Raw genomic sequence first — 57,671 nt, forward strand, 5'->3', positions numbered from 1 at the left:
CCGGCGGTCGGCCTCATCAACATCACCGCTGCGGGCCTGGGCAACATGCTCGCCCCGGCGTTCGGCATCCTCGTCTTCGCTCTCTTCCCGGGCGATGACCAGTGGCGCTGGGTGTTCGCGCTGCTCTTCCTCCCGGCCCTGATGGTCCTCTGGTTCCGCCGCAATGTTCCCGAGACCCCGCGCTACCTCGCCGCGAACGGCCGCGTCCACGAGGCGAACATCGTCATCAACCGGTTCGCCCGGGGGCAGCTGCGCGGTCCCATCGAGGCCCCCGAGCAGTTCCTCACCGAACCCACCGTCGGCGGCATGCCCCTGCCCCTCGAACCCTCCCGCCGGGGACTGTGGAAGATGGTCTTCAACAGGAAGTACCTGCTGCGCACCCTCTTCCTCGTCATCGCCGTGGGCATGTCCTACGCCGCGCAGATCTCGATGCTCACCCTGATGCCCTTCATCCTGGTGAGCACCGGCTATGAACTCAACCAGAGCCTGTGGTTCACGCTGATCATGCAGTCCGGATCGCTGCTCGGCGCCGTCTCCGCGTCCTACCTGGCCAGCAAGCTGCCGCGCAAGAAGGTGACGACGATGGCCGCGACCCTCGGCTGCGCCTCCGGACTGTGCATCGCCTTCCTCGGCTCCGACATCGTCTTCGTCCTCATCTTCGGCGCGCTGTTCAACTTCGCGATCATCGTGCAGAACACGACGATCTGGCTCTTCGCCCCCGAGCTCTATCCGACCCGCGTCCGAGGTTTCGGCACTTCGATCATCCTTGCCGCAGGCTCGCTCTCCGGCGGGCTCTTCCCCCTCGTGGCAGGTGCTGTCTTCGATTCGCACGGACTCATCGGGATGTTCAGCGTCCTGGCGGGACTGTTCGTCATCATCGCGGTCGCGATCCAGTTCCCGCCGGAGACGTTCGGAAAGCCGATGGAGGAAGAGGATCTCGCCGATGTCGTCTGAGCCTCGAACGATCGCTCTGATCAACCCGAACACGAATGCCGCCACGACCGACATGATGGTCGACCTGGCCCGGGAGACCCTGCCTGAGTGGAGGGTCGAGGGATACACCGCCCCGTTCGGTCCCCGGATGATCACCGAGACCGTGGCGCTGGAGGAGTCGGTGGTGCCCGTCGTCCAGCTGGGCCACCAGGTGGCCGAGCACGCCGATGCGATCATCGTCTCCGCCTTCGGGGACCCGGGCAGGACGGAGCTGGCCGAGGCCCTCACGATCCCGGTCATCGGGATCGGTCAGGCGGCGATCCTCCGGGCCGCCGCCGACGGCCCCTTCGGGATCGCGACGACGACGCGACTGCTCGCCGATTCGCTGCGTCGCCTCGTCGAGGCCCACGACGGCGAGGAACGGTTCACCGGGATAGAGCTCACTGAGGCGGACCCGCTCGATCTCGCCGCCGACCCGGACGAGCAGTTCAGGCAGCTGCTGGCCGCGGTCCGGCGTGGCAGCGAGAACGGCGCGGAGTCGATGATCATCGGCGGCGGCCCGCTGAGCGCGACGGCCCGGCGCCTTCGGGACGAGGTCGATGTGGGCATCGTCGAACCGATCCCGGCCGCCTGCGAACTGGTGAGCAGCATGCTTCACCCCGCTGAGTGAGACGGGCTCACCGCCGCAGCGCCCGACCGAGCGTGTCGAGTCCGACCGAGCCGAGGTTCAGCGCCTTCGTGTGGAACGCCTTGAGATCGAAGTCCGCTCCCTGTGCGACTTTCGCCTCGTCGCGGAACTGCTCCCACAGGCGCTGCCCGATCTTGTAGCTCGGGGCCTGACCGGGCCAGCCGAGGTAGCGGTCGAGCTCGAACGCGAGGAAGCTGCGGTCCATCGCGACGTTGTCGGTGAGGAACTGCCAGGCCTTCCCCCGGTTCCAGGTCCCGCCGCCCAGGCTTGCCGGCGCCTCGAGCCCGAGGTGGAAGCCGATGTCGAGGACGACCCGAGCCGCGCGCAGCCGCTGCGAATCGAGCATGCCGAGACGGTCCGCGGGATCCTCGAGGAACCCGAGGTCGGCCATGAGCCTCTCGGCGTAGAGGGCCCAGCCCTCACCGTGGCCCGACACCCAGCACATGAGGCGGCGCCACCGGTTGAGAGTGTCGGAGACATAGGTCGCCTGACCGACCTGGAGGTGGTGGCCGGGCACGCCCTCGTGGTAGACCGTGGTCTTCTCCTGCCAGGTGGCGAACTCCGTGACGCCCTCGGGCACCGACCACCACATTCGCCCGGGACGGGAGAAGTCGTCCGTGGGGCCCGTGTAGTAGATGCCGCCGGTGGCCGAGGGAGCGATCATGCACTCGATGGTCCGCACGGGCTCGGGAATGTCGAAATGGGTGCGGCCGAGCTCAGTGATCGCGTCGTCGGCGACCTGCTGCATCCAGTCGCGCAGCGCGTCGGTGCCGTGCAGCGTCCGCTGCGGATCCCTGTTGAGCTGGTCCATTACCGCGAACAGGTCGGCGTCGGGATCGATCCTCGACGCGACCTCACGCTGCTCGGCGTCGATGCGGGCGAGCTCCTCGAGGCCCCAGGCGTAGGTCTCGTCGAGATCGACGCTCGCGCCGAGGAAGTCGCGGGAGTGCAGGGCGTAGGCCTCCCTGCCGCAGGCCTCGTTCTCGGGAGCGACCGGGAGGAGCTCAGTGCGAAGGAACTCGGCCAGCTCGCGGAAGGACCCGCGCACCGCCTCGGCGTCGGTGCGAAGCGCCGTGAACAGGGAATCGGGTACCGCCTCGGCGCGGGCGACGAGGGCATCGAAGCTGCTTCCCGGCTCGGACAGGGCCACCGCCTGGTCGACGACCTTCTCGATCTGGATGCGCGCGGCCACCTGCCCGCGGCTCGTGGCCAAGCGCAGGGACTCCTGGTAGCCGGACACGGAGTCCGGTACCGCGGCCATCGTCGTCTCGACGGTCTCCCAGTCCTCGGTCGTCGCCGTCGGCAGGAGGTCGAAGGCGTCGCGGATGTCCTGCAGGGGAGAGGCGATGACATTGAGGCTGGCGTGGTCGTGCCCGGCCTCGTAGCGCTCCTTCTCGACCGTCAGCCGCTCGCGCATCGCGTCGAGGGTGACGAGGTCGACGTCGTCGAGGTCGGCGCCGCGTTCGGCCTCGGCGAGCTTCCGGAGGGTGTCGAGAGTGAGGTCGTGCTTGGCGGCCAGGCCGGCGGGGGAGAAGTCGTCGAAGCCGGAGGCCCCGTCGAGGCCGAGGTAGAGGGCGAGGGAGGGGGACAGGGCGAGGGATCCGTCGACGTGGTCTTCGGCCACCGCGTCGACGGCTGAGGGGGTTCTGTTCTCGGTCATGCCGCCACTCTATATGGCCATGGACACAGTCCTCGCAGGTCATCTCCCTGTATCCAGGGCGAGCGAGGGACCTGAGGAGTGTGCCTGCGGCGGAGTAGAGCAAGATCACCAGCCCGTAGGACGGATCGGGCGGCGGAGGTGCGGATAGCATGGATAGGTTCTCTCCGGCAGGGAGCAGTGCGACAACACCGACGGGAAGCGAGAAGACGACTCAGTGACGGACTCACGACTGTGGACCAAGGACTTCATCGTCGGCATCTGCCTCAACCTGGCGATGTCGATGGTGTTCTACCTGCTCATGACCTCGATGGCCGGATACGCCGTCGCGCGGTTCTCCGCGGGCGACGCCGCCGCCGGGTTCGCCTCCTCCGGGTTCATCGTCGGCGCCGTCATCTCCCGCATCCTGACGGGGAAATACCTCGACTTCATCGGCCGGCGGAAGCTGCTGGTCATCTCGATGGCCGTGTTCGTCCTCGCCTCGGTCGCCTATCTCGCGGCCGACACCCTCGTCCTCCTCATCGCCGTCCGTCTCATCCACGGCATCGCCTTCGGGGCCGGCAACACCGCGATCATGACTGCGATCCAGAGCATCATCCCGTCCGCCCGCCGAGGCGAGGGCACGGGCTACTTCGGCACCGCGACGACTCTGTCCACCGCCCTGGGACCGTACCTGGGCGTCGTCCTCCCGCGCGAGTTCGACTACCCCATGCTCTTCATCGCCTCCGCGCTCGTGTCCATCATCGCGCTCGTCCTGTGCTTCGTCATCAAGCTGCCCGAACAGGAGCTCAGCGCCGCCCAGCGCGAGAGCAAGTGGCGTCTGCAGCTGAACACGCTCGTCGACCCGGTGGGCCTGCGGATCGGACTGATCATGCTCATCGCCGGCACCGCATACGCCGCGGCGCTGGTGTTCCTGGCCGGCTATGCCGAGGACAATGGTGTGGCCGGCGCTGCGTCGCTGTTCTTCGTCGCCTACGCGATCGCCTCACTGGCGGCCCGCCTCTTCGTCGGCAGGATCCAGGACGTGCTCGGCGACAATGTCGTCATCGTTCCGGTGCTCGTCCTCAACATCGCCGGAAACGTGCTCCTGGCGCTGGTCCCGACGATGACCGGGATCATCGTCGCCGGCATCCTCATCGGGCTCGGCTTCGGCTCCCTCATGCCGTGCGCGCAGGCGATCACCGTGAAATCCGTCGACAGGACCCGAGTGCCGGTGGCCACCTCGTCGTTCTTCCTGCTCCTCGACGCGGGTTCGGGCATCGGGCCGATCATCCTCGGCGCCCTCATGCCGTTGACGGGCGGAAGCGGGATGTTCATGCTCTGCGCAGGCCTCGTCGTGCTCGCGACGATCGTCTACTACTGGGTCCACGGCCGCTACCGCGGCGGTCGGCCCGGACGGGAGTTCCTCGGCTGAGGGGGCGGCCGAGACGGCTGGGTTCTCTCGGGCGGCCGGGCGCGATAGCCTGATGGGGCCGAGCGGAGCACAGCCTCGGCGGTGACGGTGCGGGACGCGGCGCCGTCGGCACCCGAGAAGTCAGAGGACGGTCCATGAGAATCGCACTTGCGCAGATCAACTCCACCACCGACGTCGCGGCGAACCTGGCCAAGGTCGAGGACTTCACGCGCCGCGCGGCCGACTCGGGAGCCGAACTCGTCGTCTTCCCCGAGGCGACGATGTCGGCCTTCAACCGGGAACTACGGGGCCAGGCCGACGAGCACCTGCCGTCATGGCAGGCGTCGCTGGCGAACCTCGCCGCCGAGACCGGGACCATCGTCGTCGTCGGGGAGTTCGCCGCGGCCGAGGACAAGGTCATCAACCTGCTCGCCGCCTACTACCCGGACGGGAGTCGCGCCGAGTACGCGAAGATCCACCTCTACGACGCGTTCGGCTTCAAGGAGTCGGAGACCGTCGTCCCCGGGGAGGAGCCGCTCCTCATCGATGTCGCCGGTGAGGAGATCGGTTTGACGATCTGCTACGACATCCGGTTCCCGAAGCTGTACGCCGAGGTCAGCCGCCGCGGTGCGCGGATCGCCATCGTCTCCGCCTCGTGGGGCGCCGGCCCCGGCAAGGTCGAGCAGTGGCAGGTCCTGGCCCGGGCCAGGGCGCTCGACTCCAATATGTTCATCATCGCCCTGGGGCAGGCGGACCCGCAGGTCACCGGGGTCGAGGTCCCGAAGAATGGGCCCACCGGAGTGGGCCACAGCCTCGTCGTCGATCCGTTCGGCCGGGTCGTCGTCGAACTCGGCGGCGAGGAGGCCCTGGAGGTCGTCGACGTCGATCCGTCCGTCGCCGACGAGGCCGCCACGGCGATCCCCGTCCTCGCCAACGCGAAGCTCGGGTACTGAGGGCGGCGGCACGTCGCGCCCGGAGGCGCCGGCACCGGGACTCTGAGGGGAAGCCCGGGGCCGGCCAGTGAGGGAGACGGCTAGCGCGAGGTCCAGGTCGCGGGGAGGCGCTTGCGGACGTTGCGTCGCGGGGCGTTGAAGCCGGCGCGGTCGTGCTTCGTCGTCTCCAGCTGGGCGTGCACGGCGGCCTGATGGGCCGCGTAGGCGGCGGCGACCTGGCGGATGGCCACCACTGCGGCCACGGCAGCGGCGCTGGCCATCTCCTCGGTCACCGGTTCGCCGTCGTGGGCTCGCACGACGGGTCGTGAGTCCGCACCGGCACCTCCGATCATGTCGGCAGTCTCGACGTCCTCGCTCATAGGGGGATGTTACCGTGCTTGCGCGCCGGCGCGTCGACATGCTTGTTCTTCAGCGCCCGCAGGGCGCGGACGATGCGGCCGCGGGTCTCGCTCGGACGGATGACCGCGTCGATGTAGCCCTCCTCGGCGGCCAGATACGGATTGAGCAGGGCATCCTCGTAGTCCTGGATGAGCTCGGCACGCAGCGCCTCGACGTCCTCACCGGCCTCCTCGGCGGCTTTGAGCTTGCGGCGGTAGACGATGTTCGCCGCTCCCTGGGCGCCCATCACCGCGATCTGCGCGCTCGGCCAGGCGAGGTTGATGTCGGCGCCGAGCTGCTTCGACCCCATCACGCAGTACGCTCCGCCGTAGGCCTTGCGGGTGATGAGCGTGATGAGGGGGACCGTCGCCTCGCCGTAGGCGTAGATGAGCTTCGCGCCGCGTCGGATGATCCCCCCGTACTCCTGGTCGGTGCCGGGCAGGAAACCCGGGACGTCGACGAAGGTGAGGATGGGGATGTTGAAGGCGTCGCACATCCTGACGAAACGGGCGGCCTTCTCGGAGGCGTCGATGTCGAGCGTGCCGGCCAGCTGCATGGGCTGATTGGCGATGACTCCCACGCTCGTGCCCTCGACGCGACCGAATCCGGTGACGACGTTCGGAGCGAAGAGCTCGGACACCTGGAGGAACTCCCCGTCGTCGAGGACGGTGGTGACGACGTCGAGGATGTCGTAGGGCTGGGAGGGCGAATCCGGCATGAGCGCATCGAGCTCTTCGTCCTCCGGGGTCAGTGACAGATCGGACTCGAACACGTCGGCATCGGCGGGATCGAGGTTGTTCTGCGGGAGGAACGAGAGCAGGTCGCGCACGTAGTTGAGCGCGTCCTCCTCGTCGGAGGCGAGGTAGTGGGCGTTGCCGGAGACCGTGTTGTTCGTCCGTCCGCCGCCGAGCTCCTCGTGCCCGACCTCCTCTCCGGTGACCGTCCTGATGACGTCGGGGCCGGTGATGTACATGTGGCTGGTCTTGTCGACCATGATCGTGACGTCGGTGAGCGCGGGGGAGTAGACGGCGCCGCCGGCCGAGGGTCCCATGATCAGCGAGATCTGCGGGATGACCCCCGAGGAGGCGACGTTGAGCCGGAAGATCTCGGCGAAGAGGGCGATCGAGCCGACGCCCTCCTGGATCCGGGCCCCTCCCGAGTCGTTGATGCCGATGATCGGGCAGCCGAGCTTGAGGGCGAGCTCCTGGACCTTGACGATCTTGCGTCCGTTCGCCTCGGCGAGGGATCCGCCGAGGACGGTGAAGTCGTGCGCGAAGACGGCGACCGTGCGCCCGTCGATCGTGCCCAGTCCGCAGACGACGCCGTCGCCGTCGGGCCGATTGTCCTGCATCCCGAACTGATGATTGTGGTGCCGGGCGAACTCGTCGATCTCCTGGAACGACTCCTCATCGAGGAGCGCGTCGATGCGCTCGCGCGCGGTCTGCTTGCCGCGCTTGTGCTGGTTCTCCACCGCCTTCTCATTGCCGCGGTGGGCCGCGTCGCGGCGCTGGAGGAAGGCATCGATGCGCTCGGCTGTGGTGCGAGGGGTGTGGGTCATGCGTCCCAGACTATCGAGGAGCGGCGCGTTCGTTGTGCACTGTCGCCAAAAGAATCTAAAGTGGACTGGTGAACAGCCAACACACTTCCCTCCTCGTCGACGTGGATTCCGTCCGTGCCGAAGCCCGCGCCGACGGGCTCGATCTGCCCCTCGTCATCTGGGACGAGTCCTGCTCTTCGACGAATGACGAACTGGCTGGTCTCGTCACCGGTGCGACCTCCCTCGCCGCGGCGGCCGCCGGTCGTGGGCTCACCGTCAGCGCCGCCGCGGGCGTTGATCCCTCGGCTCCGCCGCGTGAGTACACGATCCGCGGCACCGATCATCAGAACGCCGGCCACGGCCGACTCGGGCGCACCTGGACCGTGCCGCCCCGCCGATCGCTGACGTTCTCGATCCTCCTCGGTCCCGGTGCCATGGTCGGCTCCTGGGGGTGGATCCCGCTCCTGGCCGGAGAGGCCGTCCGCGCCGCGATCGCCGAGGCGGGGGTTCCCGCCGTGCTCAAGTGGCCCAACGATGTGCTCACCCCCGCAGGGGACAAGCTCTGCGGCATCCTCGCCCGGATCGAGTCCCGAGCGGGTCTGCCTCAGATCGTCCTCGGCATGGGGATCAACACCCGGCTCGGCAAAGCCGATCTGCCGCGCGAGACGGCGAGTTCGCTGGCGATCGAGAAGGGCACCGACGGGTCGGAGATCGACCACGGCCAGCTCGTCGTCTCGGTGCTCAGGCGCTTCATCCCCGCCTATCGGGAGCTCATCGACGGCGGCGAGGAGGAGTTCGGCTCCAGCACCACGGCCGCGGCCGTGCGGGAGAACATGGTGACCCTGGGCGCCCTGGTCAGGGTCGAACGTCCCGACGGGAGCAGCATCGTCGGTCGCGCGACCGGACTCGACGCCGGGGGAGACCTCGTCCTCGACGGCGACCGCACCTTCAGTGCCGGCGACGTCCACCACCTGAGGATGGCCGAATGACCGAGAGCCCGGATCAGCCCGAGGACCAGCGGCGCGCCCACCCGCGGCCCGACGCATCCGGAACCGAGGAGTCGACAGTCGGCGTATCCACGGCCTCGGAGCCCGGACCACCGCAGCCCGACACATCCCGTGCGGACGAGAACCCGGCCGCCGACGCACAGCCGCGCTCGGACCGCTCGCGTCCCGACGATCCGCGAGTCGTCTCCGATTCGCGCCGAGGAGGCGACGACACCCCGGTGCCGCCCGCCGCCTCGGCGGAAGTGGACGAGGCGCAACCCCGGACGAGCGCGATGCCGATCGTCGAGGGGCCGACGCACACCGTCGAGCGCGGCGACGACGCCGTCGAGCGTGGCGACGACGCGGGCGATTTCGCGGGAGGACTCCACTCGGATCCGAGGACCGCGGCACTCGACGTCGTCGAGGATGCCGAGGACAGCACGATCGACGAGACGCGCAGCGCCGCGGAACGGCTCGAGGAGATCCTCCTCGACGGCAAGCGGGTGCTCGATCGCCGGGAGGCAGCGAAGCTCGGCGGCATCTCGACCGTGTCGGCGCGGAAGATGTGGCGCGCGCTGGGCATGCCGCAGGCCGGCGAGGACGAGAAGGCCTACACCGTCTCCGATGCCCACGCCCTGCGGATCTGGGCGAAGCCCGTGGCCGACGGCCTCATCGACCAGGAGACCGCGCTGTCGCTGGCCCGAGCGATCGGCCAGACGACCGACCGCCTCGTCGTGTGGCAGATGGAGACGCTCGTCGAGTTCCTCACCGAGGAGAAGGGGCTGACGGATCCCGAGGCCCGTCGCGACGCGCTCCAGGTCCTCGAGGAGATGGTCGACCCGCTCCAGCGGATGCTCACGTACTCGTGGCGGCGCAACCTCGCCGAGGCGATGGGCCGCCTCAACGTCAACGTCTCCCAGGGACTGGCCATGGACAACCGGCAGGGCTGGTACGACTCGTCGATGCCGCTGGCCCGCGCAGTCGGCTTCATCGACCTCGTCTCCTACACGCGGCTGTCACAGAAGATGGAGCCCAGGCAGCTGGCGAACATGGTCCAGAAGTTCCAGGGGATCGCCTACAACATCGTCTCCGCCGGGGGCGGTCGCGTGATCAAGACCGTCGGCGACGAGGTCTTCTTCGCGGCGGAGACTCCCACCGCGGGCGCGGAGATCGCGATGACCCTGATGGAGCGGGTCTCGGCGGAGGAGGATCTGCCGCAGGCACGGGTCGGGTTCGCCTGGGGTCGGGTGCTGTCCCGCCTCGGCGACATCTTCGGGTCGAGCGTCAACCTCGCCGCGCGCCTGACCGCGGTGGCCGAGCCGGGAACAATCTACACCGACGAAGAGACCGCGCGGGTGCTCTCGACCTCGGACGCCTATGTGTTCGAGCCACGCGAGTCGCTGACGCTGCAGGGCCTCGGGGAGACCGGGGTGCGGAAGATGACTCGGGGAACCGCCGCCCGGATGCAGCTCGACATCGAGGACGAGGCCTGACAGGTCCCGGCCCCGGCACCCCACCGGTCCCAGCCCGAGAGACCGTCGCGGTCCGAGCGATCCGCTGCGACCGAGCGCGCCCGAAACGCTCGTCCTACAGTTGGCGTCATTCTGTCGTGCTGCACGGCGCGGTTGTCGAGCTGACTGTAGGGAGTGCGCACGGAACGCTCTGACATGGAGCGGACTGGAAGACGTGTCACTCCGGGTTGGGACTGAGCGGCCGGGTGGGGACTGAGCGGCCGGGTGCGGTTCGGGTCAGAACAGGGCGGAGTCGTCGTCATCGTCGTCGTGCGAGACGATGACGACGTCGTCGGTGTCCATCTTCGACCGGGCGATCGCCTCCTTGGCGTCGTCGAGATCGAGCTGGAGATCATCGAGCCCCGCCGCGAGACCCTGCCCGCCCCGAGAGGCGGCGGACGAACCGCGCGAACGCGAGCCTGGCGCGGCGCCAGCGGACTCGGAGCCGTCGACGAGGCGGATGCCGTCCACCTCGTCGAGCACACCCTGACCGTCACCCGCGCTTCCACGCCCGCGGCCCGCACCCGGACCGCTCACGCCTGTACCGTCGTCGTCCGGAGTCAGGTCGCCGTCGTCCGGACCCGGATCGCCGGTCCGCGGATCGCCGGGCCCGCCGAGGCGGGGGAGCGCACCGATGACATCGATCTTCGACTCGAGCGGCGAGCCGGTGGCATCGCGCCTCGAGGTGTCCGCGGGCAGCGTCCGCGCGCCGCCCGCCAGGGCCGCGGCCTGCGGGGAGTCGCCGACCCAGGCCAGCGACAGCTCGGTCTCTCCCTTGAGGAAGCGGTGGGCGCGCACGCCGGAGGTGGCCCGCCCCTTGGTCGGGAACTCGGAGAACTCGGTGACCTTGATCGAGGAGGAGGGCGCGCCGTAGAAGTTCTCACCGCTGGCCACCGTCACCACCTTGAACGACGCGGCATCGACGCCATCGTCGGCACCTGCGTCCGCCTCCTTGGGCACCATGCCGAAGAAGATCGCCCGGGCCTCGGCGGCGAGCTTGATCCCGGCCACGCCCGAGGCGCTCCACCCCTGCGCGCGGAGGCCGGAGGCGTCGAAGGCGAGCAGCTGCGCGTTCGAGGTGACGAACACGGCGAGCGATTCGTCGATGTCATCGGGCTGGGCGACCCCGATGACGAAGTCCTTGCCCTTGAGCCCGATCGCCTCCCACTCGTCCTTGTTCGGCTTCGACGCCACCGACACCCGCTTGACGACGCCCTCCGCGGTGCCGAGGACGAACTCGCGGTCGAGATCGATGAGGCCGACGACCTTCTCCGACTTCGGCAGGCCCATGTACTCGGCGATCTTCACGCCGCCGGCGACTGTCGGCCGCACGGCGGCCGGAGGCAGCGCCGGGAGGTCGACGACCTCGACGACCTGCAGACGACCCGTCGAGGTCAGCGCCCCGACCCGGCCCCGGGTGGTGGTGACCACCTCGGCGGTCAGGGCATCGTGGCTGGCCCGCTTGCCCGACCGCGGCAGGACGGCGGCGTCGTTCGTCCGGGCGATGCGCCCGGAGGTCGACAGCAGCACGCGGCACGGCGAGTCCGCGATCGTGAGATCCGCGGGCACCTTCTTCCCCTTCGCCGACAGCTCCTTCATCGATCCCTCGATGAGGACGGTCCGACGCGGCGATCCGATGACCTCCGCGGTGGCCTCGAGCTCCGTGGCGACGAGCTCGCGCAGACGCGACTCATCGGCGAGCAATCCCTCGAGGTGCTCGATGCGCTTCCTCAGCTCGTCGCGTTCGGTCTCGAGCTCGAGCCGGGAGAACTTCGTCAGACGGCGCAGCTGCAGGTCGAGGATGTAGGTGGCCTGCAGCTCGGAGAGCTCGAAGACATCCATGAGGCGGGCGCGAGCGGTCCCGGCGTCGTCGGAGGAGCGGATGAGCTGGATGACCTCGTCGATATCGAGGATCGCGATGAGCAGGCCCTCGACGAGGTGGAGGCGGTCCTTGGCCTTCCCGAGCTGGAACACGGTCCGCCGCCGGACCACGTCGATGCGGTGGGAGAGGTAGACGGTGAGGAGCTCGCGCAGACCCAGGGTCCGCGGCTGTCCCTCGACGAGGCAGACGTTGTTGATGCCGAAGGATTCCTCGAGCGGGGTCTGCCGGTAGAGCTCGGCGAGCACGGCCTCGGGATTGAAGCCGTTCTTGACGCCGATGACCAGGCGCAGGCCGTTCTTGCGGTCGGAGTAGTCGTCGATGGAGGCGATGCCCATGAGCTTCTTCGCCCCGACCGCGTCCTTGACCTTGGCGACGACCTTCTCCGGGCCGACGAGGAACGGCAGCTCGGTGACGACGATGCCCTTGCGGCGGGCGTTGATGTTCTCGATCGTCGCCGTCGCCCGGGTCCGGAACGTCCCGCGGCCCGATTCATAGGCCTCGCGGACCCCGTCGAGTCCGATGATCCTGCCGCCGCTGGGCAGATCGGGGCCCGGGATGAAGCGCATCAACTCGGCCAGGCTCGCCTCGGGGTTACGGATGAGGTGACAGCAGGCCGCGATGACCTCACCGGGGTTGTGGGGAGCCATGTTCGTCGCCATTCCCACCGCGATGCCCGACGCGCCGTTGATGAGGAGGTTCGGGAAGGCGCTCGGCAGGACCTCGGGCTGGGTCAGCGTGTTGTCGTAGTTGCCGACGAAGTCGACGACGTCCTCGTCGAGGCCGGCGATCATCTGCATCGAGGCGTTCGTCAGGCGGGCCTCGGTGTATCGGGGGGCGGCCGGCCCGTCGTCGAGCGAACCGAAGTTGCCGTGCCCGTCGACGAGGGGCACGCGCATGATGAAGTCCTGACTCATCCTGACCAGGGCGTCGTAGATGGCGGTGTCACCGTGAGGATGCAGCTTGCCCATGACATCGCCGACGATGCGGGAGGACTTGACATGCCCGCGGTCGGGGCGCAGACCCATGTCGCCCATCTGGTAGACGATGCGGCGCTGCACCGGCTTGAGGCCGTCCCTGGCATCGGGAAGGGCGCGGGAGTAGATGACCGAATAGGCGTATTCGAGGAACGAACTCTCCATCTCCGCCGAGACGTCGACGTCGATGACTCTGCCTTCGGTCATGGAACTCCTTCACGCGCACGAACTGGATCGGCCGGCGGGCCAGCGATCCGCCGAGGCGAATCCGCAGGATGCGCGGCACCCGTCGATTCTAGCGTTCTATTTGAGTTCTACCGGTCAGGGGCGCCTCGAGCGGTCCCGTGTCGCCCGAGATCGGCCCGCGGGCACCTCAGGCGGTGGCTGTGTTGTCACGCATCCACTGGAGCACATCGTGGACGTAGCCCTCGAGGTTCTCCCGCCTCGCGGTGCCGGCCATGAGCTCGCGGGTCATCACGCCCATCATCGCGCAGTTGACGCGGCGGGCGACCTCTTCGCTCACCCCGCCGACGCGCACGACGTACTCGTCGAAGTTGCGCAGGTTCTTCTCCTTGGCCGCCTGCGCCTCGGTGGGAAGCGCGGGGTCGAGGCTGAGCATGACCATCGCATAGAAGCGGTTGCGGTCGGTCGTCAGCCAGTTCATGCAGAAGTCGACGGCCAGCTCGTCGGGCGACCTGTCGGAGCTCATCTGGGTATGGGGCAGCCGCTCGAGCTGCAGGGAGTTGAGTTCGCCGATGCGTTCCATGATCCCGGTGATCAGGGCGTCGCGGGTGCGATAGACATTGGAGGTGGAGCCCACCGGCAGTCCGGCCAGTGCGTCGACGGCGCGGTGGGTGAGTCCGCGGACTCCTTGCTCTGCGACGACGGCAATGGCGGAATCCGTGACGACGTCCCTACGGGAGATCATTTCTTGAGGCCTCGCTCTCTTTCGACACCTCGAACGGAGGCATCTTCTCGGGGTGAGTGACCAACATCGGTCGTGTCAAGCCTTCAGCACAACTTCATAACGTTTTGTGCTTGAACGGATACCGACATTACCTGTCGAAGCTGGTCATTGGTATATGACTCGCTGAGTTTCTTCGTTTAGCGGCCAGGTTCCCACTCAAAGGGACGAATTGCGCCGGCAATCACCTCCGTCGCCTTTCGGCAGTGCAGGTGTCATCGCCGCCGACAGCCGATCCGCTCTCGCGGCGCAGCTCAGCCGCAGGCGCACGGCACTGCAGGTGCAGGCGATCGGCACAGCAGATGCGGTGCCGATCGCAACGCGACGGACGTTGTCAGCTGAGCAGCCGTCGCGTCGCGTCGATGCGGGTCGCGGTGGGCAGGACCTCGATCCGAGCGCTGAGGAGATGCGACTCGGTGACGGTGGCGACGATCGGATTGATCTCGAGCTCGACGATCTGGGGGTGGCGTTCGACGAGGACGGACAGCCGCTCGATCACCCCTTGGAGCGGGTCGATGTTCACCGGGGGCAGACCGCGGAAGCCGAACAGCCTCGGCGAGGACTTGACCGATCGGATCATCTCGACCGCATCCTTGTCCGTCAGCGGCGCCACCCGATGCTGGACGTCGCCGAGGAGCTCGGTCGTGTCCCCGGCGAGGGAGAAGGAGAGCAGCGGGCCCAGCAGCGGGTCCTCGCCGGCGCGGATGACGCAGGGCACCCCGGGCGGCGCCATCGCCTGGACGTCGATCTGCGGCTCCTCGTCGCCGATCATCGTCCGGATGATGTCCTGGATCGCGAGGAAGTCGTCGCGGAGCTCGTCGGCGTTGGTGATGTTGAGGCGCACCCCGCCCAGCTCCATCCTGTGCCGCAGCGTTGCCGACACGGCCTTGAGCGCGACCGGGTAGCCGATGGCATCGGCCGCGGCGAGGGCCTCGTCCACCGAGGCGGCCGTGAGGTAGGGGAGGACCTCGATCCCGTAGCAGGAGAGGAGAGCCTGGGCCTGGTCCCGCTCGAGCGTCACGGGCCTGCCCGTCTCGGCTCCGGTCAGGGCCGACTCGATGATCGTGCGGACCCCCTTGTCGTCGAGATCCTCGATGTCGAGATAGCGTCCGTGGTCGGCGGCCCGCCACCGGGCGTACTCGGTCGCTCGAGCCAGCGCCCACACCGCGTCCTCGGGTCCGATATAGCTGGGGACCGTGTGGGGTGTGCGCGACCCCGAGTCGTCGGGCAGGTAGGTCGTCAGCTCGTCCTGGACGCCATGGATCCCGAGGAAGCACGCGACGGTCGTCTTCCGCGAGCGAGCCGCCGCCTCGGCGAGGTGGGCCGCGATCTCGCGTTCGTCGGCCCCGGCCGACGGGGTGAAGGTGACGATGACGGAGTCGACGTCCTCATCGGCGTACACGGCCTCGAGCTCGGCGCGGAAGGTGTCCGCCTCGACCTCGGGGTGCAGCGAGACCGGCTCGAGGTCGACGTGCAGGCCCTGCGCGCGGGCGCGCTGGACGATGAGCGTCGACATCGCCGCCGAGTTCCCGATCACCCCGACCCGCCGTCCGGCCGGCAGCTCCTGCGTGGAGAACACCTGCGCGAGGTCGAAGAGCTGGTGGATCGTGTCGGCCCTGATGACCCCGGCCTGACCGAGCACCTGGTCGAGGGCGTGGGGGGCGAGCGAGGAGGTGCGCACCATGTGCCCGGGCGGCAGCTCACGGCCGGTGAGGTCCGATTTGATGACGATGACGGGCTTGACGCGGGAGACGCGACGGGCGATGCGGGCGAACTTGCGCGGATTGCCGATCGACTCGAGGTAGAGCCCGACGGTCTTCGTCGCCGGGTCCTCCTCCCAGTACTGGAGGAGATCGTTGCCGGAGAGGTCGGCCCGGTTGCCGGCCGAGACGAACGTCGAGATGCCGAGGCCCCGCTTCTTCGCCGCCGCGAGCAGCGCCGTGCCCAGCGCCCCCGACTGGCTGAACAGCCCGAGGGTCCCCGACGCGGGGAGGAAGGGGGCGAGCGAGGCGTTGAGCGAGATGTCCTCGGCCTCGTTGACGAGGCCGAACGAGTTGGGACCGACGAGGCGCATTCCGTACGAGCGCGCGGTCGCCACCACCTGCCGCTGCAGCTCCGCCCCGGCCTCGCCGGTCTCGGCGAAGCCCGAGGAGATGACGAGGACGGCCTTGACACCGTGGGCGGCGCACTCCTGGACGACCTCGGTCGTCGCGGCGGCGGGCACCGCGATCACGGCGAGGTCCGCGGTTCCCGGCAGCTCGGCGAGACTCCGGTAGGCCTGGACGCCGGCGATCTGGTCGACCTCGGGGTGGACGACCCACAGGTCGCCGGTGAAGTTCGCCGCGGTGATGTTGCGGATGAGGAGGTTGCCGGTGGAGTTGTGCTTGCGGCTGGCGCCGATGACCACCACCGAGGCGGGGTGGAGGACCATGCGCACGCTCTTCGCCTCGGCGCGGTGCTCCCGGGAGGCCTGGACCTCGATGGAGCGGGCGGTGGGATCGATGTCGAAGTTGACGGCGACCACGCCGTCGTCGAAGCCGCGCGTGACCTCGTACCCGGCGGCCTGGAACACCTGGAGCATCGAGCGGTTCTGGGGCAGCACCTCGGCGGTGAAGCGCCGGATCCCCGACTCCCGGGCGGCCGCGGCGAGGTGCTCGAGGAGGATGGAGCCGACGCCGCGGCCCTGGTGCGCGTCGGCGATATTGAATGCGACCTCGGCGACGGCCGCGGAGATCTTGTCGTAGCGGCCGACCCCGATGATGTCCTCGCCGACGAGCATGACCAGCGCCACCCGGTCGTGGTAGTCGACGTTGACGAACCGGTCGAGGTCGCGCTTGGGCAGCTTCGGCAGCGGGGCGAAGAAGCGCAGGTAGATCGACTCGGGGGACTGAGCCTCGTGCATCCTGGCCAGCGCCTCGGCATCGTCGGGGACGATGGGGCGCAGGTGTGCTGTTCCGCCGTCCCGCAGGACGACATCGGCTTCCCAGGAATGCGGATACTGCTCCATGCTCCCAGCATAGGCTCTGCGCGGCGCACGATCCGGATCGTGCGCCGCGGGCGACCCGGCGCGTGAGCCGTAGGCCATCCCGGCCGTGCGCAGACGGGCCGTCCCGGCCGTGCGCGGGCGGGCCATCCCGAGCATGCCGGTGACCGCACGGGGTGCGCGGCCACCATGCCGGCTGGGCGGTCCTCGCGCGGGTGGGGCACAATGGGACATATGGCTCTACCCGAAGTTCTCGTATCTGATCTGCAGTCGGCCGGCTACTATCCCCAGCTCACCCAGGGGATCCTGGCCGAGTCCCTGTTCGGCGAACCGGTTCTGGCCCACTTCGTCCACATCGACACGCACGTCGACATCGAATCGATCCACCGGCACGTGACCGCGTTCGTCCTCACCGAGACCCGGCTGCTCCTCGCCCACGTCGACGACGACCCCGATGCCGCGCCGGGATCGAAGCCGAAGGCCGTGACGAGCAGCGAGGACATCGAGCTCGAGCGCCTCGGCACCGTGATGGTCGGGCGCACCTACGCCGAACCCGCCGCCTACCAGCCGGGGGACAGGCCCGTCGAGGTCTCGCTCACCCTGTCCTGGGGCGCGGCGCGGCGCATCGAGGCGTTCCCCGAGGCGTGCGGTGACCCCAACTGCATGGGCGATCACGGCTACGGCGGATCGATCTACTCCGAGGACGTCATGCTCCGCGTCTCCGCCGAGGCGGAGGGCCAGGAGGCCGTCGACAGGATCGCCGACTTCGCGGCGAAGCTGCGCGCGGCGGTCTTCCACGCCCGGCTGCGGTCGCGGCGCTGATGTCCGGCGCATCCGACGAGGAGTCGCAGTCGGGGCCCGGGCAGGGCAGGGCGCTCATGGGCCCGCCCGACTACTCCGGTCCGATCCTCTCCGACGTCGTCCCGGCCGCGGCGCTCAGCCTCGGCGCTGGTGAGATCTTCGACGTCGAGACCCGCCGGCGAGCCGAGCGGCTCGGCCTCGACCGAGAGGTGCGCACCGCCGTCGTCGTCCTCGTCGACGGACTGGGGGAGCGTCAGCTCACCCGCTACAGCGGATACACGCCCTTCTTCCGGTCGCTCGTCTCCGACCGCCGGACCCTCTCCGCCGGGTTCCCGTCGACGACGGCCAACTCGCTGTCGTCACTGGCCACCGGACGGCTGCCGGGCAGCCATGGGGTCGTCGGCTACCGCGTCCTCGATCCCGCGCGCGACGCCGTGTTCAACCAGCTGACCTGGGACCTCGACGTCGATCCGATCACCTGGGTGCCCGATGCCACGCTGTTCGAGCGGCTGAGCGCGGCCGCCGTCGACGTCGTCAGCCTCGGTGAGGCGAAGTTCGCCGGACGCGGGCTCAACCGCGCCTCCCTGCGCGGCGGCCGGTTCCGGGCCTCGAAGACGCTCGAGGAGCGCTGCGCGCAGGCCGTCGCCGAGGTGCGCGCCCCCGGCCGTCGCCTCGTCTACCTCTACTGGGGCAACCTCGACAAGACCGGTCATGTGCACGGCTCCGACTCCGCGCAGTGGACCGACGAGCTCGAGCACGTCGACCTCGCGCTCGCGCGTCTGGCCACGGACCTGCCGGGGGACTCGACGATGATCGTCACCGCTGACCACGGGATGGTCGACATCCCCCACGAGAAGCGGCTCGACGTCGTCGACGCCCCCGAGCTGCGCTCCGGGGTGCGGCACATCGGCGGGGAGCCGCGTGCGCTCCATGTCTATGCCGAGCCCGGTGCCGAGGCGGACGTCCTCGCGGCCTGGACCGACACGGTGGCCGGGCGCGCCCTCGTGCTCTCGGGCTCCTCCGCCGTCGAGCGCGGGTACTTCGGGCCCGTCGACCCGAGGGTGCGGGGGAGGATCGGCGACGTCATGGTCATCTGCCACGAGGACTTCGCCGTCGTCGACTCCGCGAACGAGTCGCCCTCGGCCCTCGCCCTCATCGGCCATCACGGGTCGACGACGGCACGGGAGCTGGAGATCCCCCTCCTGGTGGTGTGAGCACCAGGACCTCGCGCGCCGGGGACCCCGACGGCACTCGGAAGAGGACGAAGCGGTACATGAGGTAGCGGAAGACGTTGCCCAGAGCCACGCCGACGACGTTCGCGGAGATGTTGTCGGCCAGCGGCGACGTCCAGCCGATGACGTAATGGGACACGACGAGGCACAGTCCCGCGATCGCCAGGCCCACCGCGTTGACCGCGTAGAAGCCGAGCGCCTCGCGCAGGGGACGATCGGTGCGACCGTCGCGGAACGTCCACAGCCGCGAACCCAGCCACGAGACGGTCGTGGCACACGCGACGGAGGCGATCTTGGGGATGAGGGGACCGACGTCGGTGGTGAACAGCAGCAGGTTGAACGTCCCGAGGTCGACGAGGAAGGCGATGCTGCCGACCGTCCCGAACTTCGCGAGCCGGAAGGCCTCCGTGCGTCGACGCCCCATGACCCTCCCTCACGCGCTCCGGTCGTGGACCGTCGATGTGCCGAAGGCACCGGGTCACGCCTGCGCTCCCATGATACGTCGGTGACGAGCCGACGACGGATCCGTGAGCGATGTCGGTCCCCGCAGGAGCGGGTGCGCCCGTTAGACTGGGGCGGTGACTTTTCCTCGTGTCGGTGTCATTGGCGGTGGCCAATTGGCACGTATGCTCGCCCCGGCCGCAGAAGCCCTCGGAATCCGGTTCTCGGTCCTCGCCGAATCAGCGGACGCCCCTGCCACCCAGGTCATCAGCGAGGTGACCGTCGGTGACTACACGGACTACGCGACCCTCAAGGCCTTCGCCGAGACCGTCGACGTCGTGACCTTCGACCACGAGCACGTGCCCCCCGAGCACCTCGCGGCTCTCGCCGAGGCGGGACACGCCGTGCGCCCCGGACCCCAGGCGCTCATCTTCGCCCAGGACAAGATCCGCATGCGGACGAAGATGGACGAGCTCGGCCTGCCCAATCCCGAATGGGCGACGATCACCTCGCTGGCCGACGCCGAGGCATTCGCCGAGCGAGTCGGCTTCCCGTTCGTCCTCAAGACCCCGCGCGGCGGCTATGACGGCAAGGGCGTGAGAGTCGTCGAGGGCCTCGCCGAGGTCGACGAGTGGCTGCGGGAGACCTCGCCTCTGCTCGCCGAGGAGAAGGTCGACTTCACCAGGGAGCTCGCCGTCATGGTCGGCCGGTCCCCGATGGGCCAGACCGCCGTGTGGCCGGTCGTCGAGACCTGGCAGCAGAACGGGGTGTGCAAGGAGGCGATCGCCCCCGCCCCCGGACTGAGCGCGGAGCGGGCCACCGCGATCACCGAGGCGATCCTCACCGTCGCCGGGGCCCTCGAGGTCACCGGGGTGATGGCGATGGAGATGTTCGAGACCGCCGAGGGCTTCCTTATCAACGAGTTCGCGATGCGACCCCACAACACCGGCCACTGGACCCAGGACGGCGCGGTGACCAGCCAGTTCGAGCAGCACCTGCGCGCCGTCCTCGACCTGCCGCTCGGCAGTCCCGCGGCCCGGGAGGAGGTGTCGGTGATGGTCAACGTCCTCGGCGCCGACCACGAGGACCTCTACCAGCCCTACTTCCACGTCATGGCCCACGACCCGGAGGTCAAGGTCCACCTCTACGGCAAATCGGTCCGCCCCGGACGCAAGGTCGGCCACGTCAACGCCTACGGCGCCGACAGGGACGCGGTGCTCGCCCGCGCCCGCCACGCCGCCGACTTCATCGCCGGGATCGATCCCGACCCCTACCCCGACCGGCCCGCCCCGGTCGACCTCGACGCCCTCAGCGCCGAGGCGCCGGCACTCGAGAAGGACCCACGATGACCGCAGAGAACCCGACACCCCCGGCCGCCGCCTCGGCGAGCGCACCCGCCGTGGCCATCGTCATGGGCTCGGACTCGGACTGGCCGACGATGCAGGCCGCCGCCGAGGCGCTGACGCAGCTCGGCATCGACTCCTCGGCCGAGGTCGTCTCCGCGCACCGGATGCCCGAGGACATGGTCGAATGGGCGAAGACCGCGGCCGATCGCGGGATCCGCGTCATCATCGCGGGAGCCGGGGGCGCGGCCCACCTGCCGGGCATGATCGCCTCGCTGACCTCGCTGCCGGTCATCGGCGTGCCGGTGCCGCTGCGGCACCTCGACGGGATGGACTCCCTGCTCTCGATCGTGCAGATGCCCGGGGGGATCCCCGTCGCCACCGTCTCCATCGGGGGCGCGAAGAACGCCGGCCTCCTCGCCGCCCGCATCCTCGCCGCCGGAGACACCGAGGATGCCCTCGAGCTGCGCTCCCGGCTCGACGACCATCGCCGGGAGCTGCGTCAGGTCGCCCTCGACAAGGGGCGTGCCCTGCGGCAATAATGAGATCACTTAACAACTGATCAGTACGAGGAGTGCGATGTTCGATCTCTACCAGCCGACCGAGGAGCACGAGGAGATCCGGGCCGCAGTCCGGGCCGTCGTCGACGACAAGATCGCGCCGTTCGCCGCCGAGGTCGACGCCGAGCCGCGCTACCCGCAGGAGGCGCACGACGCCCTCGTCGACACGGACTTCTTCGCCGCTCACATCCCCGAGGAGTACGGGGGAGTGGGTGCCGACGCGCTCGCCGTGTCGATCATCATCGAAGAGGTCGCACGAGGCTGCGCCGCATCGTCCCTCATCCCCGCCGTCAATAAGCTCGGCAGCCTCCCGGTGCAGCTGGGCGGCAGCGCGGAGATCAGGCAGCGGTACCTGCCGGCGGTGGCGCGCGGAGAGGCGGGATTCTCCTACGGACTGTCCGAGCGCGAAGCCGGGTCCGACACGGCCTCGATGAGAACCCGAGCCGTCCGCGACGGCGACGACTGGGTGCTCAACGGAGTGAAGACGTGGATCACCAACGCCGGGATCTCCGAGTACTACACGGTGATGGCCGTCACGGACCCCGACGGCCCGCGCGGCCGCAACATCACCGCCTTCGTCGTCGAGAAGTCCGATCCCGGCTTCACCTTCGGGAGCAAGGAGCGCAAGCTCGGCATCAAGGGATCGCCCACCCGCGAGCTCTTCTTCGAGAACGTGCGACTGCCCGGCGATCGCGTCATCGGCGAGGTCGGCGCAGGACTCAAGCTCGCCCTGTCGACCCTCGACCACACCCGGGTGACGATCGCGGCCCAGGCCGTCGGCATCGCCCAGGGGGCGCTCGACTACGCCCTGGGCTACGTCAGGGAGCGCAAGCAGTTCGGCAAGCGCATCGCCGACTTCCAGGGCATCCAGTTCATGCTCGCCGACATGGGCATGAAGCTCGAGGCCGCGCGTCAGCTCACCTACGCCGCCGCGGCCAAGAGTGAGCGCGGCGACTCCGACCTCAGCTACTTCGGCGCCGCCGCCAAGGCCTTCGCCTCCGACGCGGCGATGGAGATCACGACCGACGCCGTGCAGCTCCTCGGCGGGGCCGGCTACGTCGTCGACCATCCCGTCGAGCGGATGATGCGCGATGCCAAGATCACCCAGATCTACGAGGGCACGAATCAGATCCAGCGCCTCGTCATGGGCCGCAAGCTGCTCGGCTGAGCGAGCTCCGCGGGGCGGCGCCGGGAGGCCGTGAGCGAAACGACATGCCTGGACGGCGGCATGTGCGCGGCTGGGGCGGCCTCAGCAGTCACAATGGATGGACACAGTCGACTCCCCGCTTGGTCTGGGACAGTTGACGCTGTGAGCGACGGCGCGGGCGCACGCGATGCTCTCCACGGGGATCCTCGCGGCCCCGTCCGGGCCGTTGCAGTGCAGGACCCGCCGTCAGGTGCCCGACGAGGCAGAAGGAAGCTCAGTGGCCGAAACGAGATACGTCGACCCCATCCACTACCCGGCGTACGCTTCCCAGCCGACCCGGGATATGCGGGCGTGGCTGCTTCTCCTCGTCACCACGGTGCTGCCCGGAGGGGTGCAGCTGCTGTTCGGGTCCCGCCGGTGGGCCAAGGTGTCCCTGCTCATCACAGCCGTCAGCTGGCTGCTCGTCCTCATCGCAGGGGTGGCGATCCTCGTCGACAGGACGGTCGTCTTCACCCTCGGCACGAACCCGATCATCCTCACCTTCCTCACGCTGTGGGTGCCGATCATCGGTCTCAACTGGCTCATCTGCCTCGTCGACTCGCTGCGCCGGATCCGGCTCGTGACGATCTCCCGGCGGGCGCGCAAGCGCTTCGTCGCCGCGTTCTGCGCCCTGCTGCTCATCGTCGTCGGCCCCCTGGCCTGGGGGACGTCGATGCTCAACAGCCAGCGCGGGCTGATGAGCGAGCTCTTCGCCTCGGGGAAGGCCGTCAAGCCCGTCGACGGCCGCTTCAACATCCTGCTCCTCGGCTCGGACGCCGGCAAGGGACGGACCGGCATCCGGCCGGACTCGATGTCACTCGTCTCCATCGACGCGAAGACGGGCCAGACCCTCATCATCGGGCTGCCGCGCAACATGCAGAACGTGCCCTTCCCCGAAGGAACCCCGCTTCACGACGTCTATCCGCAGGGCTACGACTGCGGCAGCGAATGCCTCCTCAACGCGGTGTTCCAGGAGGGGGAGAAGCATCGGGAGGAGTTCGAGAACCCGGAGACGGCGGGGGAGCAGGCGACGATGGACGCCGCCTCGGCGATCACCGGCCTCGAGACGCAGTACTACGTCATGGTCAACCTCAAGGGTTTCGAGAAGCTCATCGACTCCCTCGGCGGGATCACCCTGGTGTCGGGCAAGCGGGTCCCGATCTCGTCGAAGATCGACCCGAGCACGGGTCGGCACGGACCGGTCAAGGGATGGATCGAACCCGGGAAGCAGAAGCTCGACGGCTACCACGCCCTGTGGTTCGCCCGCTCCCGCGAGTTCTCCAGCGATTACGAGCGCATGGTCCGGCAGCGCTGCGTGCAGACGGCGATGGTCAAGCAGCTCGATCCGGCCACCGTCCTCACCCGGTTCCAGGAGATCGCCAAGGCCACGCCGGGGGCCGTGTCGACGGACATCCCCTCGACCCAGGTCGACACCTTCGTCGATCTGGCGCTCAAGGTGAAGTCCCAGAAGATCGAGTCGCTTGACCTCACTCCTCCGCGTGTGACACCATCGCACCCGGACTTCGACGAGGCCCGAAGCCTCATCGCGGACAAGCTCGCGCAGATGTCCGAGGACGCGAAGAAGCAGAAGAGCGCCCAGGAACCCGCGGCCGGAGCCGGGGTGGGCGCGGGCGTGACGGCCGCAGGGGCGCCGGGAGCCGAGGCGTCGGTGCGCATGCAGGCGCTGGGAGCGCCGGCGGCGGCACAGGACGTGCCACAGGCGCAGGATGAGCCGGCGGTGCAGGCCCAGGGTGCGAGCGGCTCGGAGACGCCGTCGGAGGACGACACGCGATCGATCTGCTACGTCCCGTGACGGCTGCGTGCGGAGCCGGACGAAGGCGTCCGGAAGTGACTCGGGCGTGGGTTCGCGGGAAAAGTTTCACCACGGTGTGTCCCTTGCCAACACTGGGAAGCACACGCGTGTAATTCGACTGATTTCGCTCTTGGCTAGTCTGACACGCCGAAAATGTGTAACAATTTTGAGATGTTGGGGTTACTCACCGTCCTGCCAACGGCGAAGTGATCCTCAGGCCTGAACTTCCCTGTCTTCCTCGAAAAGGCTGAACGATGAAACTCATACTGCCCACAGTCGCGGGCTGCGCCTCGGTCGCGCTCGTCGGCACCCTAGCGGTCACGGCACCGTCCGCCTTCGCGGCGACGGTCGAGCCGGAGGTGACCCAAGAGGCGCTGAGTGTGAGCGAAGAGGGGCTCAAAGTCCCCGGTGCTCGCGACTCCGCCGATTCCTCCGGCCAAGTCTCCAATCGGAGCGCGACGAGCAACCTGCCCAACATCTTCAAGTCGCAGACGGCTCTCGCATCCACCCAGGTCGCCGCGGCCCCGGTCGCTGCGACGGGCACTGCCACCGTCACCCCCGCCTCGGCGAGTCTGACGGGCCCGCAGGAGTCCACGTCGCCCGCCCCCACCGAAGGCTCGACCCCGGAGGAGTCCGGTGCCGCCGAGGCGCCCACGGCGCCTGCGGAGGACGAGAAGGACTCCGCGGAGTCGAAGGACGGCGCCGAGGAGAAGTCCGACGGCGACATCTCGGGCTCGGTCCAGCAGAAGACCGAGGACGGGGTCAACATCGCGCTGATCTCCGACGTCCTCGACGTGCCGACGAAGAACCCCAGCCTCATCGGGTTCACCTTCTCCCAGTCCCAGTCGAACATCCGCATCCAGGTGCGCATCAAGGACGAATCGGGCTGGAACAGCTGGACGACCCTCGACGAGGAGCAGGGCGAGGAATCCTCGACCGAAGGCTCCGAGCCCTTCACCGTCAACGACGCGACGGGCGTGCAGATGCGCATCCTGGGAGATCAGGCCCCCAGCGACGCCGAGCTCGTACTCGTCGACCCGAAGCGCTCCGCTGCCGATGCCACGGCCGTGGCCGAGAACGCCCCGGTCGAGATCGACCCGCAGAGCACCGGCGCTGAGTCGGACACGGCACAGCTGCCCGCGGACCCCGGAGAAGGACAGGCGCCGGCAGACTCGGGAACCGCCGACACCGCCTCCGCACAGACCGCGGCCGCTCCCGCCGAGGCGACGGTGACCAACCAGAACTTCGTGCCGGGCTCGGCGACCGTGAGCACCGTCGCGAAGTCGAAGAAGGTGCCGAAGCCGGACATCGCCTCCCGGAAGTCGTGGGGCGCGAAGTCCTACAAGGGCAGCCCCGACTACGCGAGCAAGGTCAAGCAGGCGGTCGTCCACCACACGGCCGGCTCCAACAGCTACTCGGCCGAGGACGTGCCCTCGATCCTGCGCGGCATCCAGACGTACCACCAGAAGGGCCGCGGTTGGTCCGACGTCGGCTACAACGTCATCGCCGACAAGTACGGCCGCCTCTGGCACGCCCGCGGCGGCGACCTCGAGAAGGCCGTCGTCGGAGCCCATGTCGCCGGACACAACACCGGAACCTTCGGAATCTCGGTGCTCGGCAGCTACGGCTCGAAGGCCCCGCCGCGCAAGGCCCGTGACGCCGTGGCCTCCGCGATCGCCTGGAAGCTCTCCCTCAACGGCCTGAAGTCGAACAAGTCGACCGTCGTCGCCCACCGCGACCTGGCCGGCACCGACTGCCCGGGTGACGCCTTCTACGCCAAGATGGGCGAGATCCGCGACACCGCGGCCGGCATCCTCAAGTCGGGCGAGCTGCCCGACGACGGCGAGAAGAAGGACGAGCCGAAGGAGAAGCCGAAGCCGAAGACCTCGATCGAAAGGTACGCCGAGGCGCACGCGAAGGAACTCGGCAAGGCCACGAGCGGCGAGTACGACGTCAAGGGCATCGAGGGCGGCAAGGCCCGCAACTACGAGAAGGGCGTCGTCTACTGGTCCAAGAAGACCGGCGCATACCACCTCAGCGGCGGCATCGCCAAGGCGTACAAGGGTGACGTCGTCTCCATGCTCGGCCTGCCGATCGGCAACGAGAAGGGCGGCCTGAAGAACGGCGGCACCTATCAGTCGTTCGCCAAGGGAGCGATCCACTGGTCGAAGTCGACAGGCGCCCACGCCACCAGCGGGGTTCTGCTCGGGTACTGGAAGTCGAAGGGCTACGAGAAGGGCCACCTCGGCTACCCGAAGTCGAACCCCGTCTACAAGGACGGGCGCGGCGAGCAGCTCTTCGAGGGCGCTCGGATCGTCTGGGCGGAGGGCTACGGGACCACCGAGTTCTCACCCAAGGGGACCATCGCACCGGGAGCGTTGGACGCCAACGCTCCCGGCGATGCCGGCTCTGCTCCACCAGGAGACAAGGCCGCAGATGGCGGTTCGGCTGCAGACTCCGGGGAAGGTTCTGCAGACGACTCCACCGCCGACGCTGACGGCAGCGAGAAGCCGAAGGACGACAAGCCCAAGGACAAGCCCAAGGACGACAAGTCGAAGGACAAGCCCAAGGACGACAAGTCCAAGGACAAGTCGAAGGACAAGCCCAAGGACAAGCCGTCGAAGGACGAGCAGATCCAGGCTCAGCGCGACGCCATCATCAAGGAGGCGAAGAAGCACCTCGGCGTGAAGTACGTCTGGGGCGGCACCTCGCCGAAGAAGGGCTGGGACTGCTCCGGCTACACCCAGTACGTCTACGGCAAGCACGGCATCAAGCTGCCGCGCACGACGAGCCAGCAGCGCAAGGCCGGCAAGGAGATCGCACTCAAGGACGCCAAGCCCGGCGACCTCATCTGGGTGCCCGGGCACATCGGGATCATCTCCGAGACCAAGGGCAAGATGTACGACGCGGGCTCGAGCCGGACGAACACCTCGAAGCGCAGCTACGAGTGGATGCTCGGCCGCGGTGCCAAGGTCATCCGAGTGATCGGCTGAGAAGCCATGTGATCGGCGGACCCGAATCCGCCGGACGGTGCCCCGTCTCCGTCACCCACAGCACTGCCGTGGGTGGGGAGGCGGGGCACCGTCGTTGGTGGACACGGGGCGGTCCGCGCGCATCTCGGCCCAGGTCACGGGCGTGAACTCAGTGTGACAAGTTCTGAACAATCGGTGAAGGTGGAGCAAAATGCCACGATCCCGGCAGTCGGACGCGCTACGGTGGATGGACAGACACCCGTCCACCCGAAGGGGCCCACGACATTGCGCCGATTGCACAACACAGTCAAGAACTTTGATTGGGGCAGCACGGACGCGATTCCGGCGATTCTGGGAACCGTGCCCGATGGCACGCCCTGCGCCGAGCTGTGGCTCGGAGCCCACCCGCTGAGCCCCTCCCGCCTGGCCGTGCAGTCCGACCGTCCATCGGCCACGGACTCCGGCTACCGGCATCTCGGCTCCGCGTCGGCGACGCGCACGGCCACCGAGGCGACGCAGCAGACCGGGCCCAACCTCATCGAGTACCTCGCCGCGGACCCCGAAGGACTGCTCGGCCGGGACTCCGTCGAGGCCTTCGGGCCACGGCTGCCATTCCTGCTCAAGGTCCTCTCGGCCAGGAGGGCCCTGTCGATCCAGGTCCACCCCAACCCCGAGCAGGCCGCGGCCGGATTCGCCCGCGAGGAGGCGGACGGACCGGACCTCGACTCCCCGGACCGCAACTACAAGGACCCCTCCGCCAAACCCGAGCTCATCTACGCCCTCACGGAGTTCCATGCCCTGACGGGGTTCCGGTCCCGCCGCGCCGTGCGGGCGACCTTCGAGCGGTTCCTCTCGCTTCCCCTGACCTCGCAGGCGCTGGACTTCCTCGGCGAGGTGCTGCAGTCCCTGAAGGCCCTCGGCGAGGGCCGGGCCTTCTCGCGGACGGTGGAGCTCGTCCTCAGCGATCCGCGCGCCCCGCTCTTCGTCGACGAGCTCACGACCCATGACCTCGGCGATCTCCCGACGGACGATGTCGGTCGCATGGGCAGTGCCGTCGACCCGATCGAGACCCTGCGTGAGCTCGTCGCCGACTTCCCCGGCGACCCGGGGGTCCTCGTCGCGCTCATGCTCACTCGCACCCACCTCGAGCCCGGCCAGGCGCTGGCGATCGAGCCCGGTGTTCTCCACGCCTATCTCAGCGGCACCGGGATCGAGATCATGGCCTCGAGCGACAACGTCCTGCGCGGAGGTCTGACCCACAAGCACGTCGACGTCGACGAGCTCGGCGCAGTGGCGAAGTTCGCAGCGGCCCCGCCGCGACGGGTCGAGCCCGACCGCGACGGCGTCTTCCGCGGGCCGGGTGAGGACTTCGCCCTGCAGGTGCTGCGCTGCCCGCGACTGACGGCGATCGAGCGCCGCGGTGCCGGCATCGTCCTCTGCACCTCGGGGACCATCACCCTGACCTCGGCCGGTTCGTCGGTGACGCTGACGCGGGGCCAGAGCGTGTTCATCGCCGCCAACGAGCCCACGGTCACCGCCGATGGTCACGGCGATCTCTTCGTCGCGACGACCGGACTGGACGCGTCACTGCCCTTCGCCTGACCTCCGGTGCCGCGGCCGGCGGTGCGGGGTGTGAGGCAGCTGCAGGGAGTCCGGCCAGCGGGTGGTTATGGTCCTGCGGGTGCGGACAACCCGTGGTGTCAGCGCAAGAGCAGAGAACGGCGCAAGAGCAAAGCGGTGCGAACCAGAACGGCACACGAGAAGAGCGGCACCGTCGAATCGACGATGCCGCTCTTCTCGCAGTCGAACTGAGGCCGGAGGCCCCACGGCCGTGCTGCAGACCCGCGCCGCGGTGCCGCAGACCAGGTCGGCCGCGCCGCGGGGGACTGCTCAGACGTCGGGGACGGTGATCGTGCCGACCTCGTCGGGGACGACCACCTCGGCGCCGGTCTTCTCCCTGATCTCCTCGACAGTGACTCCCGGGGCCAGCTCGACGAGGGTGAACGCGTCGCCGCTGACGTCGAGGACCGCGAGGTCGGTGACGATGCGCTCGACGACGGCCTTGCCGGTCAACGGCAGTTCGCACACCGGCAGCAGTTTGGGCGACCCGTCCTTGGCGACATGGTCCATGATGACGATGACGCGCTTGGCACCGTGGACGAGGTCCATCGCCCCGCCCATGCCCTTGACCATCTTGCCCGGGATCATCCAGTTCGCGATGTCCCCGTTGACCGCGACCTGCATCGCGCCGAGGATCGCGGCGTCGATCTTCCCGCCGCGGATCATGCCGAAGCTCGTCGCCGAATCGAAGTAGGAGGAGCCGGGGAGCATCGTGACGATCTCCTTGCCGGCGTTGATGAGATCGGGGTCGATCTCGTCCTCGGTGGGGTAGGGGCCGACGCCGAGCAGGCCGTTCTCCGACTGGAGCACGAGGTGCACGCCGTCGGGGAGGAAGTTCGGCACGAGGGTGGGCATGCCGATGCCGAGGTTGACGTAGCTGCCGTCATGCAGCTCCTGGGCCGCGCGGGCGGCCATCTGGTTGCGTGTCAATGCCATGTCTGGTTCTCCTCAGCCCTTGTCGGCGCTCGGCTCGGTGCGGACGGTGCGTTTCTCGATCGGCTTGTCGGCGACCTGCTCGGGCGTGAGCTCGACGATCCGGTGGACGAAGATGCCCGGCAGATGGACCGCGTCGGGGTCGATCTCCCCGGGTTCGACGAGCTTCTCGACCTCAGCGATGGTGATCCGCGCCGACTGCGCGGCGGGAGGGTTGAAGTTGCGGGCCGACGAGTGGAAGACGAGATTGCCGTGACGGTCGCCGACCGCGGCCCGGACGAGGGCGTAGTCGGGGGCCAGCGACTTCTCGAGGACGTACTCCTGCTCCTCGCCGAAGGTGTCGAAGACGCGGATGTCCTTGGGCGGCGAGGACGTGACGACGTTGCCCTCCGAGTCGTACTTCCACGGGATCCCGCCCTCGGCGACCTGGGTGCCGGCGCCGGTGATCGTGTAGAACGCGGGGATCCCGGCGCCGCCGGCGCGCAGCTTCTCGGCCAGGGTTCCCTGCGGAGTGAGTTCGACCTCGAGCTCACCGGAGAGGTACTGGCGGGCGAACTCCTTGTTCTCCCCGACGTAGGAGGCGATGATGCGGCGCAGTCGGTGATTGGCCAGAAGCACTCCGAGGCCGCGTCCGTCGACGCCGGCGTTGTTGGAGATCACCTCGAGGTCCTTCGTGCCCTGATCGTCGATCGCGCGGATGAGGAATTCGGGCACGCCGACGACCCCGAAGCCGCCCACGGCGATCGAAGAGCCATCGGCGATATCGGCCACTGCCGCAGCGGCTGTGTCAACTACTTTGTCCATGATCCCAGTCTGCCACGGACCTCACCGAGTTCGGCGGCGAGGTCCGCGATCCGATCCTCGTCCGCCTCGGTGGTCAGCAGGACCTCACCCCCGCCGAGGAGGTGGGGCAGCAGCCGTGACCACTCGTGAGCGCGCGGGGTCGACCGGGAGACGAGGATGCCCTGCGGGCGGGAGGCCGCGCCGGACCGGCCGGCCTCGTCCGCCGGTGTGCCCGTGTTCCCCGGCGCCGCCTCGGCGTGGGTCCAGGGGACGTCCTCGGTCCCCACCGTGAGCGTCCCGGTCGCTCCGAGGCGACGGGGCGTGACGTCGGGGTAGGCGCGGATGGCGGAGTTGACGTCGATGAAGCCCTCGTCGACCGGGGTGCTCAGGGCCAGTGCCGGAGGGTTGTAGACGAAGATCTCCTCGGCGTCGCCGAGGCGGTCGTCGCCTTCGCTGCCGAGCGGGACGAAGGCGTGGAAGTCGTCACCGGGCGCCTCGTGGCCGATGACGACCCTCCCTCCGGCGAGCAGGACGGAGAGGATCGCGACGAGCTCCCGCCAGTGGAGTCCGTTCGGCAGGGGGAGGAGAAGGGTGAAGTCCTCATCGAGTCCGTAGTCGCCGAAGAGTCCGACGCCCTTGTTCACCCAGTTGGCGATGACGGGGCCGGTGAGGTCGAGGCGATCGTGGTCGGGTCCGCGCCAGAACAGGGCGGGGCCGCCGGTGCGGCTGATGACGGAGAGATCCATGGGCGGACCTGCCTTCCTGGGGAGAGCGGGTTGCGTCAGTCTGGGTCGAGCGGGTGGCGTCCGCTCACGCCCGGGGCATCTGCAGACCGATGTCGATGACGGCCCCGCGCGGGTAGGAGGACTGCTCCCACCGCCAGCGGGTCGTGGCGGTGAGGTCCTCGGCGAAGAGCGCGGTGTGGAGGCGTTCGACGAGCGACCCCAGCCCGACCATCGCCTCGAGCAGGGGAGGGCCGTCGGTCTGCGGGCTCGCGGGAGCGTCGGAGGGGCTGATGATCACCCGCGAGCCCGCCCCCTCGATGCGCATCCTCCAGGCCTCGTGTCCCGGGGTGCGGGACTCGCCGGCGCGCACGACCCGCAGCGCGCGGGAGACGCGTTCGAGGATGTCGTCGCCGCCGTCTCCGGCCGCCGCCCGGCCGGGGAGGCGGTCGACGCCCAGCCCGCGATGGACGGCCTCGACATGTCCGCAGCGGAACCAGTCGTCCTCGAGCTCCCGGTTGAGAGCCCTCGCCCCGGCCGTCCCGTTGTCGAGGTAGCCGCCGGCCCCGCGCACGAGCGCCATCGGCAGTCCTCGCGACGATCCCTTGACGAGGTCGGCGGCCGCGGCGATCTCGTCGGCGACGGCCCGCACGGTCACGGTCTGCACACGTCCGTCGTCATCGAGTCGCCCACGCTGATCGTCGAGCCCGGAGAATCCGGACAGACCGAGCGCGAAGTCGCCGACCCCGACCCGCCAGGGCCGCGAGGTGGTGTCGGAGATGACGACGCCGATGCGCACGGCGAACGCCTTCTCCACCCGTGCGCGCAGCTCATCGGCCGACCGGTCCGAGTCATGGGGGTGGAGGACGACCGCCCCGCCGGAGTTCGACTGGTCGAGACCGGCGGCGGCCTGGACGGTTCCGGAATGAGTGCGCACGACCTGCACGGTCGTGCCCGAGGCGTAGGAGCGCTCGGCGACGAGGTGGGTCGAGTTCGCGGAGACGAGCTCCTCGAACTCGGCCCGGTCCCGCACCTCGGTGATCCGGCCGGTGGCCTTCGACACGACCTTGGACGCGATGACGAGCACATCGCCGTCCTTGAGGTCGATCCGGTTCCGGCGCAGGGCATTGATGAGGATCGCCGCGAGATCGGAGCCGGGGACGATCGGCTCCTCGACCGGCGGGGCGTAGACAGTGAGCAGGCGGTCGTTCATCGCGGATCCCAGATCGTCGAGGTGGTGCGGTCGATCTCGCCGAGGGCCAGCGCCTCGGCGACGCCGGCGACGAGGGTCAGGGACGGCAGATGCTCCCGCAGGCCCCCGCCGAGGCGCCCGCCCGGCGGTCGGTCACCGCCGGGCGGGGCGAGGGCGACGACATGGGCTCGGGTGCCGACGAGAGCGTCGGTCATCCCGGGCAGGGTGAGGATCGCCTCGTGTCCGAGCTCGGGCACGGCATCCGTGCCGACGAGGACGAGATCGGCCGCGCGGATCGCGGCCAGGACGCCGGGAGCGGCCTGGGCGGAGTCGAGCCCGCTGAGGACGAAGCCCTCGGCGGCGGGGCGGGACTCGGCGAACCAGCGGTGGATCGGCCACGCGGTCCCGTCGACGATCGCGAACGCCTCGACGGCCTGATTGCTCAGGGGGAGGAGGGCGAAGGCCGGGTCGAACCGCTTCGCCATCGCCTCGGCGGCCTGGGCCAGGGTGTAGCCGAGGTTGAGCAGGCGGGTCCGCAGCACGGCGGCGGCCAGGGTCCGCTCGGTCATCGGGAACCATTCGGCGTCGACCCGGTAGGCCCGCAGCTCGTCGACGGCGCCTCCGGGGACGGGATCGGCCGGCGGCATCGTCAGGGCGTCGATGTCGGGGCAGAAGCGCAGCCCGTGGACCGTGGCGTCGGTCAGCGTCGAGGCGACGACGGTGAGAGACGTGGCGGTGTCATGGGGGTCGGTGCCGGCGGTGAGTTCGTGCAGGATGGGGAGGGAAGCGCCAGTGGCACCGAGCAGGACGACCTTCATGACTCCATGGTCCCACCGGTGTGAGATCTTTCGGAAATTCTCACGTTCTCCTCAGTTCCGACCCACAGGTTGTGCCCGGGCGGTCAGGCCCGCGCTATATGTGGTGTCGACGGCGCGTGTGCATGAGAAGGTGTGTTCGAATAACCGCTGCCCTGCCGTTCGCGGCGCCGGGGAGGGCTTGACTCGGCAGTAATGACACGCGTGTAATTTATACCTAAGGGGAACGCACCCGGCGTGAATCCGCAGGGATTCGACCGTGCACCACGAGGACCATGATAGTCGTCGCGGGTGCCGACGCCGGGGGTGAGAAAGGGGATGATCGTGCAGAGCGCACAGAGACAATGGCAGGAGAAGGAGGACTTCGGGCCGTTGCCCGGAGTGACCTCACGCAGTGCTGAGGACTGGTTCGTCGAACCGGGTGCCCGCACCGTGGAGACGCTGCCCGATCCGCTGGCGATCGATCCGAACGATCTGACTCCGCTTCCCACCGACGATGCCGCGGTCTCACCGCTGTCGCTGCTCCTCGGAGCCGCGAACGACGGAGAGCTGTCGTGGCAGGACCAGGCGCTGTGCGCCCAGACCGACCCGGAGGCGTTCTTCCCCGAGAAGGGAGGATCGACCCGTGAGGCCAAGCGCGTGTGCGCGTCCTGCGAAGTCCGTTCCGAATGCCTGGAGTACGCTCTGGCCAATGACGAACGGTTCGGGATCTGGGGTGGGATGTCCGAACGCGAACGTCGCCGGCTGAAGAAACGAGCCGTGTGAGTCCTGCCGTGACGGTCGTCGTCACCACCGGCGACGCTTCCAGCAGGGCCGAGCTCGACACGGCTCTCCGCAGGACCCACCCCGAGATCCCGATCGTGGATCTCGGGGGTCTTGCGGTGAGCGAGGCACTCGCGCTGCCCGCCGTCGCGGGCAGCACCCATCTGTGGTTCCTCACCCCTGATTCCCGCCCGGACCCCGACTGCCTCGACGAGCTCCTCGAGGCGATCGGCGCCACGGAGTCCATCGCCGCAGTCGGCCCCAAGATCATGCACGCCGAGCGCATCGTCTCCGCCGGGGTGACGACGACCGCGGCGGGGGAGCGGTTCAACCCCGTCGGCACGGGAGAGATCGACCAGGGACAGCGCGATGCCCAGCTCGAGACGCTCGGGCTCGACCTGCCGGGCATGCTCATCGCCACCGCCGACCTCGAGCGAGTCGGCGCCCCGAGCCGCTCCCTCGACCCCGCCCATCGCGGCCTCGAGTACTCGCGCCGCTTCCGTGACCTCGGCCGTCGTGTCGTCCTCGCGCCCGGCGCGCAGCTCGAGATCTCCGCGTCCCACGCCGTCCGGCTCGGCTCGTCGGCCCGTCCACCGCTGTCGAAGTCCCAGGTCAGGGCCGAGCAGCGCTACCGGCTCAGTCTGGCCCGGCCCTCCCTGCCCCTCCTCATCTGCCTCCTCGCCCTCACGCGGCTCGGGGACGCCGTCCTCGGCCTCCTCGCCAACGACGTCCGCGCCGCCTCCTGGCATCTGGCCGCACTGGTCGGCCTCGGCACCGATGCCCGCGTCACCGCTCGGGTGCGCAGGGCGAACGCCCGCCGGGCCCGCATGGCCGGCCGGGGCGGCACCGCTCACCTGAGCGCGCTGTTCGCCGACGCCGACGAGCTCGAGATGCAGCGCAGGAGCATGCATGCTCCCGAGCATCGCGGAGCCGAGGCCGCGGACGAGAGCCGCGCGCCGGCCGCTCCCGACGACGCCGATCTCCACCAGGTCGGGGACACCGAGGAGGAGCTCGACTCGTTCTCCCGCCTCGAGGTCAGCGGAGGACCCGGCCTGCTGCGCCATCCCCTCACGTACCTCGTGGCCGCCGCCGCGCTGCTGAGCGGGTTCCTCTCCCACCGGCTGTTCGGTCCCGGGCACCTGAGCGGCGGTGCGCTCGGCTCCACCGATGTCTCCTTCGGCGCGCTCCTCAACCGTCTGCTCACGGAGGACCTCGACGTCTCGACCGGGGCCCAGGTCCCCGCGGACCCGTATCACGTCGTGCTCACCGTGCTCAGCCTGCCGTTCCTCGGCAATGTCGACCTCATGGTCCGCACCCTCCTCCTGCTGGCCCCGATCCTCGCCGTCATCGCCGCCCACTCGTGCGCCCGCATCGTCGTCAAGAGGACGTGGGTTCGGGCGCTGGCCGCCCTGCTGTGGATCGCCGCCCCCGTCTTCACCTCCGCGGTCTCGAGTGGTCGCCTCGGCGTCGTGATCGTCTGGATCACCGCGCCGCTGTTCGTCCTCGCCGTGCGCCGCAGCCTGCGCACGGGATCGACGGCGGCGGCCGCGACCGCGGGTCTGCTGCTGTTCGTCATCATCGCAGGCTCCCCGCTGCTGCTCATCGCCGGTCTGCTGCTCACCGCCCTCCTGCTCATCCGGGGACACGGAGCCCGACACGTGTGGCTCCTCGTCCCGACCCTCGCCCTGGGATGGCCGTGGCTGGTCGGACTGCTGCGCGAGCCCGGGGCCCTCTTCGCGATGCCCGGTCAGACGCTCGCCCCGCCTGCCCCGCCGACGTACCTGCTCGCGCTCGGCTTCCCATCCGACGTCGACCTCTCGTGGCTCGCCGCGCGCCTCGCCGATCTCGGCGTCACCGGCACCGACGCCGAGGCGCTCGGCCTGTGGGTGCCGCTCCTGTTCCTGCCGATGCTCCTCCTCGCCTTCCTCACCCTCATCGAGGCGCGTCTGAAGCTCACCAGGCTCCTCTGGGCGGTCGGCCTCTGCCTGTCCGGACTCCTGCTCGCCACCCTCCAGATCCTCATCCCCGCGCAGGTCGGGCCCTTCCACCTCATCGGCTCCTACCCGCTGGCGGGGCTGACCCTGCTCGGCCTCGGCGCGGTCATGCTGCTGGCGATGGGTGCCGATCGGACGACGGCCAAGCCGACGAGCGCCCGCCGACTGCCGCTGCGCTCGCTCTCCGGACTCGTCGCCGTCGCCGCAGTCGTCCTCATCGTCGTCGAGGTGGGGACCGCGACCACCTCCCGGCCCGTGGTCCGGGCGGAGGAGACCGGCCGCATCCCCGCTCTCGCCGCCGACCGCGCCGCGGGTGAGACCCGGGCGCGGACTCTGGCCCTCGACGACGTCGACGGGGAGGTCCTCGCCTCGCTCATCGCCACCGTTGACGAGACCGTCGTCGGGACCTCGACGATTCGCTCGGCGCAGGCGCTGCGCGGGTGGCCGTGGGAGCGGCGTCCGCAGCCGATCGGAGACGACCAGGTGCTCGTCGCGCAGGCGGCGGCCGCGCTGTCGGCCGGTGACGCCGGAGACGTCCGCGACCTCCTCACTCGCCTCGGCGTCGATTTCGTCCTCGTCGACGGCGAGGCCTCCGACCTGCAGAACTCGGTCGGCTCCTCCGCCGGGCTCGTCCAGGTCGGCCCCACCGAGTCGGGGATGCTGTGGCAGGTCGACAAGCCCGCGAGCGGTCGCTACCTCATCCGGGAGGCCGATGGAAGCACGAGCACCGCCCGGATCGGCGACGACGGCATCGAGGTGCCCCCGGGAGGCGACGGGCGCAGCCTCGTCGTGGCCACGAGCGTCGACGGTCTCACCGCCCGCCTCGACGGCGTCGACCTGCCCCGCCCCGACACCGACGACTGGGCCGCCGTGTTCTCGCTGCCGGAATCCGGCGGCACCGTGGACCTGGAGAGCGGGTCCCCGCTCCACGCCGCCGGGGTCATCGCCGGGTTCGTCGTCGGGATCATCTGCCTGCTCGCGGCGATCCCGTTCGGCTCCCGGGCTCGCAGGCCGGCGCGGAGAGCGGCCGACACCCAGCGGCCGTCCGGCCCTCCGCGGCCGTCCAGCCCCTCGCGGCGCGGGGATCCGGTCGTCCGGGCGGACGCCGGCACACCGCCGTCGCCCGACACCCCGCCGCAGGGCCGAGCCGCCGAGGAGGCGCGACCATGAGACATCTGCGCAGCGCCGTGACGTTCGCGGCCATCGCGGTCCCCGGCGTGCTCGTCGCCACCACGTCGTTCCTCGCCCCGCCGACCCCGGGCACTCTCGATCGCAGTCCCGAGCAGGTGCGGATGCCCACCGCCGACACCCGGGTGATCTGCCCCGGTCCCCTGCTCGTCGACGGCGCGGCAGAGGGCACCGACGCCGAGTTCGTCGACGACTCGACCGTGAGCACCCGGGTCGTGTCCGCCTCGGCGCCGATCGCGGCGACCGACGGTTCGGTGTCCGCTGCCAGGCTGCAGGTCGCCGATCTCGGCGGGGACGCGAACTTCGACAACCCCGTCTCCGCCGGCTTCGTCTCCGGGGACGACTCGATCTCGGCGACCAAGCTCGTCACCGGGTTCGCCCGCCCGGGAGCGCCCGCCCTGACCACGGGCCTGCAGACGGTCGAGGGCTCCTCGGGCGACCTGACGGGCCTGGCGACCCTGACGTGTGCCGAACCCGCCACCGACCTGAGGATCCTCGCCGGGTCCGGCACCGCCGGATCGAACTCGCAGCTGCTGCTCAGCAACCCCGGCGACGCCCCCGTGCAGGCGCAGGTCACCCTGCTCACGCCCTCGGGCACCCGGGGCGAGCCCACCGAACTGAGCATCAGGGGAGGCGAGCAGCGGGCGGTCCGCCTGGCCGGACTCGCCGCCGGCGCCGAGGCCCTGGCCGTCGAGGTGTCGGCAGACGGCGGAGTGCTCGCCGGTTCCGTGCAGGAGACGCTGCTCGACGGGCTCACCCCGCGCGGCATCGACCTCGCCGCCGCCGGCGCCGGACCCGACCGCCAGCAGGTGCTCACCGGACTCGGCGGCGACGGGGTGCGGGTGCGTGTGGCCAACCCCGGCGCCGACGTCGCCGAGGTGCGCCTGCGCGCCTTCGGCCCCGACGGGGAGATCGACATCCCGCGCTCGGCGATGACCGTCGCCGCGCACGGCGTCGCCGAGGCCGACCTCGGCGAGCTCGAGGCGACGAGCGTCGTGATCGATGGGAACCGGCCCGTGCAGGCCGCCGGATCCGTCACTGCCGAGGGCGAGGGCGGCGCCGCGGACTTCGGCAGCGTCCCCGCCGGCGAGGCGCTGGCCGACACCCAGGTCATGGCCCTGCCGCGCACGGGCTCGAGCAGGCTCTTCCTGTCCCCGGGCAGCGGGCAGGTCCTCGTGCAGGGAATGCTCGACGACGGATCGCTCACCGACCCGATTCCGGTCGACCTCCGGGCGGAGGGCACGAGCGCGCTGAACCCGGCCGAGCTCAGTCCCGAGGCGGTGCGCGCAGTGGTGATCAACGGGGAGAACGCCGCCGGCAGCCTCGCCGACGGGGTGCATGCGAGCCTCGTGACCACGACCGAGGACGGGATCTCCGCGGTGGCCCCCGCCCCGGCGCCGGCCGGGGTCGCCTACCGCGACATCCGTCTCAGCTGATCCCGCCGCGGAGGATGTCGACCTGGTCGGCGATCACCTCGGCGATGAGGGACTGCCGCTGCGCGCTCGAGCTGTGGTCCTCGATGACGCGCCGGTAGAGCACGATATGGGTCCGGCGATCACCGGCGGCGGGGAACACCCGGCCGAAGCTCGGCTCCGTGGAGCTCGCCGGAGGGATCGCGTCGATCGCGAGCACCACCTCGGTGAGGAGCTCGGGCTCGGCCGACTTCAGGCGGGCGAACTCGGCCGAGGCCATCCGCGCGAAGCCGTCGGCACGGCTCAGCCGGGCGGGGACGTCGGCCCGGAACAGCGGGGAGCGCAGTCCCCGCCCATGCCGATCCCGATGCCTGGTGCCCATGGTCGCCCATTCTACCGATCGCCTCGGCCCGGGCTGCCGGGCCGCGCCGCGGTCACCGGGTAGAGTGGGGGACTGTGTCCGCTGTGAGAATCTGTTCCAAAGTCAGCTGCTCCCGCAGCGCCGCCGCCACCATGACGTACGTCCATGCCGACGCCTGCGTCGTCGTCGGGCCCCTGTCGCGTCGCGCGGAACCCGGTGCCCACGATCTGTGCGTCGACCACGCCGCCAGGCTCACCCCGCCGGTCGGGTGGGAGCTCATCCGGATCGACGGCGTGGGCGACACCCCGCCCGAACGCACTCACGACGACCTGCTCGCCATCGCCGACGCGGTCCGGGAGGCCGCGGGACGACCGGTCGGCGCGCCCGTGGAGCGCGCCGAGGAGCCTCCGGCCGGCCGCCGGCACGGACACCTGCGCATCATCGGCGAAGGGCCGCGATGACCGACGCCGACCTCAGGGCCACGCGCAGCCGCGCGCTCGAGACGGCCGTCGGCGCCTACGACGTCCGCGGTCGGATCCCCGACCAGCTCGACGAGGACATCGTCTTCGCGATCGGCTGGGCGAGTGCCGGGACGATGGGGCGGATGCACGGGACCGCCGAGGTGGTGGTCGGGCACGACATGCGCCCGAGCTCCGCCGGGTTCGCCCAGGCCTTCTGCGCGGGAGTCGCTGCCGGCGGAGCGACGCCGGTGCTCATCGGCCTGTGCTCGACCGACCAGCTCTACTTCGCCTCGGGGATCCTCGACCTGCCGGGGGCGATGATCACCGCCAGCCACAACCCCGCCGACTACAACGGGATCAAGATCTGCGCCCCGGGCGCCGGAGGGGTCAGCCGCGACTCGGGACTGTCGGAGATCAGGGACCTGGCGGCGGGCGCCCCGGGCTCCTCCGGACGCGCGGCGACCCCGGTCGACGAGGAGCGCGCGGACGAGGTGCGCCGGCGCTACGTCGAGCGCATCCGGGCACTGACCCGCATCGACACCGTGTCCGATCTGAGAGTCGTCGTCGACTGCGGCAACGGGATGGCCGGCAAGCTGATCGGCGAGGTGTTCGGAACCGACGCCGGGTTCGCGCCCGTGCCGTTCACCGTCATCGGGCTGTTCACCGAGCTCGACGGTACGTTCCCCAACCACGAGGCCAATCCGCTCAAGCCCGAGAACCTCCTCGACGTGCGCCAGGCGGTCATCGACCACGGCGCCGACCTCGGACTCGCCTTCGACGGCGACGCCGACCGCTGCTTCTTCATCGACGAGCGGGGAGAGACGCTGTCCGCCTCGGCGGTGGGCGCCCTCGTCGCCGGCCGGGAGATCGCCCGGGCCCGGGCCCTGGGACGCGTCGAACCCGCCGTCATCCACAACCACATCACCTCACGCAGCGTGCCCGAGGCGATCGCGGCCGCGGGCGGCCGGGCCGTGCGGTCGGCCGTCGGCCACTCGGGGATCAAGACCCTGATGCGCGAGGAGCGCGCGGTGTTCGCCTGCGAGCACTCCGCGCACTTCTACTTCGAGGAGTTCTTCGGGGCGGACTCCGGGATGCTCGCCGCCTGCCACCTCATCGCGGCCCTGGCCGAACGGTCCGGGGACGGCATGCTCGCCTCCGAGCTCGTCGCCGAGCACGACACCTACCTCCAGTCGGGGGAGATCAACTTCACCGTCGCCGACCCCGCGGCCGTCCTCGCCGACTTCGCCGGCATGGCCGCGGACCTCGGCCCGTGCCGGATCGAGCGGATCGACGGGGTCAGCCTCCAGGGCGAGGACTGGTGGGTCAACCTCCGCGAGTCGAACACCGAACCCCTCGTGCGCCTCAATGTCGAGGCGGCCGAAGCACGGCAGCTCGAGCGTCTCACCGCCCTTGTCAGCGACGTCGTCACCGGTCATGGCACCGCTCCCGGTCGCAGCAGCCGTCCCGCCGTCGACCCGCTCCCGGCGCCCGTCCTCTCCGACCCCTCACCCGCTACGGAACCACCACGACACGCAGGAGGCACAGTGCTCGACCCCACCGACTTCAAGGTCGCCAACCTCGGTCTCGCCGAGGCCGGACGCCACCAGATCCGCCTGGCCGAACGCGAGATGCCCGGGCTGATGTCCCTGCGCGAGGAGTACGCGGGGTCCCGCCCGCTCGCCGGTGCCAGGATCGCCGGCTCCCTGCACATGACAGTGCAGACCGCGGTCCTCATCGAGACGCTCGTCGCCCTCGGTGCCGACGTCCGCTGGGCCAGCTGCAACATCTTCTCGACGCAGGACGAGGCCGCGGCCGCAGTCGTCGTCGGCTCCGGCACCCCCGAGGAGCCGACCGGGGTGCCGGTCTTCGCCTGGAAGGGCGAGACCCTCGAGGAGTACTGGTGGGCGGCCGACCGGATCTTCGACTTCCCCGACGGCCCCAACCTCATCCTCGACGACGGAGGCGACGCGACGATGTACGTCCTCGAGGGCGCCAAGGCCGAGGCGGCCGGGGGAGTGCGGACGCCCGGGGACGACGACCCCGCGGAGCTCACGGCCTTCCTCACCCAGCTGCGGACCTCGCTCGAGGCGCAGCCGGGCCGGTTCACCGCTCTGGCCGCCGGTCTCAGGGGCGTGAGCGAGGAGACGACGACCGGCGTCAACCGGCTCTACCGGCTGGCACAGGAGAACAGCCTGCCGTTCCCCGCGATCAACGTCAACGACTCGGTGACGAAGTCGAAGTTCGACAACCGCTACGGCATCCGCCATTCCCTGCCCGACGGCCTCAACCGCGCCACCGACGTGCTCATCGGCGGGAAGATCGCCGTCGTCGTCGGCTACGGCGACGTCGGCAAGGGCGCCGCCGAGGCGCTGCGCGGGCAGGGTGCGCGCGTCATCGTCACCGAGATCGACCCGATCTGCGCACTCCAGGCGACGATGGACGGCTACCAGGTCGACCTCCTCGACGACGTCGCCTCCCAGGCGGACATCGTCATCACGACCACCGGCAACACCCGCGTCGTCGGCGTCGAGGTGCTCCAGAAGCTCAAGCCCGGCGCGATCGTCGGCAACGTCGGCCATTTCGACGACGAGATCGACCTGGCCGGGCTGGAGCGGATCGAGGGCGTGTCGAAGGTCGAGATCAAGCCGCAGGTCCACGAGTGGACCGTGCCGGTCCCCGCCGAACTCGGCCTCGACCGCGAGACCACGGACATCCTCGTCCTCTCGGAGGGCAGACTGCTCAACCTCGGCAACGCCACGGGCCACCCGTCGTTCGTCATGAGCGCGTCGTTCTCCAACCAGGTGCTCGCGCAGATCGAGCTGTGGCAGCGCCACGACCGCTACGACAACGCCGTGCACCGCTTGGCCAAGGAACTCGACGAGAAGGTCGCCCGACTCCACCTGCCGGCCCTCGGCGCCCGGCTGACCGAGCTGAGCAAGGAGCAGGCCGAGTACATCGGCGTCGACGTCGCCGGCCCCTACAAGCCGGAGCACTACCGCTACTGAGCGCCGCCTCGCGGCACGGCCGACCGCGAGTGTCGAGGTGAAAGAACGAACTCTGATAGGGGACAATAGGGGAATGAATGCTCGTATCCTCGTAGTAGATGATGACACGGCTCTGGCCGAGATGATCGGGATCGTTCTCAAGAGCGAGGGCTTCGAACCCTTCTTCTGCGCCACCGGGGACCAGGCCTTCGACGAGTTCCAGAAGGTCCGCCCCGACCTCGTCCTCCTCGACCTCATGCTGCCGGGCAAGGACGGCCTCGAGGTCTGCAGGGAGATCCGCGAGGTCTCCTCGGTGCCGATCATCATGCTCACCGCGAAGTCGGACACCGTCGACGTCGTCCTCGGACTCGAGTCCGGCGCCGACGACTATGTGCCCAAGCCGTTCAAGCCCAAGGAGCTCGTCGCCCGCGTCCGCGCCCGCCTGCGGATCTCGGAGCCCCAGGCCCCTGAGCTGCTCACCGTCGGCGATGTCGTCGTCGACGTCGCCGGCCACACCGTGACCAAGGGCGGCGTCCCGATCTCCCTGACCCCGCTCGAGTTCGACCTCCTCGTCGCGCTGGCCCGCAAACCCTGGCAGGTGTTCTCCCGCGAGACCCTGCTCGAGGAGGTGTGGGGCTACCGCCACGCCGCGGACACGCGACTGGTCAACGTCCACGTGCAGCGGCTGCGCTCGAAGATCGAACGCGACCCGGAGAAGCCGGACATCATCGTCACGGTCCGCGGAGTCGGCTATAAGGCCGGCCGGGCGGCGTGAAGCGGTTCCCGGCCCCGGCCGGAGCAGTGCGCAGCGCCATCGAGGGGATCCGCTCACTGTGGCGCTTCCTCGTGCGCTCGTTCAGCCATTCCCTGCAGGTGCGGATCGTCGTCCTCACCATCGTCCTCACCTCGGTGGCGATCTTCGGGGTGGGGACGTACATGTCGCAGCAGATCGCTCGTGGGCTCTTCGACACGCGCCTGCAGTCGCTGTCCTCCCAGGCCGCGACGATCGTCTCCGAACTGCGCGGGCTCGCTCCCGTCGACGGCCATGCCGTGGATCAGGAGACCCTGAGCTCCCAGCTCAACTCGATCTCCAACCGGTCGACGGGGTCGCTGTTCTCCCTGACCCTGGAGCCGAAGGACCCCAACTCCTCGTTCTCGACGATCACCGCGGGCACCGTGACCGGTGACGATCCGCGCGCCTCGGTGCCGGTCAGCGACGAGCTGCGCCGGGCCATCGCGCGCGCCCCGCAGGACGACATGCTCTACCAGTCGGTGACGCTGCCGGGATCCTCGGCGCCGGGCCTGCTCATCACCCAGGAGGTCACGATCCCCGGGGCCGGGCAGTTCCAGCTCTACTACCTCGGCGATCTCTCCGAACAGCAGGACACCCTCGACTTCGTCCAGAACTCGATGCTCGTCGCCGCCCTCGTCCTCGTCGTCCTCGTCGGTGCGGTCGCGTGGATCGTCACCCGCCTCGTCGTCACCCCCGTGCGCACCGGCGCCGAGGTGGCCCGCCTCATCGCCGACGGCGACCTCGACGAGCGGATGCCCGTCACCGGCAACGATGAGATCGCGGTGCTGGGGGAGAGCTTCAACGACATGGCCGACACCCTCCAGCACCAGATCCAGCAGATGGAGCGGCTCTCCGTGCTCCAGCGGCAGTTCGTCTCCGACGTCTCCCATGAGCTGCGGACCCCGCTGACGACGATCCGCGCCGCGGCCGACCTCATCTACGACGCCCGCGACGACCTCGATCCGGTCACCGCCCGCAGCGCCGAGCTGCTCAACTCGCAGGCCGAGCGCTTCGACAGCCTGCTGTCCGACCTGCTCGAGATCTCGCGTTACGACGCCGGCGCCGCGGCGCTGGTCGCCAAGCCCGTCGACGTCGGGGCCATCGTCACCTCCGTCATCGAATCCGTGTCGATGGTCGCCGAGCAGATGTCGACCCACATCATCGTCCACGCCCCGTCCTCACCGGTGATGGCCGACGTCGACCGGGTCCGGATCACCCGGATCGTGCGCAACCTCGTCGTCAACGCGATCGAGCACGGGGAGGGCAAGCCGATCGACGTCTACGTCGCGTCCAACGCCGAGGCGGTCGCCGTGAGCGTGCGCGACCACGGCGTGGGCATGACCGAGGAGCAGGTCGAGCACGTCTTCGACCGGTTCTGGCGCGCCGACCCCGCCCGGAAGCGCACCCTGGGCGGATCCGGACTGGGGTTGGCGATCTCGCTCGAGGACGCCCACCTCCACAACGGATGGCTCCAGGTCTGGGGCAAACCGGGAGAGGGCTCGTGCTTCCGGCTGACCATCCCGCGCCGTCCCGACCAGGAGATCACCTCCTCGCCGCTGCCGCTGCCTCCCCGGGACGCCCAGATCCAGGGCGCGGCCCTCGTCGCCGGGCCCCTGTCCTCCGACGGATCGGTCCGGATCCAGACCGGATCGATCCCCATCGTCGTCGAGGCCGAGTTCGACTCGCCGAGCCACGAGGGGTTCGTCGACGAACCCGATGCCGACGCCGACGAGGAGAGGCCATCCGATTCCCCGACGGTCGACACACCCGGGTCCGGCACGCCAGGGCCGGACTCCTCGGGGCACGGCGCCGGGCACGAGGAGACCGGGACCGCACCCGGGACGGGAGCGACCCGGGCTCCGGCCGCCGACACCGACTCCGAACCGAGAGAAGGAGGACTGCAGCGATGACGACACGACTGCGGATGCTCGCGACAGCCCTGTGCGCGTGCCTCGCGCTCACGGCCTGCGCCTCCATCCCCACCTCCTCACCCGTCGGCCACATCGACGCGGGCTCGACCCAGCCGGGCGCGAACAGCGCCCGCACCCCCGACGGACCTGCGCCGGGCGCGAGCGTCGGCGAGATCGTCCGCGGCTTCCTCGCCGCCGGTGCGGGCACCGGGAACAACTTCTCGGTCGCCCGCTCGTACCTCACCGAGGCGGAGGCACAGGAGTGGAGTCCGCTCGAGTCCGTCTCCCTGCTCCCCACCGATGTCGACCTCGACTCCCTCAACTACGAGGTCACCTCCGACCAGCAGCGCCTCAACCTCTCGGCGCCGGTGACCGGGCTCGTCAACTCCTCGGGCATCTACCACTCGACGAAGCCGGGAACCCGGTCGAACCTCGAGTTCTCGCTGCGGCAGGAGAACGGGGAGTGGAGGATCTCCTCGGCTCCCGACGGGCTGCTCATCTCCCAGGCCGCGTTCCGCACGGTCTTCCTCAACTACTCGCTGAAGTTCTTCACCTCCGACTTCTCCTATCTCGTTCCCGACTCCAGATGGTTCCTCAGGTCCTCCTCGACCCCGACGGTGCTCGTCAACGAGCTGCTCAGCGGGCCTGCCCCCTACCTCACCGGCGCGGTGGTCACGGCGATCCCCGATGGGGCCGAACTCGGCGACTCGAACGTCGTCACGGTCGAGAACGGAGTCGCCCGCATCACGCTCAACGAGCAGAAGCCGGCGCCGACGGACCGGGAGAAGGGACTCATCCGCTCCCAGATCGCCTCGACGCTGCAGGCCGTCCCATCGATCTCTAGCGTCGAGCTGACGATGAACGGCCAGACCGTGTCCGAGAGCCTGCAGCCGCGGGTCGACTCCTCGGTCAAGGTCGACGGCCCACCGGTGCTGCTCGCGAACGGACGCCTCTCGCGCATCTCCGGGACCACCGTCACCCCTGTCGAGAACAGCCCCGACCTCTTCGACGCCGAAGCGAGCGACCCGGCCGTGTCCCTCGACGGGTCAGTCTTCTCCTACCTCGCCGACGGCGGCAGGAAGCTGATGCGACTGAAGGACGACGACCGCGAGCCGGCGACGATCCTCGAGGGCGAGAACCTCGTGGGACCGAGCATCGACCGCTTCAGCACCGTGTGGACGGCGGAGCAGGACAATCCCGGGGAGATCAGGGCCGTCGGCGATGACGGTGAGGTGTTCGACGTCGGCGCCGACTTCCTCAACGGTCGGAAGCTGCTCGACCTCGAGGTCTCCCGCGACGGCACCAGGATCGCCCTGCTCAGCACCATCGAGGGCCAGCCGGCGCGCATCGACGTCGTCGGCATTCCCCGGGACAACGCGGGCAACCCGACCAACGGGCTCTCGGCGACGCCGATCGAGATGGGATCGATCTTCAACCGGATCGAGGACATCTCCTGGGCGGGCTCGACCTCCCTCGTGGCGCTCGCGTCGATGGAGCGGAGCGAGCCGGCTCAGCCCTTCCGCATCGACGTCACCGGACCGCCCGAGCAGCTCGGCGAACTCCCCGACGGCAGCCGGATCTCGGCGGGGGACGACGGCCGGTCGATCCTCGTCACGAGCGAGCAGGGCGAGATCTACTCCTACAACTCCAACGCCTGGCAGAAGCTCATCGACATCTCGGCGCAGGATCCGTCCTACCCCGGCTGAGCCGGTACTATTCCCCCATGGGTCTGCTGGCCGAGCTCGGGGAGCTGCTCCTCCCACGCCGCTGCGCCGGATGCGGGCGGGAGAACGTCTCCCTGTGCACCGCATGCCTGCACCTGCTCGCCGGGATCCCGCGGGCGATGGAACCGCGCTACGGGGGCATCCCGGTGGTGGGGATCGCGGAGTACACCGCCCACCTGTCGCGGATGGTCGTCGGCTTCAAGGACGACGGCCGCCGCGACATCCTCGACCCGCTCGCACTCGGGCTTGCCCGTTCCATCACCGCTGCCTTGGAGATGGCTCCGTGTTCGCCCGGACCGGTCCTCGTCATCCCGGCACCGAGCTCGGAGCGTGCCCGGCGCCGTCGCGGCGGCTCGCACACCGCGGCCCTGGCCCGCCGCACCGCCGCGCTGGCCCCCGAACTGCGGCTGCTCGTCGTCGACGTGCTGCGCGCCCGCAGGCGCCGAGACCAGGTGGGGCTGGGGGCGCGGGCCCGACAGGAGAACGCGTCGGGAACGCAGCTCCTCGCACCCGGCGCCCGCGAACTGCTCACCCGCCCCGAGGTGCTCGGCGCCGGTGCGGTGATCCTCGTCGACGACTTCGCGACCACCGGCGCGACTCTGGCGGAAAGCGCACGAATTCTGGCATCAGTGCAGATCAGACCCGCTGTCGCCGCTGTTCTCGGACTCGGCCGGGGAGGCACTCGATTTGTCTCTCCCTTTACTGTATAACGGTGACTACCCATCCAAGGGAATGGGATCGGATTCATCCGAAGATCGAGTCGCTAAGGACGCATCATGGACATTGTTGTCAAAGGACGTCAACTGACCATCTCCGACAGCTTTCGCGCCCACATCGAGGACAAGATCGCCAAGGTCGAGCAGCTCGCTCCCCGGGCGCAGCGCGTCGAGGTCCTCGTCGCACACGAGAAGAACACCCGGCAGCCGGAGACCAGCGAGCGAGTCGAACTCACCGTGGTGGCGAAGGGCCCGGTGATCCGGGCGGAGGCCATGGCAAGCGACAAGTACGCGGCCCTCGATCTCGCCTGGGCGAAGCTGGTCGAGCGACTGCGCCGGGCCAGGGACCGCAACAAGGTGCCGCGGGCAGGACGGCACCGAAAGGAATCCACCGCCGAGGCGCTGGCCAAGGTCCCGGTCAACGATGCTCCCGCCGGCGACGAAGCCCCGGTCGAGGACCAGGCACCGGCGACGGACAAGACCAACGGCCGGATCAGGGCCGAGGGCGATTCCCCGATCGTCCTGCGCGAGAAGACCTTCGCGGCCGCCCCGATGGGCATCGAGGAGGCGCTCAACCGGATGGAGCTCGTCGGCCACGACTTCTATCTGTTCATCGACGAGGAGTCGAGCAAGCCCTCGGTCGTCTACCGGCGCAAGGGCTGGAGCTACGGGGTCATCGCGCTCGACCACGAACTCGAGGCCGCCCTCGACTGACTCTCGCCGACCATCGGTCGAGACCCATCGCCGAGGCGGGTGCGAGCGCATCCGCCTCGGCGATTCTCGTGTCCGCCCCGTGTCCTAGTCTTGGGCCATGGAGAAGATGACCCTGTCAGCGGCCCGGAGAACCGCGATCGCGGCCACCGGTCTGGCCCGGCCCCGGCCCGCCGCCGTCACCGCCAGACAGCTGCGCACCGTCTTCGCGACGCTGGGGCTCGTGCAGATCGATTCCGTCGCCCGTGTCGTGCGCGCCCATTACCTCCCCTTCTTCTCCCGACTGGGTCCCTACCCGCGCGAGACGCTCGACCGGCTGCTCGGCACGGCACCGCGGATGGGCGTCGAGTACTGGGCGCATGCGGCCGCCTACGTCCCGCCGGAGACGCTGCGGCACTTCGAGCGCATGCGCACGGAATGGTGGCGGGGTGACTACGGCCAGCGGCATGCCGAGACCGGGACGCAGTTCCGCCGGCTGCAGCGCTCCGTCCTCGAGGTCCTCGAGGCCGGTCCGAAGTCCGCGCGGGACGTCGCGGCGCTCGTCGACCACGAGATCCCCGAACGCGACCGCGGACACTGGGGGTGGAACCCCAGCCAGGTGAAGCTGGCGCTCGAGGCGCTGTTCATGGCGGGAGTGGTCAGCTGCGCGGCACGCAACGACCACTTCGAGCGGATCTACGCCCTGCCGCGCGACGTCCACCCGCTGCTGCCGCGGCCCGACCTGGTCTACGGCCCCGCGTGGGCGCCGACGCTCGGCATCGACGGGGGTCAAGAGGCCCGGCGCAGGGGAGTCTCGGGGACGAGCAACGACGTCCTCGAGCTCACCCGGATCGCGGCGAAGGCGCTCGGCGTCGCCCGACCCGACTGCCTCGCCGACTACTTCCGCCAGTCCCGCGCCGAGACCGATGCCGCGATCGCCGAGCTGCTCGGGACGGGGGAGCTCGTCGAGGTCGACGTCGCGGGCACCGCCGCACTGAAGTGGCATGCGGCGCGGACTCCGCGCAGGGTCACGGCCCGGGCGCTGCTCGCGCCCTTCGATCCGCTCGTCTTCCACCGGCCGCGGATCGAGTGGCTGTTCGACTTCCACTACCGGATCGAGATCTACACTCCCGCCGCCCGGCGGGTGCACGGGTACTACGTCCTGCCGTTCCTCCTCGGCGACCGCCTCGTCGCCCGTGTCGACCTCCATCGCGACTCCCGGGCGAAGACCCTGCGCGCGCACCGCATCACCTGGGAGCCCGGGCACGAGCACACCGCCGAGCTCCGGGCCGAACTCGAGGCGATGGCCCGCTGGCTGGGCGCCGAGGCGCTGGACATCGAAGGCACTCACCTGCCGTTAAGCTAGGAACTATACAGTCATTCGAGTTGTCGTCAGGCTCTCCACGAGCCATCTAGGAGTGAAGTGGCTAATTTCCTCGAGAAGCTTCTGCGGACCGGTGAAGGCCGCACGCTGAAGAAGCTCCGCCGGTACACGGACGCGATCAATCAGCTGTCCGAGGAGTTCAGCGCCATGACCGACGCTGAGCTGAGGGAGGAGACCGATCGCTTCAAGAAGCGGTACGAGGACGGCGAGACACTCGATTCGCTGCTGCCCGAGGCCTTCGCCGCGGTCCGGGAGGCCTCGAGCAGGACCTTGGGCATGCGCCACTTCGACGTCCAGCTCATGGGCGGGGCGGCCCTCCATCTCGGCAACATCGCCGAGATGAAGACCGGTGAGGGAAAGACGCTCGTCGCGACGCTGCCGGCGTACCTCAACGCCCTGACCGGCAACGGCGTCCACGTCATCACGGTCAACGACTACCTGGCGACCTACCAGTCGGACCTCATGGGACGCGTGTTCCGGTTCCTCGGCATGGAGACCGGCTGCATCCTCGCGAACATGCCCGCCGACAAGCGCCGCCAGCAGTACGCCGCGGACATCACCTACGGCACGAACAACGAGTTCGGCTTCGACTACCTGCGCGACAACATGGCGTGGTCGGCCGAGGAGCTCGTCCAGCGCGGACATCACTTCGCCATCGTCGACGAGGTCGACTCGATCCTCATCGACGAGGCCCGCACCCCGCTCATCATCTCCGGTCCCGCCGAAGGCGACGCCAACCGGTGGTACGAGGAGTTCGCGAAGGTCGTCAAGCGCCTCAAGCCGGACCGGGACTACGAGGTCGACGAGAAGAAGCGCACGGTCGGCGTGCTCGAGCCCGGCATCGAGCGGGTCGAGGACTACCTCGGGATCGGCAACCTCTACGACGCCGAGAACACTCCGCTCATCAGCTTCCTCAACAACGCCATCCGCGCCAAGGAGCTGTTCAAGCGCGACAAGGACTATGTCCTCCTCGACGGGGAGGTGCTCATCGTCGACGAGCACACCGGCCGAGTCCTCAAGGGGCGCCGGTACAACGAGGGTCTCCATCAGGCGATCGAGGCCAAGGAGAACGTCAAGGTCCAGGCCGAGAATCAGACGCTGGCCACGATCACCCTGCAGAACTACTTCCGCCTCTACGAGAAGCTCTCGGGCATGACCGGCACCGCCGAGACCGAGGCCGCGGAATTCATGTCGACCTACAAGCTCGGCGTCGTCCCGATCCCGACGAACAAGCCGATGCAGCGCATCGACCAGCCCGACTACGTGTACAAGAACGAGGTCGCGAAGTTCGAGGCCGTCGTCGACGACATCGTCGAACGGCATGAGCTCGGCCAGCCGGTGCTCGTCGGCACGACCAGCGTGGAGAAGAGCGAGTACCTCTCGAAGCACCTCGCCAAGCGCGGGGTCCGCCACGAGGTGCTCAACGCGAAGAACCATGCCCGGGAGGCCTCGATCGTCGCCCTGGCCGGCCGCAAGGGCGCTGTCACCGTTGCGACGAACATGGCCGGTCGCGGCACCGACATCATGCTCGGCGGCAACGCCGAGTTCATCGCCGTGTCCGAGATGGAGAAGCGCGGCCTCGATCCCCACGACAACCCCGAGGAGTACGAGGCGCAGTGGCAGGATGTCCTCCACGCCGCCGAGGAGAAGGTCAGGGCCGAGGCCGAGGAGGTCACCGAGCTCGGGGGGCTCTACGTGCTGGGCACCGAGCGACACGAATCGCGGCGCATCGACAATCAGCTGCGCGGTCGTTCGGGACGTCAGGGCGACCCCGGCGAGAGCCGGTTCTACCTGTCGCTGACCGATGACCTCATGCGCCTGTTCGGCTCCGGAGCCGCCGAGCGCATCATGGCCACGGCCAACGTCCCCGACGACGTGCCCCTCGAATCGAAGATGGTCACCCGGGCGATCCTCTCCGCCCAGACGCAGATCGAGCAGCGCAACGCCGAGCAGCGCAAGAACGTGCTCAAGTACGACGACGTCCTCAACCGGCAGCGCACCGTCATCTACACCGAGCGCCGCAAGGTCCTCGACGGCGAGGACCTCGCCGAGCAGGTGGCGAAGTTCCGCGAGGAGGTCATCGACGCCTATGTCGCCGAGGCGACCACGGGTCCGGTCGAGGAATGGAAGATCGACGAGCTCTTCACCGCCCTCGGCAAGATCTACACCCCGTCGATCACCGAGGAGGACCTCGCCGAGGAGGTGGGCGGGCTCGCCAAGCTGACCAAGAACCGGCTCAACCAGGAGATCCACGCCGACATCGAGCTCTTCTACCGGCAGCGGGAGGAGGAGCTCGGCGAGGAGGCGACCCGTGAGCTCGAGCGCCGGGTCGTGCTGTCCGTGATCGACAAGCGCTGGCGCGAGCACCTCTACGAGATGGACTACCTGAAGAACGGCATCGGCCTGCGGGCGATGGCGCAGAGGGACCCGCTCGTCGAGTACCAGCGCGAGGGCTACGAGATGTTCACCACCATGCAGGACGGGATCAAGGAGGATGTCGTCCGCCTGACGAACACGCTCAAGGTCACCGTCAGCAAGCCCGTCGAGGCGAGCGACGGTTCGGACGTCGAGGTGGACGCCGCGGAGCTGCGGCACACGACCCCGAAGATGCAGCTGACCGCTCCCTCGGTCGACGGCTCGAGCACGAGCTCGACCGAGAGCGAGGACGAGGACGCGGCTCCGGTGGGCAACCGCGCCCAGCGCCGGCAGAAGAAGAAGGTCAAGGGCTGATCGGAGGCCGTCACGGCGGCGGGGCTACATCGTCTGCAGAGCGGTCATCGTCCATCGGGTGGTGATGAGCTCCAGACGAATCGCCACGGCCCGGCTCCGCTGGGGAGTGTGGACGACGACGGTCACCTCGGCGATGCCGTCGTCGATGCGGCAGACCCTGGCGGTGCCTGCCCGCACCCGGCGACGAGGATCCGGGTCAGCGGGCGGTCGCGGCGGACTGAGCTCCGCGCGCAGCTGAGCTCGACGGTCGATCCTCTCGAGAAGGTCACGATCGACCCAGCGGGCGATGGACTCGCTGCGCCTGAGCCCGGCGAAGATCTCCAGGCAGGCGACCGCCAGTGAACGGGCCGTGGCGGCGATGCGCGCGTCGTCCTCCGGACCGGGTGGTCGGGGACCCTGCGCCGTGCGACGGCTCAGCGGTCGCGCCGGTGACGCCGCGCGCGGACGCGAGAGCACGAGGGGTGCGGTCATGAGTCGATCTCCAATCGCTGGCCGGGCATGATGAGGTTCGGATCGGGGCCGATGACCGCGCGGTTGGCCTCATGGATCTCCCTGGCGGCCCGCGCGGTGCTCCCCTCGGAGTAGGCCGCGGCGATCGACCACAGGCAATCGCCGGGAACGACGACATGGACGACGGGATCCGCGGACGCGGCCGGGTCGTCGCTCGCGCCCGTGCCCTCGGATGGGTGATCCTCGTCCGGATGTCCTCGAGGGGCGTCGTCACGAGAGTCATCGTCGTCACGGGGGCCATCGGGCGCCGGGCGCGCGCCCGGCTCCTCGGGTCGGTCCTCGGAATCTCCCGGCCCTCGCTCGTCCTCGGCCGGAGGCGTCGTCGGCCAGCCGGGGTCCGGCCGGACAGGAGGGGACTCGTCGCTCGTCGGCCACCCCGGGTCGGGAGGCACCGAGGCGCCCGCGACAGCGCCGGCGGCTGCGGCCGGGGTTTCCACAGGCGTCGTCGCCTGGGCGGTCTGGGCGATCAGGGAGGCGGAGACCACCGCGAGCACGCTCGAGCGCAGGAGCACGGGTCCGCAGCGCAGCAGGGTTCGGGCCATCCGTCGCCGCAGCGCGCCGTGGGGGAGCAGCCCGAGGGCCAGGGCGATGAGCGCCGTGACGCCGATCCGGCCGAATGCCAGCACGGCGGTGCCGACGACCCCGAGCACGAGGAGTTCGGCGGTCGACCACGGCTGCGCGGCGTGGACCCACGCCGCTGAGAACGCGCCGAGGAGCGCGAGCCAGGACGCCGCACAGACGATCAGCAGATACATGATGACTGCCCTTCATTGGGAGAGTCCATCAACTATGCGCTTTGATGCGGTTTGCTGTCAACAGCAGTATTCTGATCGGATTCCGCATCGAGTGATGTTCTGCTGCTCGGCGTGAAGCGACAGAGAAGTCTCTTGAAAGTGGGTCGGGGGTGGGGCAGGCTTCAGCTATGGATGAGAGGATCGATGCCCTGCTCACCGACCTCGAGGGGAGCCACGCCGCCCTGGAGCGTCATGTCCGCCGGGGAGAGCTCGCCGAGGAGCTCGCCGCCCAGTCCGCCGAGCGCAGTCTGCGCGAACGACTGCGCGGAGCGCTGGGCCGACCGGTGCGGCTGACGGCGGCGGGGCGGGAGGTGGTCGGCACCGCCGCCTTCCTCGGGGCCGGGATCCTCGTCGTGACCGGGACGGAGACGACGATCGTCGCGACCGACCGCATCGCGTGGCTGCGCACGTCCGACCGCCACCACGTCATCGCGGAGGGCGGACTCGAGCGCCTGGGCATGGCTTCGGCGCTGCGCCGCCTCGGTGCCCTGCGGGAGGAGGTCACGGTGGTCCTCATCGAGGAGGGCACCACGCTGCGCGGGCACCTGCAGCTGGTCGCCGCCGACTACCTCGAGATCGCCGGGAGGATCGTCCCACTGGGAGCGATCGCCCTCGTCATCGCCGCAGTCGATCCGTTCGCATGAGGTTCGCGATGAGGTCAGTCGTCGATGGAGCCGGACTTGATCTCGTGCTCGGTCCGTTCGTACATCCGCTGGATGTAGGCTTCGATCTCCGATTTCTCGACCCGCCACTGGCCGCGGCCCCCGACCTTGATGGCGCGGAGATCGCCGGTGCGCACGAGCGCCCGTGCCTGGGCGATGGAGACATTGAGCAGGTCGGCCACATCGGTGAGGGGCAGGAAGCGGTTTTCGACGACCATGAGAGACCTTTCTCTTTCACCGGCGAACTGATTTTTGCCGAAAGCATTGCTTTGGCTTCGTTTGATGCCCAATACTATCACTACCACGTGGTTCCTGTCAGGGGAATCTTCGTCTCCCAGGAGATGCAATGGAGCTCTCGAAACGGATCCGCCGGCCCCGGTGGACGGATGCACGGCTGCTCATCGGCGCGATGCTCGTCGTCGCCGCGATCGTCGGAACGTTCCTCCTCGTCGACGCCGCGACCTCGACCACGAGAGTCTGGGTCAGCGCCGGCTCACTCGTGCCCGGGCAGGTGCTCGAGGCCGATGATCTCGTCGTCGCCGAGGTGAACCTCGCCGACGTCGGGGAGCGCTATGTCTCGGCCGAGGCCCCGATCCCGGAGGGGTCGAGCGTGCGCACCGTCATCGCCCCCGGTGAGCTGCTGCCCGCCTCGGTGCTCGTTCCCGTCCACGAGTTGGCGGGGCGGGTCGTCGCGATCGACGTCGCCGGCTCCGTGCCGACCGGAGTCGACGTCGGCAGCCTCGTCGACGTGTGGGCGCTGCCCGAGTCGAACGGACTCGAGGACGCCACCGCGGAGCCGGCCCAGATCGTCGCCTCGGCGCCCGTCGCCCACATCACCAGGGAGACGGGCAGCTTCGGGGTCGGCGACGGGGCGAGGATCGAGGTCTTCGTCCCCACCGCCGAGCTCTCGGGACTCCTGTCCGCACTCGACGGCACGAGCATCCTCTCCGTCGTCGGAGCGCCGGGAGCGGCGAGCGGGGTGCGGCGATGACCCAGGTGCTGCTCGCCGTCGACTTCGAGCTCGACCTCATCCTCTTCGAACTCCTCAGCTCGGTCGACGACGTGACGATCGTCGCCCGGCCTGCCGACGACGTCGAGCTGCTCGCCCTTGCCCGGACGGGAAGCGCCGACGTCGCGATCGTCGGCCAGTACTTCCCCGGACTCGACGCCGACGTCGTCGCGGCGATCGCCGCGACCGGGATCAAGGTCCTCGGTTTCGGCAACGACTCGGCGGCCCTGACCTCGCTCGGGGTGCTCCGCAGCATCGGATCGGACGCCGACGTCGCGGCCATGCGCACCGCCCTCGACGAGGTCCTCCACTCGCTCGCCGTCCCGCCGCGGCCGAGCGCACCGCCCGGACCGGATCGCGGGGCGGGCCGGATCCTCACGGTGTGGGGGACGGGCTCGTCGCCGGGACGCACGGTCACCGCGGTCAACCTCGCCGATGTCGCCGCCCGGCAGGGACACCGCACGGTCGTCGTCGACGCCGACACCGTCTCGGCCACGGTCGCGACGGTGCTCGGGCTCACCGAGGAGTCGTCGCACCTGGCGAGCCTGTGCCGACGGGAGGCGGAGAGGAATCCTCCCCACGAGATCTCCGACGTCCCGCACGCCGCGGTCTCCGAGCGGTTCCACGTGGTCACGGGACTGACCCGGGCCGACCGGTGGCCCGAGGTGAGGGCGGGCACACTGAGCGCTGTGCTTCGACGGCTGGCGACGATGTACGACCTCGTCGTCGTCGATGTCTCCGATCGCTGCGACCCCGACGACGACTTCGCCGACCCGTTCTACGATCGCCACTGCGCGACACGTGCGGCGCTCGAGGCCGGCGACCTCGTCCTCGTCCTCGCCGCGGGCGAGCCGATCGGGCTGCAGCGCCTCGTCAAGCTGCTCGGCACCGAGCGTGCGGAGTCGCTGCGGGCGAAGACGCGCATCGGCATCACCCGGGTCCGGGCCCAGGCGGTGGGCCATCCGGCGCTGGAGCGCATCGGCGAGGTGCTCGGGCGCTTCGCCGATGTCACCCCCGATTTCGTCTTCAGCGACGACCGTCCCGCCCTCGATGCCGCGATGCTCGGGGGTCTGACCCTCCATGAGGCGACGCCGAAGTCCCCGCTGTGCCGCGAGTACGCCGATGCGCTCGCCGGGCTCCTGCCCGCACGGACGCGCGCGCGTCGGAGCGGGAGGAGGTCGCGGCTCTGGGGCCGCAGCGGCGCGAGGTCCTAGGATGGGCACATGGCCATTCGCTGCTACATCCCCACGACCCTGTCGGCGCTCGCCCGGGGACTCGGCCCGGCCCACGCCGTCGCGCCCGACGCCCGCGGGCGGGGCCTGCGCGGCGAGGAGGGTGAGGCCGAGGAGTTCGACGCCCTGTGCATCGCCGCGGGACTCGCCGCGGCCGAGGCGCTGAGTCCCGAGACCGCTGCCGAGGGCTCGCCGCGGGCGGTCCTCGCCTACGACGCCGCGGAGACGACCGGTCACGTGACGCTCATCGAGGGATTCGACCTGCTTCGCCTCGACGCCGTCGACCCCGCGCGGATCGTCAGCATCCACGTCGACGAACCCGAGGTCTGGGAGCAGGCGGTGGCCCTCGCGGAGGCGGAGGGGACCGAAGCGGCCGAGGATCGCCTCGGCGAGTCGGACCTGCTCTGGTACGACGTCACGGAGCTGCCCGACCTCCTCGGGCATTGATCGGACATGCCCCGGATCCGCGAGCCGTGAACCGGGATCCGTGAGCCGTGGCCGGCCTCAGGCAGCCGTGAACGCGGCGAGCCTCTCGGCGAGCTTCCTCTCGAGCACCGGCGCGACGGCGGATTCGACCATCGAGCCGAAGATCGGGATCGACGAGCTGATCTCCGCCCGCACGGTGACCGCGGTCCCCGAGGCGGCGTCCGGCACCGCGTCGCGCACGTCGATGAGCGCATCGATCTCGACCGGGACACCTGCGGCGCGAGCCGACATCCGGACCTCGCTCGCCTCACCGACGGCTTCGCCGGGCACGACATAGGTCTCGACGAGTTCCGCGCCGCTGGGCAGGCGAGAGGCGAGAGCCGCCGGCAGGTCGGACACCGACATCGGCGTCCGGACGGTCACCTCGGTGTCGACGTCGAGACGTTCGAGGCGGGCGTGCGATCCCAGCGATTCCCACAGGGAGACGTCGGTCAGCCGCGTCAGGAACGACGATCGGTCGATCGTCGTCTCACGCTCGAGTGTCACAGTTCGCATGGTCCCAGTCTGCCAGTCGCGCGGGGGAGCGGCGGCCAGGCCTCCCGGCGTGCCTTTCCCCGCTTTTGAGCATAGTGTTGGTGGTGGTGATCCCGACGGGATCGCACGGACAGCAACGCGTT

General features: G+C 69.7%; 47 protein-coding genes and 1 pseudogene (1 of these 48 cut by a window edge). 31 read left to right on the forward strand and 17 right to left on the reverse strand.

Annotated features, from left to right (window positions below):
* Positions 1–954: the 3' portion of an MFS transporter gene (locus tag DFO65_RS04615; RefSeq protein ID WP_245940478.1), read on the forward strand. It extends 474 nt beyond the left edge of the window; 954 of the gene's 1,428 nt are visible here — the last part of the coding sequence; the start codon falls outside the window, past its left edge; it ends in the stop codon at positions 952–954.
* Entirely contained in the window at positions 944–1,603 is a 660-nt protein-coding gene (locus DFO65_RS04620; protein WP_113903258.1) for an aspartate/glutamate racemase family protein, read from the forward strand. Before DFO65_RS04615 ends, DFO65_RS04620 begins: the two co-directional genes overlap by 11 nt.
* Before the next feature lie 7 nt (positions 1,604–1,610).
* Here the strand turns inward: DFO65_RS04620 and DFO65_RS04625 are convergent, their stop codons facing one another.
* Positions 1,611–3,281 (reverse strand): DUF885 domain-containing protein, encoded by a 1,671-nt coding sequence (locus tag DFO65_RS04625; RefSeq protein ID WP_113903259.1) that lies wholly within the window; start codon positions 3,279–3,281, stop codon positions 1,611–1,613.
* A gap of 214 nt (positions 3,282–3,495) precedes the next feature.
* Here DFO65_RS04625 and DFO65_RS04630 point away from each other — a divergent pair, with 214 nt between their 5' ends.
* Positions 3,496–4,692 (forward strand): MFS transporter, encoded by a 1,197-nt coding sequence (locus tag DFO65_RS04630; protein WP_113903260.1) that lies wholly within the window; start codon positions 3,496–3,498, stop codon positions 4,690–4,692.
* A 134-nt stretch (positions 4,693–4,826) separates the two neighbouring features.
* On the forward strand, positions 4,827–5,624 hold the full coding sequence (locus DFO65_RS04635) for a carbon-nitrogen hydrolase family protein (RefSeq protein WP_113903261.1): 798 nt from the start codon (positions 4,827–4,829) through the stop codon (positions 5,622–5,624).
* 80 nt (positions 5,625–5,704) lie between these two features.
* Here DFO65_RS04635 and DFO65_RS04640 read toward each other — a convergent pair whose 3' ends face one another.
* Both DFO65_RS04640 and DFO65_RS04645 read right to left on the reverse strand, forming a co-directional pair.
* Entirely contained in the window at positions 5,705–5,983 is a 279-nt protein-coding gene (locus DFO65_RS04640) for a hypothetical protein (protein WP_245940479.1), read from the reverse strand.
* Positions 5,980–7,560: an acyl-CoA carboxylase subunit beta gene (locus DFO65_RS04645; RefSeq protein ID WP_113903262.1), complete on the reverse strand. Its 1,581-nt coding sequence runs from the start codon at positions 7,558–7,560 to the stop codon at positions 5,980–5,982. The genes DFO65_RS04640 and DFO65_RS04645 overlap by 4 nt, the downstream gene beginning before the upstream one ends.
* Positions 7,561–7,628: 68 nt before the next feature.
* Here DFO65_RS04645 and DFO65_RS04650 point away from each other — a divergent pair, with 68 nt between their 5' ends.
* Together DFO65_RS04650 and DFO65_RS04655 are read left to right on the forward strand one after the other, a co-directional pair.
* Positions 7,629–8,528 carry a biotin--[acetyl-CoA-carboxylase] ligase gene (locus tag DFO65_RS04650; RefSeq protein ID WP_113903263.1) on the forward strand — a complete coding sequence of 300 codons (900 nt, stop codon included), beginning with the start codon at positions 7,629–7,631 and terminating at the stop codon, positions 8,526–8,528.
* The gene (locus tag DFO65_RS04655; RefSeq protein ID WP_245940480.1) at positions 8,525–10,018 is read left to right on the forward strand and encodes an adenylate/guanylate cyclase domain-containing protein; all 1,494 of its coding nucleotides are present in this window, start codon (positions 8,525–8,527) and stop codon (positions 10,016–10,018) included. The genes DFO65_RS04650 and DFO65_RS04655 overlap by 4 nt, the downstream gene beginning before the upstream one ends.
* Positions 10,019–10,273: 255 nt before the next feature.
* Here the strand turns inward: DFO65_RS04655 and DFO65_RS17140 are convergent, their stop codons facing one another.
* The 3 genes from DFO65_RS17140 to DFO65_RS04670 all read right to left on the reverse strand — a co-directional run bounded on the left by DFO65_RS17140 (position 10,274) and on the right by DFO65_RS04670 (position 16,863).
* The gene (locus tag DFO65_RS17140) at positions 10,274–13,099 is read right to left on the reverse strand and encodes a DNA gyrase/topoisomerase IV subunit A (RefSeq protein WP_220151237.1); all 2,826 of its coding nucleotides are present in this window, start codon (positions 13,097–13,099) and stop codon (positions 10,274–10,276) included.
* 166 nt (positions 13,100–13,265) lie between these two features.
* Positions 13,266–13,820 (reverse strand): TetR/AcrR family transcriptional regulator, encoded by a 555-nt coding sequence (locus DFO65_RS04665; RefSeq protein WP_113903265.1) that lies wholly within the window; start codon positions 13,818–13,820, stop codon positions 13,266–13,268.
* A 370-nt stretch (positions 13,821–14,190) separates the two neighbouring features.
* Entirely contained in the window at positions 14,191–16,863 is a 2,673-nt protein-coding gene (locus DFO65_RS04670) for a bifunctional acetate--CoA ligase family protein/GNAT family N-acetyltransferase (protein ID WP_113903266.1), read from the reverse strand.
* Between the two features lie 210 nt (positions 16,864–17,073).
* Here DFO65_RS04670 and DFO65_RS04675 point away from each other — a divergent pair, with 210 nt between their 5' ends.
* The gene (locus tag DFO65_RS04675; RefSeq protein ID WP_113903267.1) at positions 17,074–17,661 is read left to right on the forward strand and encodes a DUF5998 family protein; all 588 of its coding nucleotides are present in this window, start codon (positions 17,074–17,076) and stop codon (positions 17,659–17,661) included.
* Positions 17,661–18,854 (forward strand): alkaline phosphatase family protein, encoded by a 1,194-nt coding sequence (locus tag DFO65_RS04680; RefSeq protein WP_245940481.1) that lies wholly within the window; start codon positions 17,661–17,663, stop codon positions 18,852–18,854. The genes DFO65_RS04675 and DFO65_RS04680 overlap by 1 nt, the downstream gene beginning before the upstream one ends.
* Here DFO65_RS04680 and DFO65_RS04685 read toward each other — a convergent pair.
* Positions 18,793–19,296, reverse strand: coding sequence for a GtrA family protein (locus DFO65_RS04685; protein WP_113903269.1), 504 nt, complete (start codon positions 19,294–19,296; stop codon positions 18,793–18,795). The genes DFO65_RS04680 and DFO65_RS04685 overlap by 62 nt on opposite strands.
* Before the next feature lie 202 nt (positions 19,297–19,498).
* Between DFO65_RS04685 and DFO65_RS04690 the strand changes: the two genes are divergently transcribed.
* The 6 genes from DFO65_RS04690 (at position 19,499) to manA (ending at position 28,789) form a co-directional block, all read left to right on the forward strand.
* Positions 19,499–20,662 (forward strand): 5-(carboxyamino)imidazole ribonucleotide synthase, encoded by a 1,164-nt coding sequence (locus DFO65_RS04690; RefSeq protein WP_113903270.1) that lies wholly within the window; start codon positions 19,499–19,501, stop codon positions 20,660–20,662.
* The gene (purE, locus tag DFO65_RS04695; RefSeq protein ID WP_113903271.1) at positions 20,659–21,198 is read left to right on the forward strand and encodes a 5-(carboxyamino)imidazole ribonucleotide mutase; all 540 of its coding nucleotides are present in this window, start codon (positions 20,659–20,661) and stop codon (positions 21,196–21,198) included. The genes DFO65_RS04690 and purE overlap by 4 nt, the downstream gene beginning before the upstream one ends.
* 37 nt (positions 21,199–21,235) lie before the next feature.
* Complete coding sequence (locus DFO65_RS04700; RefSeq protein WP_113903272.1) at positions 21,236–22,384, forward strand: acyl-CoA dehydrogenase family protein; 1,149 nt, start codon at positions 21,236–21,238, stop codon at positions 22,382–22,384.
* Positions 22,385–22,640: 256 nt separating this feature from the next.
* Positions 22,641–24,215: an LCP family protein gene (locus DFO65_RS04705; protein ID WP_113903273.1), complete on the forward strand. Its 1,575-nt coding sequence runs from the start codon at positions 22,641–22,643 to the stop codon at positions 24,213–24,215.
* A 254-nt stretch (positions 24,216–24,469) separates the two neighbouring features.
* Entirely contained in the window at positions 24,470–27,208 is a 2,739-nt protein-coding gene (locus tag DFO65_RS04710; RefSeq protein ID WP_245940482.1) for an NlpC/P60 family protein, read from the forward strand.
* Between the two features lie 222 nt (positions 27,209–27,430).
* On the forward strand, positions 27,431–28,789 hold the full coding sequence (gene manA, locus DFO65_RS04715; protein ID WP_245940483.1) for a mannose-6-phosphate isomerase, class I: 1,359 nt from the start codon (positions 27,431–27,433) through the stop codon (positions 28,787–28,789).
* Between the two features lie 288 nt (positions 28,790–29,077).
* Here the strand turns inward: manA and DFO65_RS04720 are convergent, their stop codons facing one another.
* The 5 genes from DFO65_RS04720 to DFO65_RS04740 form a co-directional block, all read right to left on the reverse strand.
* A complete protein-coding gene (locus DFO65_RS04720; protein ID WP_113903275.1) occupies positions 29,078–29,743 on the reverse strand; it encodes a CoA transferase subunit B in 666 nt (221 codons plus the stop codon).
* Positions 29,744–29,755: 12 nt separating this feature from the next.
* Complete coding sequence (locus DFO65_RS04725; RefSeq protein WP_113903276.1) at positions 29,756–30,544, reverse strand: CoA transferase subunit A; 789 nt, start codon at positions 30,542–30,544, stop codon at positions 29,756–29,758.
* Positions 30,532–31,269, reverse strand: coding sequence for a hypothetical protein (locus DFO65_RS04730; RefSeq protein ID WP_113903277.1), 738 nt, complete (start codon positions 31,267–31,269; stop codon positions 30,532–30,534). The genes DFO65_RS04725 and DFO65_RS04730 overlap by 13 nt, the downstream gene beginning before the upstream one ends.
* 64 nt (positions 31,270–31,333) lie before the next feature.
* The gene (locus DFO65_RS04735) at positions 31,334–32,458 is read right to left on the reverse strand and encodes a coenzyme F420-0:L-glutamate ligase (protein WP_113903278.1); all 1,125 of its coding nucleotides are present in this window, start codon (positions 32,456–32,458) and stop codon (positions 31,334–31,336) included.
* The gene (locus tag DFO65_RS04740) at positions 32,455–33,255 is read right to left on the reverse strand and encodes a 2-phospho-L-lactate transferase CofD family protein (RefSeq protein ID WP_113903279.1); all 801 of its coding nucleotides are present in this window, start codon (positions 33,253–33,255) and stop codon (positions 32,455–32,457) included. The genes DFO65_RS04735 and DFO65_RS04740 overlap by 4 nt, the downstream gene beginning before the upstream one ends.
* Before the next feature lie 510 nt (positions 33,256–33,765).
* Here DFO65_RS04740 and DFO65_RS17370 point away from each other — a divergent pair.
* From DFO65_RS17370 to DFO65_RS04755, 3 genes are read left to right on the forward strand one after another with little or no spacing between them, the layout of a single operon-like run.
* Complete coding sequence (locus DFO65_RS17370) at positions 33,766–34,017, forward strand: WhiB family transcriptional regulator (protein ID WP_113903590.1); 252 nt, start codon at positions 33,766–33,768, stop codon at positions 34,015–34,017.
* Positions 34,014–37,178: a glycosyltransferase family protein gene (locus tag DFO65_RS04750; protein WP_147233247.1), complete on the forward strand. Its 3,165-nt coding sequence runs from the start codon at positions 34,014–34,016 to the stop codon at positions 37,176–37,178. The genes DFO65_RS17370 and DFO65_RS04750 overlap by 4 nt, the downstream gene beginning before the upstream one ends.
* Complete coding sequence (locus DFO65_RS04755) at positions 37,175–38,632, forward strand: DUF5719 family protein (RefSeq protein ID WP_113903281.1); 1,458 nt, start codon at positions 37,175–37,177, stop codon at positions 38,630–38,632. Before DFO65_RS04750 ends, DFO65_RS04755 begins: the two co-directional genes overlap by 4 nt.
* On the opposite strand, the gene DFO65_RS04760 is transcribed toward DFO65_RS04755, so the two are convergent.
* A complete protein-coding gene (locus tag DFO65_RS04760) occupies positions 38,625–38,990 on the reverse strand; it encodes a metallopeptidase family protein (RefSeq protein WP_113903282.1) in 366 nt (121 codons plus the stop codon). The two genes, DFO65_RS04755 and DFO65_RS04760, sit on opposite strands and share 8 nt — an antisense overlap.
* A gap of 74 nt (positions 38,991–39,064) precedes the next feature.
* Here DFO65_RS04760 and DFO65_RS04765 point away from each other — a divergent pair, with 74 nt between their 5' ends.
* The 10 genes and pseudogenes from DFO65_RS04765 (at position 39,065) to secA (ending at position 52,361) form a co-directional block, all read left to right on the forward strand.
* Positions 39,065–39,430 (forward strand): DUF3499 domain-containing protein, encoded by a 366-nt coding sequence (locus tag DFO65_RS04765; RefSeq protein ID WP_113903283.1) that lies wholly within the window; start codon positions 39,065–39,067, stop codon positions 39,428–39,430.
* Positions 39,427–40,833: pseudogene (locus tag DFO65_RS04770) on the forward strand (phosphohexomutase domain-containing protein); the annotation flags it as partial. The gene DFO65_RS04765 and the pseudogene DFO65_RS04770, both read left to right, overlap by 4 nt.
* A 141-nt stretch (positions 40,834–40,974) precedes the next feature.
* Positions 40,975–42,435 (forward strand): adenosylhomocysteinase, encoded by a 1,461-nt coding sequence (gene ahcY, locus DFO65_RS04775; protein WP_113903591.1) that lies wholly within the window; start codon positions 40,975–40,977, stop codon positions 42,433–42,435.
* Positions 42,436–42,508: 73 nt separating this feature from the next.
* On the forward strand, positions 42,509–43,189 hold the full coding sequence (mtrA, locus tag DFO65_RS04780; protein WP_113903284.1) for an MtrAB system response regulator MtrA: 681 nt from the start codon (positions 42,509–42,511) through the stop codon (positions 43,187–43,189).
* The gene (gene mtrB, locus DFO65_RS04785; protein WP_245940484.1) at positions 43,186–45,117 is read left to right on the forward strand and encodes an MtrAB system histidine kinase MtrB; all 1,932 of its coding nucleotides are present in this window, start codon (positions 43,186–43,188) and stop codon (positions 45,115–45,117) included. Before mtrA ends, mtrB begins: the two co-directional genes overlap by 4 nt.
* Positions 45,114–46,823 carry an LpqB family beta-propeller domain-containing protein gene (locus tag DFO65_RS04790; protein ID WP_113903285.1) on the forward strand — a complete coding sequence of 570 codons (1,710 nt, stop codon included), beginning with the start codon at positions 45,114–45,116 and terminating at the stop codon, positions 46,821–46,823. The genes mtrB and DFO65_RS04790 overlap by 4 nt, the downstream gene beginning before the upstream one ends.
* 17 nt (positions 46,824–46,840) lie before the next feature.
* The gene (locus DFO65_RS04795; RefSeq protein WP_113903286.1) at positions 46,841–47,551 is read left to right on the forward strand and encodes a ComF family protein; all 711 of its coding nucleotides are present in this window, start codon (positions 46,841–46,843) and stop codon (positions 47,549–47,551) included.
* Between the two features lie 66 nt (positions 47,552–47,617).
* Complete coding sequence (hpf, locus tag DFO65_RS04800; RefSeq protein WP_113903287.1) at positions 47,618–48,271, forward strand: ribosome hibernation-promoting factor, HPF/YfiA family; 654 nt, start codon at positions 47,618–47,620, stop codon at positions 48,269–48,271.
* Positions 48,272–48,368: 97 nt separating this feature from the next.
* Entirely contained in the window at positions 48,369–49,613 is a 1,245-nt protein-coding gene (locus DFO65_RS04805) for a winged helix-turn-helix domain-containing protein (protein ID WP_113903288.1), read from the forward strand.
* A 57-nt stretch (positions 49,614–49,670) separates the two neighbouring features.
* Entirely contained in the window at positions 49,671–52,361 is a 2,691-nt protein-coding gene (gene secA / locus DFO65_RS04810) for a preprotein translocase subunit SecA (RefSeq protein WP_113903289.1), read from the forward strand.
* 24 nt (positions 52,362–52,385) lie between these two features.
* On the opposite strand, the gene DFO65_RS04815 is transcribed toward secA, so the two are convergent.
* A complete protein-coding gene (locus tag DFO65_RS04815) occupies positions 52,386–52,832 on the reverse strand; it encodes an Rv3235 family protein (RefSeq protein WP_113903290.1) in 447 nt (148 codons plus the stop codon).
* Entirely contained in the window at positions 52,829–53,626 is a 798-nt protein-coding gene (locus tag DFO65_RS04820) for a LysM peptidoglycan-binding domain-containing protein (RefSeq protein WP_113903291.1), read from the reverse strand. Before DFO65_RS04820 ends, DFO65_RS04815 begins: the two co-directional genes overlap by 4 nt.
* Positions 53,627–53,793: 167 nt before the next feature.
* On the opposite strand from DFO65_RS04820, the gene DFO65_RS04825 reads away from it, so the two are divergent.
* A complete protein-coding gene (locus tag DFO65_RS04825) occupies positions 53,794–54,309 on the forward strand; it encodes a hypothetical protein (RefSeq protein ID WP_113903292.1) in 516 nt (171 codons plus the stop codon).
* 14 nt (positions 54,310–54,323) lie between these two features.
* On the opposite strand, the gene DFO65_RS04830 is transcribed toward DFO65_RS04825, so the two are convergent.
* Complete coding sequence (locus DFO65_RS04830; RefSeq protein WP_113903293.1) at positions 54,324–54,545, reverse strand: helix-turn-helix domain-containing protein; 222 nt, start codon at positions 54,543–54,545, stop codon at positions 54,324–54,326.
* Between the two features lie 128 nt (positions 54,546–54,673).
* On the opposite strand from DFO65_RS04830, the gene DFO65_RS04835 reads away from it, so the two are divergent.
* From DFO65_RS04835 to DFO65_RS04845, 3 genes are read left to right on the forward strand one after another with little or no spacing between them, the layout of a single operon-like run.
* Entirely contained in the window at positions 54,674–55,318 is a 645-nt protein-coding gene (locus DFO65_RS04835; protein ID WP_113903294.1) for a CpaB family protein, read from the forward strand.
* Positions 55,315–56,550: a CpaE/TadZ family protein gene (locus tag DFO65_RS04840; protein ID WP_113903295.1), complete on the forward strand. Its 1,236-nt coding sequence runs from the start codon at positions 55,315–55,317 to the stop codon at positions 56,548–56,550. Before DFO65_RS04835 ends, DFO65_RS04840 begins: the two co-directional genes overlap by 4 nt.
* A 9-nt stretch (positions 56,551–56,559) precedes the next feature.
* Positions 56,560–57,015: a DUF6912 family protein gene (locus DFO65_RS04845; RefSeq protein WP_113903296.1), complete on the forward strand. Its 456-nt coding sequence runs from the start codon at positions 56,560–56,562 to the stop codon at positions 57,013–57,015.
* A gap of 57 nt (positions 57,016–57,072) precedes the next feature.
* On the opposite strand, the gene DFO65_RS04850 is transcribed toward DFO65_RS04845, so the two are convergent.
* Positions 57,073–57,549, reverse strand: a complete 477-nt coding sequence (locus DFO65_RS04850; RefSeq protein WP_113903297.1) for a DUF2505 family protein — start codon at positions 57,547–57,549, stop codon at positions 57,073–57,075.
* Positions 57,550–57,671 lie beyond the last annotated feature (122 nt).

Source organism: Brevibacterium sanguinis, assembly GCF_003315415.1.
GTDB lineage: Bacteria > Actinomycetota > Actinomycetes > Actinomycetales > Brevibacteriaceae > Brevibacterium > Brevibacterium celere_A.

Coding starts and splice junctions, on each gene's coding strand:
- DFO65_RS04710 (WP_245940482.1), top strand. CDS start 24,470: ATGAAACTCATACTGCCCACAGTCGCGGGCTGCGCCTCGGTCGCGCTC.
- DFO65_RS04685 (WP_113903269.1), bottom strand. CDS start 19,296: ATGGGGCGTCGACGCACGGAGGCCTTCCGGCTCGCGAAGTTCGGGACG.
- DFO65_RS04795 (WP_113903286.1), top strand. CDS start 46,841: ATGGGTCTGCTGGCCGAGCTCGGGGAGCTGCTCCTCCCACGCCGCTGC.
- DFO65_RS04640 (WP_245940479.1), bottom strand. CDS start 5,983: ATGAGCGAGGACGTCGAGACTGCCGACATGATCGGAGGTGCCGGTGCG.
- DFO65_RS04665 (WP_113903265.1), bottom strand. CDS start 13,820: ATGATCTCCCGTAGGGACGTCGTCACGGATTCCGCCATTGCCGTCGTC.
- DFO65_RS04830 (WP_113903293.1), bottom strand. CDS start 54,545: ATGGTCGTCGAAAACCGCTTCCTGCCCCTCACCGATGTGGCCGACCTG.
- purE (WP_113903271.1), top strand. CDS start 20,659: ATGACCGCAGAGAACCCGACACCCCCGGCCGCCGCCTCGGCGAGCGCA.
- DFO65_RS04675 (WP_113903267.1), top strand. CDS start 17,074: ATGGCTCTACCCGAAGTTCTCGTATCTGATCTGCAGTCGGCCGGCTAC.
- DFO65_RS04625 (WP_113903259.1), bottom strand. CDS start 3,281: ATGACCGAGAACAGAACCCCCTCAGCCGTCGACGCGGTGGCCGAAGAC.
- DFO65_RS04840 (WP_113903295.1), top strand. CDS start 55,315: ATGACCCAGGTGCTGCTCGCCGTCGACTTCGAGCTCGACCTCATCCTC.
- mtrA (WP_113903284.1), top strand. CDS start 42,509: ATGAATGCTCGTATCCTCGTAGTAGATGATGACACGGCTCTGGCCGAG.
- DFO65_RS04740 (WP_113903279.1), bottom strand. CDS start 33,255: ATGAAGGTCGTCCTGCTCGGTGCCACTGGCGCTTCCCTCCCCATCCTG.
- DFO65_RS04850 (WP_113903297.1), bottom strand. CDS start 57,549: ATGCGAACTGTGACACTCGAGCGTGAGACGACGATCGACCGATCGTCG.
- DFO65_RS04835 (WP_113903294.1), top strand. CDS start 54,674: ATGGAGCTCTCGAAACGGATCCGCCGGCCCCGGTGGACGGATGCACGG.
- DFO65_RS04725 (WP_113903276.1), bottom strand. CDS start 30,544: ATGGACAAAGTAGTTGACACAGCCGCTGCGGCAGTGGCCGATATCGCC.
- DFO65_RS04620 (WP_113903258.1), top strand. CDS start 944: ATGTCGTCTGAGCCTCGAACGATCGCTCTGATCAACCCGAACACGAAT.
- DFO65_RS04755 (WP_113903281.1), top strand. CDS start 37,175: ATGAGACATCTGCGCAGCGCCGTGACGTTCGCGGCCATCGCGGTCCCC.
- DFO65_RS04690 (WP_113903270.1), top strand. CDS start 19,499: ATGCTCGCCCCGGCCGCAGAAGCCCTCGGAATCCGGTTCTCGGTCCTC.
- DFO65_RS04645 (WP_113903262.1), bottom strand. CDS start 7,560: ATGACCCACACCCCTCGCACCACAGCCGAGCGCATCGATGCCTTCCTC.
- DFO65_RS04790 (WP_113903285.1), top strand. CDS start 45,114: ATGACGACACGACTGCGGATGCTCGCGACAGCCCTGTGCGCGTGCCTC.
- DFO65_RS04845 (WP_113903296.1), top strand. CDS start 56,560: ATGGCCATTCGCTGCTACATCCCCACGACCCTGTCGGCGCTCGCCCGG.
- DFO65_RS04730 (WP_113903277.1), bottom strand. CDS start 31,269: ATGGATCTCTCCGTCATCAGCCGCACCGGCGGCCCCGCCCTGTTCTGG.
- DFO65_RS04700 (WP_113903272.1), top strand. CDS start 21,236: ATGTTCGATCTCTACCAGCCGACCGAGGAGCACGAGGAGATCCGGGCC.
- DFO65_RS04680 (WP_245940481.1), top strand. CDS start 17,661: ATGTCCGGCGCATCCGACGAGGAGTCGCAGTCGGGGCCCGGGCAGGGC.
- DFO65_RS04720 (WP_113903275.1), bottom strand. CDS start 29,743: ATGGCATTGACACGCAACCAGATGGCCGCCCGCGCGGCCCAGGAGCTG.
- DFO65_RS17140 (WP_220151237.1), bottom strand. CDS start 13,099: ATGACCGAAGGCAGAGTCATCGACGTCGACGTCTCGGCGGAGATGGAG.
- DFO65_RS04815 (WP_113903290.1), bottom strand. CDS start 52,832: ATGACCGCACCCCTCGTGCTCTCGCGTCCGCGCGCGGCGTCACCGGCG.
- DFO65_RS04735 (WP_113903278.1), bottom strand. CDS start 32,458: ATGAACGACCGCCTGCTCACTGTCTACGCCCCGCCGGTCGAGGAGCCG.
- DFO65_RS04635 (WP_113903261.1), top strand. CDS start 4,827: ATGAGAATCGCACTTGCGCAGATCAACTCCACCACCGACGTCGCGGCG.
- DFO65_RS04760 (WP_113903282.1), bottom strand. CDS start 38,990: ATGGGCACCAGGCATCGGGATCGGCATGGGCGGGGACTGCGCTCCCCG.
- DFO65_RS04825 (WP_113903292.1), top strand. CDS start 53,794: ATGGATGAGAGGATCGATGCCCTGCTCACCGACCTCGAGGGGAGCCAC.
- hpf (WP_113903287.1), top strand. CDS start 47,618: ATGGACATTGTTGTCAAAGGACGTCAACTGACCATCTCCGACAGCTTT.
- DFO65_RS04805 (WP_113903288.1), top strand. CDS start 48,369: ATGGAGAAGATGACCCTGTCAGCGGCCCGGAGAACCGCGATCGCGGCC.
- DFO65_RS04820 (WP_113903291.1), bottom strand. CDS start 53,626: ATGTATCTGCTGATCGTCTGTGCGGCGTCCTGGCTCGCGCTCCTCGGC.
- DFO65_RS04655 (WP_245940480.1), top strand. CDS start 8,525: ATGACCGAGAGCCCGGATCAGCCCGAGGACCAGCGGCGCGCCCACCCG.
- DFO65_RS04670 (WP_113903266.1), bottom strand. CDS start 16,863: ATGGAGCAGTATCCGCATTCCTGGGAAGCCGATGTCGTCCTGCGGGAC.